We start from the raw sequence: 56,227 nt of genomic DNA, 5'->3' as shown, positions 1-56,227 counted from the left end.
TCGGTGTGCCCGCTCGTGGTAATCGGCAGCAGGTCGGGCTCACGCTCACGGCACGCATCGATAGCGATCGGGCAGCGCGCCGCGAACGGGCACGCATCCGGCAGGTCGATCAGCAGCGGAGGGTTGCCCTTGATCGGGATCAGCGGCACCTTCTCGGTCTTGTCGACGCGGGGGATGGCTCCGAGCAGGCCGATCGAGTACGGCATCCGGGTGCGGTAGAACAGTTCGCGCACCGGTGCGTGCTCGACGGGCTTTCCCGCGTACATCACAAGCACGTCGTCGGCGGTCTTCGCGACGACTCCCATGTCGTGGGTGATGATGATCATCGCGGCGCCGGTCTCCTCCTGCGCCTTCTCCATGAGCTCGAGGATCTGCGCCTGGATGGTGACGTCGAGCGCGGTGGTCGGCTCGTCGGCGATGATCAGCTTCGGATTGTTGGCCATCGCGATGGCGATCACGACGCGCTGGCGCATGCCGCCGGAGAACTCGTGCGGGAACGCCTTCATCCGGCGCTCCGCCTCGGGGATCCCCACGAGCTTCAGCAGCTCGACCGAGCGGTCCCAGGCATCCTTCTTCGACAGTCGACGGTGCACGGTGAGCGCCTCGATCAGCTGGTCGCCGATCGTGAAGACCGGAGTGAGCGACGTCAGCGGGTCCTGGAAGACCATGGCCATGCCGTTGCCGCGGATCACCGAGAGCTGCTTGTCGGACTTGCCGAGAAGCTCCTGGCCGTCGTAGACGATGGAGCCGCTGACCTTGGCATTGTCGTCGAGCAGGCCCATGATCGCGAGCGAGGTGACGGACTTGCCGGAGCCGGATTCGCCGACGATACCGAGCGTCTTGCCCGCTTCGAGATCGAAGGAGACGCCACGCACGGCGTCCACGCGACCAGCTTCGGACGGGAAGCTGACCTTGAGGTCTCGGACCGAAAGAACAGTACTCATGCGCGACCTCCAGCCGCCGAGGTCGGATCGAGGGCGTCGCGCAGACCGTCGGCGATGAGTGCCATCGAGACGGTGAGCAGCGTCAGCGCCGCCGCGGGGAAGTAGAACAGCCACGGCGCACTCACGAGCGTGCTCGAGCCGTAGCCGATGAGCGCACCGAGTGAGACGTCGGGCAGCTTCACACCGAACCCGAGGAACGACAGGGCGGTCTCGGTGAGCACCGCCGAGACGACGCCGAGGGTGAAGTTGATCACCAGCAGCGAGCCGATGTTCGGCAGCATGTGGCGGATCACGATCCGCATGCCCGACAGACCGGCGTAGCGGGCGGCGTGGACGTACTCGCGCTCGCGGATCGACAGCGACAGCGTCCAGATGACGCGCGCGGGGAAGAACCATCCGACGATGAAGATCATCACGAGCGAGATCACGAGCCAGTTTCCGCCGGCGTCGTTCGAGATCATCGCGAGGATGAGGAAGTTCGGCACGACCATCATGAAGTGGATGATGGCGAGCATGATGCGCTCGTAGCGTCCGCCGAAGTACGCGGCCGTCGCACCGACGATGGCCGAGACCACGGTCGTGCCGATCGCCACCAGCGCAGCGATCATCATCGAGCGCTGGAGGCCCACGGCGACCTGCGCGAAGTTGTCGTTGCCCGATCCGTTCGTCCCGAACCAGTGCTCGGCCGACGGCCCCGTGCGCAGCGCGAGGAAGTCGAGGTCGGTGTGCGAATAGGGCGAGATCAGCGGACCGACGATCGCGAAGACCACCAGCAGGGCGAGGATGACGACGCCGATCAGCGCGCCGCGGTTGCGCATGAAGCGACGCGTGTACAGCGTCAGCATCGAAGTGCGCTTGCGGTTCTTCGGCTTGTCTGCGATTTCGGGGGAGACCCCGATGCTTTCCAGAGCCATCAGCTCACCCGCACTCTCGGATCGAGGACGACGACGGCGATGTCGGCGAGGATCGCGCCGATCGCGGTCATCAGGGCGCCGAATGCCGCGACCGCGACGACGCCGTGGATGTCGTTGTTGTTGAGGGTCTGGATGAAGTAGCGCCCCATCCCGTTCCAGTTGAAGATCGTCTCGGTCAGCACCGCACCCGTGAAGACGGCCGGGATGGTGAACGCGACCTGCGTCGTGACGGGGATCAGCGACGTTCGCAGAGCGTGCTTGCGGATCGCCTGCTGCTTGGTCAGCCCCTTCGCCCGCGCGGTGCGCACGTAGTCGGCCTTGATGTTGTCGAGCAGCAGCGAGCGCTGGAGGAAGTGGATGCCGGCATACCCCGTGAGTACGAGGGCCAGCGTGGGGAGGGTCAGATGCTGCAGCACATCGACGAGCACGGGGAAGAAGCCCTCCACCCCCTGACTGGACGAACCCACCACGTAGAAGACGGTCGTGCCGACCGCGTTGTTGAAGTTGATCGCCAGGAGGACCAGAGCGAAGCCGGCGACGACGGTGGGGATGTTCATCGTGATGATGCTCGTGCCCTGACCGATGCGGTCAGCGAGCTTGTACTGCCGCGAGGCGGTGTACACGCCGAGGGCGATGCCGAGGATCGTCGTGATGATCGTCGCACCGAGGACGAGCTCGGCACTGATCCAGACGCGGTAGGCGACCTGCTCGTTGATCGACTCGCCCGTCGGGCTGAGGCCCCAGTTCCAGTGGAAGAGGATGTTCGAGAACCAGGTCCACCACCGCTCGATGAGAGGCACCGACTCGCTGAGGTTGCGAGGACCCAGCAGATTGTCGATCTGATCGGCTGAAAGCGGTGGACGCCGTCCGACGTAGTTGTTCTCAGGGTCGAGGTACAGCCACGCGAGGAAGTAGGTGATGTTCGTCGCGATGACGATCATCAGCACCCAACCCAGCAGGCGGCGCAACAGATACTTGATCAAGGTGATGATTCTTTCTCTTTTACAGACGCACGCGGGATCCGCCGACGCAACGCTGAGCCGGGAAGACAGTCAATCACCATCAGCCGATCTGCGCGACACGACGCCTCCACTTGGTCTGTGACGGAGTCTTGTCGCTCACGGGATCCGGTGTCACGGATGGCTCCCGGGCAACCTCGGCAGAATATCACCGGATCGGACGAAGCGGGCATTAGTCGCGCCTCACCGTAGAATCGTCAGGACATGTCACCACGCGCCCTCACTCCGCTTCAGCCTGCCGCGACGCCTTCGGCGCAGATCCGCAATTTCTGCATCATCGCGCACATCGATCACGGCAAGTCGACCCTCGCCGACCGCATGCTCCAGATCACCGGCGTGGTCTCGGACCGTGACATGCGCGCGCAGTACCTCGACCGCATGGACATCGAGCGCGAGCGCGGCATCACCATCAAGAGCCAGGCCGTGCGGATGCCGTGGGAGATCGAGGGCGAGACCTTCGCGCTCAACATGATCGACACCCCGGGGCACGTCGACTTCACGTACGAGGTGTCACGTTCTCTCGCCGCGTGCGAGGGAGCGATCCTGCTCGTCGACGCTGCCCAGGGCATCGAGGCCCAGACGCTCGCGAACCTCTATCTGGCGCTCGAGAACGATCTGCACATCATCCCGGTGCTGAACAAGATCGATCTGCCGGCGGCCGATCCTGACAAGTACGCCAAGGAGCTGGCATCGCTCATCGGCGGCAAGCCGGAGGACGTGCTGCGGGTTTCGGGCAAGACCGGTGTGGGGGTCGAGGAGCTGCTCGATCGCCTGGTCAAGGAGATCCCGGCGCCCGTCGGCGATGCCGACGCCCCGGCCCGAGCCATGATCTTCGACTCCGTCTACGACGCCTACCGAGGCGTGGTCACCTACGTCCGCATGATCGACGGAAGTCTGTCACCGCGCGAGCGCATCCAGATGATGTCCACGGGTGCTACCCACGAGGCGCTCGAGGTCGGCGTGTCGAGCCCGGAGCCGGTGCCCACCAAGGGTCTGGGCGTCGGCGAGGTCGGCTACCTCATCACCGGCGTGAAGGACGTGCGGCTCTCCAAGGTCGGAGACACCGTCACGACGGCGCGCAGGCCCGCGACCGAGGCCCTCGCCGGCTACACCGACCCGAAGCCCATGGTCTTCTCGGGCATCTACCCGATCGACGGCAGCGACTATGCGGAGCTGCGCGAAGCGCTCGACAAGCTGAAGCTCTCCGACGCCTCGCTCCAGTACGAGCCCGAGACGTCGGTCGCCCTCGGGTTCGGATTCCGATGCGGTTTCCTCGGCCTGCTGCACCTCGAGATCATCACCGAACGTCTCGAGCGCGAGTTCGGTCTCGACCTCATCACGACCGCGCCCAGCGTGATCTACGAGGTGCTCACCAGCGACACCGGCGAGACCGTGACGGTCACGAACCCGAGCGAGTACCCCGACGGGCGCATCGGCTCCGTGTCCGAGCCCATGGTCAAGACGGCCATCCTGCTGCCCAAGGACTACGTCGGCACCGTCATGGAGCTCTGCCAGTCCCGCCGCGGCTCGCTTCTGGGCATGGAGTATTTCTCGGAGGAGCGCGTGGAGCTGCGCTACATGATGCCGCTCGGCGAGATCGTCTTCGATTTCTTCGATCAGCTCAAGTCGAAGACTCAGGGTTATGCGTCGCTCGACTACGAGCCCGCCGGACAGCAGGAAGCGGACCTCGTGAAGGTCGACATCCTGTTGCAGGGCGACAAGGTCGATGCGTTCAGCTCGATCGTGCATCGCGACAAGGCCTACGCGTACGGCACGCTCATGACGGAGCGACTGCGCAAGCTGATCCCTCGCCAGAACTTCGAGGTGCCGATCCAGGCCGCCATCGGCGCCAGGATCATCGCCCGCGAGACGATCAGAGCCCTGCGCAAGGACGTGCTCGCCAAGTGCTACGGCGGTGACATCAGCCGTAAGCGCAAGCTCCTCGAGAAGCAGAAAGAGGGCAAGAAGCGCATGAAGATGGTCGGACGGGTCGAGGTCCCCCAGGAGGCGTTCATCGCTGCACTCTCGGGAGATGTCGAAGGCAAGGAAAAGAAGTAGGAGCTCTGCGGGTCGGGCGGTTCCGGCGCGTACAGGGTGATCCTCCAGGGAACGGGAAGTAGGCTCGAGAACATGCGGCGCGGGACTTTCCGAGACGACACGGTGGACTATGCGGCCGTGGGTGCGACCCACGCGCCCGACCTGATGCAGTACCCGCCGGAGCGCAGCATCCCTGCGGAGAATTCCTGGCGGATCGGCAGCGGTGTCGAGCGGTTCCAGTCTGCGGGCGAAGCACTCCTCACCTGGACGGCGCAGCGCGCCTCAGGTCTGAGCGTCGATGATGTCCGTCCGGCTCCCGGCCCCGCGTACGCCGGGGTGAGCTTCGATGCCGAGGGAAATCCGATCGCCCCGAGCAAGAACGACGTCGAGCAGCGTTTCGATGCCGAGGGAACCCCGTTCGCAGGGCCGGGGATGACTCTTCGTCTGCATGGGCGTGTGAGTGGGATGCGAGCGGATGCCGAGCTTCGCGTGATCTCGGTGACCGAGGAGAAGCGACGGATCGGCTTCGTGCTCGGCACCGTCGGCGGGTCGGTCGTGCGGGGCGAGGAGTCGTTCGACATCGACTGGCGCGAAGACAACGACGAGGTCTGGTTCACGGTGCGGGCGTTCGACGCCCCCAACTCCCTGCTCTACCGCGTCATCCCGCCTCTCGTGAAGCGTCGCCGACGCGAGCTCTTCGCGCGCTATCTGCGGGCGATCTCGCCGCTGTACGCGACCCCCGTCTGATGGCCGTACCTCTCTGATGGCGGGCCCGCTTCCTCTCGGTGATCCGGCACCGGCCGACGGCCGTCTTCCGTCCGATCTGCCGATCGATCGCGCCGTGCCTTTCTCGGCTTATCTGCACGTCCCGTTCTGCCGGGTACGCTGCGGCTACTGCGACTTCAACACCTACACGTCCGGCGAGCTCCGAGGCGCGAAGCAGGAGGACTACGCCTCGACGCTGATCACGGAGATCGACCTCGCGAGACGCGTCCTCGCGGACGCGGGCGCGCTGCGCCCCATGGACACGGTGTTCTTCGGCGGAGGCACGCCCACCCTGCTGCCGGCCGGCGACCTCGCCCGCATGCTCGACGCTGCGACAGATGCGTTCGGGCTGGTCGACGGGGCAGAGGTCACGGTGGAGGCGAACCCCGATACGGTGACGCCGGAAGTCGCTCGAACCCTCGCGGATGCCGGGGTCACGCGGCTGTCGATCGGCATGCAGTCGGCCGTTCCCCATGTGCTCGCGGCTCTCGACCGCACCCACCGGCCCGAGAACGTGACGACAGCCGTCGCGGCAGCGAAGGATGCGGGTCTCGCGGTCAGCGTCGACCTGATCTACGGAGCGCCGGGGGAGTCGCTGTCCGACTGGGAATCTTCGATCGAGGCGGCGCTGGCGCTCGACTCCGACCACATCTCGGCCTATGCGCTGATCATCGAGGACGGCACCAAGCTCGCCCGGCAGATCCGCCGGGGCGAGGTGCCGTCGCCGGACGACGATCTGCAGGCCGACATGTACGAGCTCGCCGATGCGCGTCTCGCGGCGGCGGGCTTCGACTGGTACGAGATCAGCAACTGGTCTCGCAGCGTGGACCAGCGCTCGCGACACAACCTCGCATACTGGCGGGGAAGCGACTGGTGGGGGTTCGGCCCCGGCGCGCACAGCCATGTCGCTGGTCTGCGGTGGTGGAACGTCAAGCACCCGGCCGCCTACGCTCAGCGTCTCGCGGCCTCGGAGTCGCCCGCGGCGGGCACCGAGCGCCCCGACGAGGAGTCCACGATGCTCGAGCGGGTCCTGCTCCTGAGCCGGATCCGCGAGGGGATCGCGGTCGCCGACCTCCAGGCAGACAAACGCACCAGGGTCGCCGGCCTGATCGCGGACGGACTCGTCGACCCGGCCGCCGCCGTGCGCGGACGCGTTCAGCTCACTCTGCGCGGTCGGCTGCTCGCCGACGCCGTGGTGCGCGCACTCACCGACTGAGCAGAGACGCGCGCTACGGAAGCAAGTCGAGCGCGTCGGTCCGTCGCTGCGGCACCGTGGCGCTGTCGGTGTCGAACAGGCGGGTGGTGCGCTCCGCACCGAAGACCGGCCAGCCGGGGTCTCCGGTCTTGATGAAGGAGACCCACGCGGAGTGCATCTCATCGGCGAGCCCCTGCGGCGCCTCAGCGCCTGCGAGGCGCTTCGCCTCGGGGTCGCCGAGGCGATCGAAGACGAACCCCAGCTCGAGCGCGTGCGCGGCACGCAGGTCGCGGACGGGACTCCGCCACGCGAACTCGTAGACGTAGGTCGGTGCCGTGCGCGCCCTCGCCAGCGTCGTCAGCGGCCCTCGCAGCATGATGTCGGTCGCGAGCTGGCCGAAGATCTCGCCCGTGGTCGCGCCGGGAAAGGCCGAGCGATAGGCGGCCACCGCTCGGCGGGGGATCCGCAGAGCGAGTCGTCCGAGCAGGAGCTTCATCTCGCTGATCCGGGCGAGGGCTGCGGGTGTGAACCAGAGCCGGTACTCGTCGGTGTTGCTCCCGATGAGGAGCGGCACGTCGGCGCCGGCGAGGACCTCGTGCGGAGAACGCGGCAGAGACCCGGCATCCACAGCGAACTGGAATCCTGGGGCTCCGCCGAGCGGAGATGACCCTGCGGCCTGCTGGCGCCGTGCCTCCAGCAGCTGCTCGGGGGAGACCGTAGCGAAACCCGCTCGGTCGGCGGCGACTCCGAGCCGCTTGGCGAGCTGCGCCGTGACGCGGCCGGCCTTCTTCGCCGTCTGCGCTTCGAGCGGCCCCGACTCGATGATGGCCCGCGCGATCCGCGCCCGAGACGAATCGTTCGCGAGGAGCCCCGCGACGATCGCACCGCCCGCGGACTCGCCCATGACCGTGATCTGCTCCGGCTCTCCGCCGAAGGAGGCGATCTCGCGGTGCACCCAGGCGAGTCCCGCTGCTGCATCCTGCAATCCGAGGTTCCGGGGAGCGTCCTCGAGCACGGAGAATCCCTCGGATCCCAGGCGGTAGTTGATCGACACGAAGACGATCCCGGCGCGTGCGAAGCCGGCGCCGTCATACAGCGGGATGGCTGCGGTGCCTCGTTCGAGCGCGCCACCGTGGATCCAGACGACGACCGGGGCGCGGTCGGCGTCCTGAGGCGTCCAGATGTTGGCGGAGAGGATGTCGTCGCCGGGAATCTCGACCGAGCCCAGCAGCTCGCCGATGGCACCGGGGTAAGGAAGCTGAGGGGCGGTCGGCCCGAACGCCGCGGCATCCCGGATGCCGTCCCAGGAAGGAGCCGGCTGGGGCTCGCGGAAGCGATTCGGTCCGAAGGGCGCCGCCGCGAACGGGATGCCGAGGAAACGCCGAACACCATCGACCACCTCGCCGCGCACGATTCCGGCGGAGACCGCGACCTGTGGGGCGACACTCATACCCGTCATCGTATGGCGATCAGCATGTCGTCGGCACGGGCGGGTAGAATTGGCACTCGTAGCCAGTGAGTGCCAAAGGGAGGGAGTTGCGATGGTCAGTGAAAGAGGCCTCCGGGTTCTCCGCGCGATCGTGCAGGACTACGTCGAGACCCACGAGCCCGTCGGCAGCAGGTCGATCGTCGACCGCTACTCCTTCGGCGTGTCGGCTGCGACGATCCGCAACGACATGGCACTCCTCGAAGACGAAGAGCTGATCGCCGCCCCGCATACGTCGTCCGGTCGCGTCCCCACCGACAAGGGGTATCGCGTCTTCGTCGACCACCTCGCGCAGCTGCGGCCGCTCTCGGTCGCCCAGCGCACGGCGATCGAGTCCTTCCTCACCGCTCCCTCTGATCTGGACGACCTGATGGTGCGCACCGTCCGGGTGCTCACGCAGCTCACGGGTCAGGTCGCCCTCGCGCAGTACCCGTCGTTCGCCCGCGCGCACCTGACGCATCTCGAGCTCGTGGCGCTCGCTCCCAATCGGCTGCTCATCGTGCTCGTCACCGACGCGGGCGGCGTCTCGCAGCGGATCGCCCCCTTGCCCGTCGATGTGGATGATGCCGACATGGCGCTGCTCCGTGCGCGCCTGTCTGCGCTGATCACCGGGCGGGCGGTGAGCGATGCGGCTGAGCGGCTGCAGACGCTGCTCACCGACGATGAGCATTCGCACGACATCGTGCTTCGTGCACTCGCGACCATCGTCATCGACGAGCTCGGCGCGTTCCGTCAGGAGCGCCTGGTGATGGCGGGTGCGGCGACCCTCGCGAAGCGCGAGCAGGACTTCCGCGGCAGCATCCATCCCATCCTCGAGGCGATCGAAGAACAGGTGACCCTGCTGCGCCTGATGAGCGAGATGGAGGCGGACTCTCATGGCCTCGCAGCCAGCATCGGCACCGAGAACGCGTCATTCGGACTCGGCGAGGCATCGATCGTCGCCAGCAACTACGCCGCCCCCAGCGGCACGGCGCGCGTCGGCGTGATGGGGCCGACGCGCATGGACTATCCGAGCAATCTCGCGGCGGCACGGGCGGTTGCCCGCTACCTGTCGCGGATGCTCGACGAAGACGAGGCGGCCCGCTGACGCGGCCGCCCAGATGACAGCACACGCAGAAGGGCCATTGTGGCAGACCACTACGAGGTACTCGGCGTCTCTCGCGACGCCTCCACCGATGAGATCAAGAAGGCGTACCGGCGCCTCGCCCGTCAACTCCACCCCGACGTGAACCCGGGTGAAGACGCCGCCGAGCGGTTCAAGCTCGTGACGCACGCCTATGACGTGCTGAGCGACGACGACTCCCGCCGCCGCTACGACATGGGCGGGGGAGACGGAGCGGCGAACGACTTCGGCGGGTTCGGCGGCTTCGGAGACATCTTCGAGACGTTCTTCGGCGCAGGCCAGGGCGGCGGGCGCGGAGCGCGTCCGCGGTCACGGCGTGAGCGCGGCCAGGACGCCCTGGTGCGCGTGACCCTCGATCTCGGCGACGTCGTCTTCGGCGCGCACCGCGACATCGAGGTCGACACGGCCGTGCTGTGCGAGACCTGCAACGGCTCGTGCTGCCAGGAGGGAACGTCGCCCGTCACCTGCGACATCTGCGGCGGTTCCGGTCATGTTCAGCGTCAGGTGCGGAGCCTGCTCGGCAACGTCGTGACGTCTCAGCCCTGCGGCACCTGCGAGGGCTACGGCACCACCATCCCGTACCCGTGCGGCACGTGCGGAGGACAGGGTCGGGTGCGCTCACGCCGCACCGTCTCCCTCGACATCCCTGCCGGCGTCGAGACCGGACTCCGTCTTCAGCTTCCCGGCTCCGGCGAGGTCGGCAAGGCCGGCGGCCCGAACGGCGACCTGTACGTCGAGGTCTCCGTCAACCCGCATCCCTCCTTCAGCCGTGACGGCGACGATCTGCTCGCGACGCTCGAGGTGTCGATGCCCGACGCCGTCCTCGGCACCGAGACGACCATCCAGGGGCTCGACGGCGAGGTCGACCTCGAGATCCGCTCGGGCGTGCAGTCGGGCGACGTGCTGACCATCAAGGGCCGCGGCATCACTCCGCTGCGAGGAAACCAGCGGGGCGACCTGCGTGTCGGCGTGCAGGTGGTCACCCCGACCAAGCTGGACTCTGCGCAGCGCGCGCTCATCGAGGACTTCGCGAAGAAGACGAAGGCGCCGGGTCCGCAGCTGGCGCAGTTCCAGCAGGGACTGTTCTCGAAGCTCCGCGACCGCTTCCGTTCGCACTGATCCGGACGGCGATCATGGCACTCCACTTCCTCGTCGAGAACTCCTCGGATGCCGCGGTCGGCGACCTCGTGTCGCTCACCGGGGCTGAGGCCAAGCACGCCGCGGTCGTCCGGCGGCTCCGCGTCGGCGAGGCGGTCACGGTCGGCGATGGTGCAGGGGTGTGGCTCACCGGCGTCGCCGAGGAGGTATCACCGTCTCGGGTCGAGGTGCGCGTGTCGGTCCGATCCGAAGAATCCGCGCCGCATCCGCGGATCGTCCTCGCGCAGGCTCTGGCGAAGGGCGACCGCGACGAGCTGGCGGTGCAGGCGGCGTGTGAACTCGGGGTCGACGAGATCGTCCCGTGGCAGGCCAGCCGCAGCGTGTCCCGTTGGGAGGGGCCGAAGGTCGTCAAGGGGCGCGAACGCTGGTCGACGATCGTCCGAGAGGCCGCCAAGCAGGCGCACCGCGCCTGGGTTCCCGAGGTTTCGCCTCCGGCGACGACGGCAGATCTCGCGGTGCGTGCAGCGTCTCAGCGCCTGCTGCTGCTGGATCCGGGCGCATCGACGCGATTGTCCGACCTCGAGCCGGACGGCCGCGACATCGTGCTGGTCGTCGGCCCGGAGGGCGGGATCTCCGATGAGGAGCTCACGAAGCTCTCCGACGCCGGTGCGGAACGGGTCCTCCTCGGGGAGACGGTGCTGCGCACCTCCACTGCGGGTCCTGCGGCGATCGCCGTGCTGTCGGTGGCGCTCGGCCGCTGGTGAACGAGGGGAAGGACCGCGCCGGGCTGCGGTCAGTAGACTGAGAGCATGTCCGAGCCCTCGATCTTCACGCGCATCCTCAACGGCGACATCCCGGGTGAGATCCTGCTGGACACCGGCCGGGTGTTCGCGATTCGCGACATCAACCCGCAGGCACCGCTGCACGCGCTCGTGGTTCCCAAGACCGAGGACTACCGAGACGTCACCGAGCTGGCTCAGGGCGACCCGGGGCTTCTCGCCGAGATGGTCGCCGCGGCCAAGCAGCTCGCCGCAGAGCATGCGAACGGCGAGTACCGCCTCATCTTCAACAACGGCGCGAGCGCCGCCCAATCCGTCTTCCACGTGCACGCCCATGTGCTCGCCGATATCGAGGAGAACAAGCTCGTTGGCTTCTGACGAAAACGACCCTGTCACCGCATCCGACACCGCTGTCGAGAAGATCTATGCCGACGGCGTCGCCATGGTGCAGCTGCTCGGACCGCAGGACCGCCTGCTGCGGATGCTCGAGAAGGAGCACCGCGACGTGCAGGTGCTCGTCCGTGGCAACGAGATCACGCTCACGGGCACGTCGGACGCCGTCGCGAAGGCGAAGAGTCTCGTCGACGAGCTGATGACCATGACCAAGGCCGGCCACGACCTCGCTCCTAGCGACGTCACGAGCTCGGCGCGCATGCTCCGCAACGACGGAGGACCCCGCCCGAGCGAGGTGCTCGGCGAGGCCATCCTGTCGACTCGCGGCAAGGTCATCCGGCCCAAGACCCTGGGCCAGAAGGAGTACGTGGACGCGATCGAGGAGAACACGATCGTGTTCGGCATCGGTCCGGCCGGAACGGGAAAGACCTATCTGGCGATGGCGAAAGCCGTCCAGGCGCTGCAGCGCAAGGAGGTCACCCGGATCATCCTGACGCGCCCCGCTGTCGAAGCAGGGGAACGTCTCGGCTTCCTCCCCGGCACTCTCACCGACAAGATCGACCCGTACCTGCGTCCGCTCTACGACGCGCTCAACGAGATGATGGACCCCGAGATCGTCCCTCGCCTGATGGCGACGGGGACCATCGAGGTCGCGCCGCTCGCGTACATGCGCGGCCGCACGCTGAACGACTCGTTCGTGGTTCTCGACGAGGCGCAGAACACGACGCCCGAGCAGATGAAGATGTTCCTCACCCGTCTCGGCTTCGGCTCGAAGATGGTCGTCACCGGTGACATCACTCAGGTCGACCTCCCGCAGGGATCCTCGGGGCTCCGCCTCGTGACCCGAGTGCTCGACGGCATCGACGACATCCACTTCGCACGACTCACGAGCGACGACGTCGTGCGGCATTCGCTCGTCGGACGCATCGTCGACGCGTACAGCGAGTACGACGAGCGCCGCACTGCGCAGCGGTTCGAGCGCGAGCAGGCCGCGGAGTTCGCCAATCGCGCCGACCGCCGAGGCGCACAACGACCAGGACCCCGGGACCGGATGCCGAAGCGAGGCCTCTCCTGATGAAACGAGCACAGTCATGATCGAGATCAACAACGAGTCGGCGATCGATGTCGACGAGACCGTGCTGCAGCGGCTGACCGACTTCAACCTGGCGCAGATGCACGTGAGCCCGGATGCCGAGGTCGCGATCGTCCTCGTCGACGAGGGCGCCATGGAGGCCCTTCACGTGCAGTGGATGGACGAGCCGGGTCCGACCGACGTTCTCAGCTTTCCGATGGATGAGCTGCGCCCCGGCACCGAGGATCGCCCCACGGCACCAGGGCTGCTCGGAGACATCGTGCTGTGCCCTCAGGTCGCCGAGGCCCAGGCGCAGGCAGCCGGCCACACTCTGATGGATGAGCTGATCCTGCTCACCACGCACGGACTGCTGCACCTCCTCGGCTTCGATCACGCCGAGCCCGAAGAGGAGCGCGAGATGTTCGGACTGCAGAAGGAGCTCATCCAGGGCTTCGCCGCGGCTGAACGTCGACGATGACCGCCGCTCTCCTTCTCGCAGGCGCTGTTCTGCTCGTCGCGTTCGGCGGGCTCATGGCGGCGATCGACGCGGCCTTCGGGGTCACGTCGCGCTCGGACATCGAGGAGATGGGGGCCGAAGGGCGCAACGGCAGCCAGCTGGTGCGGATCGCGGCTGACCCGGACGCACACGTCAACGCCGTCGCGTTCATCCGCGTGCTCGCCGAGACGGCAGCTGCCGTGCTCGTCACGGTCGCGTTCAGCATCCTGTTCGACAACATCTGGTGGGCGATGCTCGCAGCGGCTCTGCTGATGACGGGCATCAGCTTCGTGCTGGTGGGGGCGAGCCCGCGTTCCTTCGGCCGGCATCACGCCGAAGGCATGCTCCGCGCGAATGCGCGGATCGTCCGCGGGCTTCGCATCATCCTCGGACCGCTCGCCCAGGGACTGGTGCTGCTCGGCAACCGGGTCACCCCCGGACGCGGCCGCAGCTCGTTCACGTCCGAGGAGCAGCTGCTCAGCATGGTCGACGAGGCCGCCTCGAACGACCTGATCGAGGCCGACGATCGCGACCTCATCCACTCGGTGTTCGACTTCACCGACCAGTTCGTCCGCGCCGTGATGGTGCCCCGCACCGAGATGGTGACGGTCGATGCGACCGCAACGACGAGCGAGGCCATGACGCTGTTCCTGCAGCGTGGTGTGTCGCGCATGCCGGTCGTAGACGACGACGCCGACGACGTCGTCGGCGTGCTGTACCTGAAGGACCTGGTGCTGTTCGCCTTCCGCGATGAGAACGCCTGGCGCACGGCGTCCATCCGCCCCATCTCGCGTCCGGCGACCTTCGTGCCCGAGTCCATGCGTGCCGAGACGCTGCTTCAGCAGATGAAGCGCGACGCCGTGCACGTGTGCCTCGTGATCGATGAACACGGAGGCATATCGGGCCTCGTGACCCTGGAGGACCTCATCGAGGAACTCGTCGGCGAGATCTCCGACGAGTACGATCAGGTATCAGCTGAAGTCGTCGAACTGGGCGACGGACGCTACCGCGTGAGCTCCCGACTCTCGCTGGAGGACGTCGGCGATCTGTTCGGTCTCGAACTCGAGGACGAGGACGTGGACTCCATCGGCGGTCTGCTGGGCAAGGCACTGGGCCAGGTTCCGCAACCGGGATCGACGGCGACGGTGGAGGGGCTGACCCTCACCGGCGGCGCGTCTCGAGGGCGCGGCCGTGGAATCGCGACCGTGTTCGTCGAACGCGCGGCAGACGACGCGGATAACGCCGCAGATGAGAGAGACGGAAACGATGACTGAGCAGACGCGAAGCGGGTTCGTGACCTTCGTGGGGCGCCCGAACGTCGGAAAGTCGACTCTCACGAATGCGCTGGTCGGCGAGAAGATCGCGATCACGAGTGAGAAGCCGCAGACGACCCGCCGTGCGATCCGCGGGATCGTGAACCGCCCCGCGGGGCAGCTCGTCATCGTCGACACCCCCGGCATCCACAAGCCCCGCACGCTTCTGGGCGAGCGCCTGAACGACCTCGTCGAGCAGGTGCTCGGCGACGTCGATGTGATCGGCTTCTGCGTGCCGGCGACCGAGAAGGTCGGACCGGGCGATCGCCGCATCGCTGCCTCGCTCGACGGATACCGTCGCGCCAAGAAGATCGCCATCGTCACCAAGACCGATGCCGCGAGCCGCGACGAGATCACCGAGCGTCTCCTGGAGGTCGATGCACTGCGCGAGGACTGGGATGCGGTGATCCCGATCTCGGCGCTCACGAACGACCAGCTCGAGGTCCTCGCGGATGAAGTCCTCTCCCTCATGCCGGTGGGCCCCGCCCTCTACGGCGAGGGAATCACGACCGATGAGTCGGAAGAGGATCGCATCGCAGAGATGATCCGCGAGGCGGCGCTCGACGGGGTCCGAGACGAGCTTCCCCACTCGATCGCGGTCGTGATCGACGACATCGCCCCCCGCGAAGGAACCGACCTGACCGATGTGCATGCGTCGATCGTGGTGGAGCGCGACAGCCAGAAGGCGATCATCATCGGTCACAAGGGCAAGCGTCTGGCTGACGTCGGACGCCGTGCCCGTGCCGGCATCGAAGAGCTCCTCGGCACGAGGGTCTTCCTGGGCCTGCACGTCAAGGTCGCGAAGGAATGGCAGCGCGACCCGAAGCAGCTCGGCCGCCTCGGCTTCTGACATGCGACTCCGAGACGCGACGCGGATCGGGTGCTCCGGCGGACGAGAGAGATGAGCGCCCGCGGTGAGAACCGTGAGACCCAGAGGGACGAAGCCTTCACCCGGCTCTTCGACGCCAACTGGGCGGCGGTCAGGCATCATGTCGAAGGAGTGGTCGAGGACCCCGCTGAGGTGACGGAGATCGTCTCCGAGATCTTCCTCCTGGCATGGTCCCGGCTCGTTCCGACGAAGCCGATGGATCGGATCTGGTTGATCCGCGCGGCCGATCGGGTGCTCGGAGGGCGATCGGGTCGGTCGACGCTGCGGCGCACGGCCATCGACGCCGTGCACGGTGGTGTGTCCGGAGAGAAGGACCCGCCTGCCCTGGCCACTCGCGCGAGGGTGCTCGCAGCTCTGGGTGTCCTCACCGGGCGTGAGCGGCGTATCATCATGCTGACGTACTGGGATGGGCTCGCAGTGGGGGAGATCGCCGAGTTGCTGCGCAGCCCGCGTGTCCGGGTACGGAAGACGCTCTCGCGTGCGCAGGCGAAGTTGTGTGCGGAGCTCGGACTGGAGGGGCGGAGGGATCATGACGGATGACCATGCTCTGCTCGAACGCGTCCTGACGGAGGCCGATCCCGCCCGGACGCCGCGCGATGCGAAGCCGGACCCCGCGGCGGAGCGGACAAGGGATCGGATCATCCGCACCGCTTCGAAGCCTCGGCCTCAGCGGAGGCGTGCTCTCGGATGGGCTTCCGGCATCGCGATGGCGGCCGCGGCCGTGGTCGTGGCCGTCGCCGTCCTGGTTCCCCAGGGGGCGGCGGTCGCAGGCTCGCCCGCACCCCTGGACTTCGCTGCGGGGGAGGGCACGGCAGAGACGCTCGACACGGCGCAGGCGACACTCATCGCGACGCCTGGACCTGCCGATCCGGAGCGCGTCGTGAGGTCGGCGACGTGGGGGCTGGACATCAACGGCAGCACCGGGGCGACGAAGGTGGTCCCGCAGCTCAACACCCTTCGCTGGGAATCCGACCTCTCGGGGCGGATGGTCTCGGTGAGGGGTGTGCCGTATGACCCGACCGACGCGTCTGCGAACGTCGGCGCGGAGATCAGCAGCTCGGGCGAGGTCGTCGTAGACCTGCCCATCGAGCCCGGTCAGTTCTCGACCCCCGTTCCCGACGTCTTCGGCGATTCCCGCGAGGACGTGTCCGCGGCCCTCATGGCGTTCGGTATGCCGTCGGATCCGACCGGGTCCGAAGTCGTCGCCGCCGCGACATCGGTGCTCGAGCAATGGACCCTCACGAACGCTCAGGAGTCGCAGGTGCTCGATATCCTCGCGGATGCGGACGGAGTGGAGGCGCTCGGCACGACTGCCGACCGCCTGGGACGGCAGGCCGCAGGACTGCGCGTGATCACGGCGGACGGGGCTGCGAGCGACCTCGTGCTCCTGTCTCTCGACACCGGGAGGATCATCGGCGTCGAGCGGACCAACCTCATCGCGAACGATCTGATGGCCGGTGGTGCGATCATCTCGTACACGATGTGGGACGTCGATGAGGATCTCGTGAGATGAGACGTCGGGGGGTGCTCGCCGCAGTCGTCGGCGGATTGCTCAGCATACTGATGCTCGGCGCACCGGCATTGGCGGACGCCGCAGCCGACACGGGCGAGAGCATCGACCCGCTGATCCTCGCCGTGATGGCGGAGGTTCCCGGCGGGGTGATCGTCGATGCGCAGCATGCCGTGTGGCCCAGGCTGGGGATGGATCTCGTCGTGCTGGAACAGCGCAGCGCTGTCTCGGCGGCTTCGGTGGGCAGCTGCGCCACAGGCACCGTGTGCGTCTATACCGGATCGTCGTTGAGCGGCGCGAAGTTGAGCTGGAGCATCTGCGGGATACTCTCGATCCCGTCGTCGTTCTCGGCGAAGTCGATCGCGGATGCGCGGTCGGCGGGCTATGCCCAGGCACGCAACAACTCCACGGTGCTCGCCACCGCACCCGCAGGAGGGTGGGCCAACATCGCCGGAACGGCGACCAATGTCCGGTGCGTCTTCTGAGGGTAGGGTCGCGACATGACAATCGCCGAGCATTGGATCGCGTCGTCGTGGGGCGCCCCTGACACATGGGAGTTCGTCGAGCACGAGGTCTCACCCCCGGGCCGCGGGGAGGTCACGATCCGGGTGCACGCGGCCGGCGTGAATCCGGCGGACGCCAAGCATGTCGCGTCCGCCCGCTCCGGGGCGCAGCTCCCGGTTCCGATCGGCTACGAGGTCTCCGGACGCATAAGCGCGCTCGGGCCGGACACCCGTATCGGATCCGGTGACGCGGCCGTGGGCGACGAGGTCGTCGCTTTCCGGGTGCGCGGGGGCTATGCGACCGAGCTGACCGTCCCCGCCGAGAAGGTCTTCGCGAAGCCGACCACGCTCACTCACCCGGAGGCGGCGAACCTGCTGCTGGCCGGAACCACGGCGGCCGAGATGCTCTGGGTCACGGGCTCTGCCCCGGGCGAGACGATTCTGCTCCACGGCGCATCAGGTGCGGTCGGGGTGAGCGTGCTTCAGCAGGCGGCACTCCGCGGCATCCGCGTGATCGGCACCGCGAGTGCGAAGCGATTCGACGTCGTCGAGCGCTTCGGCGGCATCCCCGTCACCTACGGCCCGGGGCTGGCTGACCGCGTGAGAGCGGCAGCGGCCGGCGGCGCGGTGGTCGCGGCGCTCGACGCCGTCGGTACCGATGAAGCCATCGACGTGTCCCTCGAACTGGTCGACGAACGCCGTCGAATCGTGACGATCGCCGCGCCCCAGAGGGCCGGCGCCGACGGCATCCAGGTGATCGCAGGATCCATGCCTGAGAGCGCCCGGTTCCGCGACGACATCCGTGCCGAGCTGGTCGCGCTCGCGCAGAACGGCGACCTCGTCGTCCCCATGGCGCGCACCTTCCCGCTCGACGAGGCGCCTGCTGCACTGCGGCTGCTCTCCGGCGGTCACCCCGGCGGCAAGCTCGCGCTGATCCCGTCGTCCTAGTCGATCTGGCGCAGAGCCGACGTCACGAGGACGACTCCGTCGCCGTATGCCTCATCGACGGCATCCTGCAGCGTGCCGTCGTCCCAGACGACGCTGACCCAGACATAGCCGCGCTCGGTCCAGAGGGTCAGGGCATCGCGTCCCAGTGACGTCGACAGGTCATCCTGTACTCGCATCAGGTCGGCCTCGGAGCTCGTGCCGTCGACACCGTTCGCCGGGTCTTCCGGGCGGACGGGATCGTAGAGCGCGAGCATGATGGGCGGGTCGGTGACGGTGTACCGCTCGCCGTCGAAGGTGCCGTAGACGGCGTAGGTGCCCCACGTCGTGTCTCCGCTGGTCTCGCTGCCGTCGACACCCTCCCACGTCCAGCCATCGAGCGGGATCCCCGTGCACTGAGGCGGGTAGGACTCGGCGACGACTCCGAGACACAGCTGCGCCTCGCCGGCGACGTCGAGAACAGTGCCCGTGCCGATGACGCGGCCCTCCGGCGGTGCCGCGTTCGCGGCATCCCACGTGGGCGATCCCGAGCTCGTGGGCACGGGGGAGGAGCCGATGCCGGCGGTGCACGCGGCGAGGCCGAGTGCCCCCACGAGTGCGACGAAGGCGAGAAGCATGCGACTGCGCGATGTGCTCATGTCTGACAGTGTCTCGTGTCGGTGGATCGTCTCAGCAGCGAGTCGGACGACTTCCGGATCCCTGCTACCATGGCCGCATGCCTTTCGGCGGTCTGCTTCTTCTTAGCTGCCGCGACGAGTCCTAAAGCTAGGGCCTTCCTCGTCGCGGCGCTTGTGTTGGCCCGTTCACATTTCTGACGAAGAGAAGAAGCCCCATCATGCAGAACACTCAGCGCCCGTCCGCGATGCCGATCCACAAGTACCGGCCGTACCACGAGCAGATCACGGTCAACCTGCCCGACCGCACCTGGCCTGACGCCCGGATCACCGAAGCTCCTCGCTGGTGCGCGGTCGATCTCCGCGACGGAAACCAGGCGCTCATCGACCCGATGTCGCCCGAGCGCAAGCGCGTCATGTTCGAACTGCTCGTCAGCATGGGCTACAAGGAGATCGAGGTCGGGTTCCCCTCGGCCAGCCAGACTGATTTCGACTTCGTCCGTCAGCTCATCGAAGAGAACCTGATCCCCGACGACGTGACGATCCAGGTGCTGACGCAGGCTCGCGAGCACCTGATCGCGCGCACCTACGAGTCGATCGCCGGCGCGAAGCAGGCCATCGTGCACCTCTACAACTCGACCAGCGTGCTGCAGCGTGAGGTCGTGTTCCGCACCGACAAGCAGGGCATCATCGATATCGCGCTCGAGGGTGCACGTCTGTGCCGTCAGTACGAGAAGACGATCCCTGACACCAAGGTCTACTACGAGTACTCGCCCGAGAGCTACACCGGCACCGAGCTCGAGTTCGCGGTCGATGTCTGCAACCAGGTGATCGAGGTCTTCGAGCCGACTCCCGACCGCAAGGTGATCATCAACCTCCCCGCCACTGTCGAGATGGCCTCGCCGAATGTCTACGCAGACTCGATCGAGTGGATGAGCCGCAACCTCGCACACCGCGAGAACGTCATCCTCTCGCTGCACCCCCACAACGACCGCGGAACCGCGATCGCCGCCGCTGAGCTCGGATACATGGCCGGCGCCGACCGCATCGAGGGCTGCCTGTTCGGCAACGGCGAGCGCACCGGCAACGTCGACATCGTGGCGCTGGGCATCAACCTGTTCACGCAGGGCATCGACCCGCAGATCGACTTCAGCGACATCGACCAGGTCAAGCGCACGGTCGAGTACTGCAACCAGCTGCCGGTGCCTGAGCGCAGCCCGTGGGCCGGCGACCTGGTCTTCACGGCGTTCAGCGGATCGCACCAGGATGCGATCAAGAAGGGCTTCGAGGCGATGGCCGCCCGGGCCGAGGCCGAGGGCGTCACGGTCGACGACATCGAGTGGGCCGTGCCGTACCTGCCCGTCGACCCGAAGGATCTCGGCCGTTCGTACGAGGCCGTGATCCGCGTCAACTCGCAGTCCGGCAAGGGCGGCGTCGCCTACCTGCTCAAGGCCGACCACGCGATCGACCTGCCCCGCAAGCTGCAGATCGAGTTCTCGGGTGTCGTCCAGACCAAGACCGATGCCGAGGGCGGCGAGGTCACGAGCGAGCAGATCTGGTCGATCTTCAACGACGAGTACCTGCCGGCGGCCGATGAGGCAGCCAAGTGGGGTCGCTTCGAGCTGCTGGCCACGCAGACCCGCAGCGACATGTCAGGAGATGTGGTGCTCGACGTCGTGCTCCGGGACGACGACCAGCAGGTGGCCGTCGCCGGCAACGGCAACGGTCCGGTCGCCGCGTTCGTCGAGGTGCTCCGCGGACAGGGCTTCGACATCACGGTCTACGACTACGTCGAGCACGCTCTCAGCGCCGGTGGCGATGCGCAGGCCGCTGCCTACGTCGAACTGCAGGTCGGCGACCAGCGCCTGTGGGGTGTCGGCATCGACGGTGACATCTCGACGGCGTCGCTCAAGGCGATCGTCTCCGGCGTGAACCGCTCGATCCGCACGCGTCAGCAGGAGCTCGCAGCCGTCTGATCCTCGGCTCGAGTAGGCACCTGCTGCCGGTATGCGTGCGTGATACCGGCAGCAGGTGCCATCTCTGTGTGAGGGGATCACCTCGACCTGACACCGGCGGTCGGAATACGCGTTCGATTCCGACCGGAGGCGCCCACTCGACGGCGGCGCAGCAGACGGGCGTCAGTCCGCGCTCGGCTTGACGACCTGGATGACTCCGGTCTCAGCGGCGACCTTGCGACGGTAGAGCCGCCTCTGCTCGGGCAGGGACACGTCGAAGCTCACGGCGAGCACGCGGATGACAGCGGTGACGATGATGCCCAGCACGGCGGCGAGGGTGATCGACATCCCCAGGCTGTTCGCGGTCGCGATGAAGACGCATCCGGCACCGGCGGCGACGGCGTAGAGCGAGCCGACGTGCATGATCGACGTCGGGAGTCCCATGAGCATGTCTCGCAGCACACCGCCTCCGACGGCCGCGCAGACGCCGATGAAGACGGCGGGCACGGGAGGGATGCCGAACGCGATCGCCTTGCTCGTGCCGAACGCACCGAACATGCCGATCACGACGGCGTCGAGCACCACGATCACGGTGTTCAGTCGATTGAAGAGTCCCGCGAGCAGCATCCCCAACAGCGACGCGCCCGTGGCCGTCAGCAGATACCAGTTGCTCTGCAGCGTCGCGGGGGTCTGGCCGAGAAGGATGTCGCGGATGAGGCCGCCACCCATGCCGATCATGATCCCGATGATCGCGACTCCGAGCCAGTCGAGGCGTCGCTGGCCCTGGAATCCCGAGGCGAACATCGCGCCCTGGACTCCGCCGAGGCCTACGCCGAGCAGGTCCGCCCAGAGCGGAATGATGAAGAGCGGTTCGGTCACGCCTCTATTCTCCTGCACGGAGGATAATCGAACGGTGCCCACCTACCGAGACGAAGCGGTGATCCTGCGCACCCACAAGCTGGGTGAGGCCGATCGCATCGTCACCATGCTCTCTCGGCGACACGGCAAGATCCGCGCAGTCGCGAAGGGAGTGCGACGCACGTCGTCGAAGTTCGGGTCGCGTCTCGAGCCTTTCATGGTCGCCGATGTGCAGCTCTACCAGGGGCGCACTCTCGACATCGTCCAGCAGGCCGAGTCGCTCGGCTCGTACGGATCCGACATCGCGGCCCACTACGACCGATTCACCTCTGCGAACGCGATGGTCGAGACTGCCGACCGGCTCAGCGACTCTGAGGCGACGCCCGATCAGTACCTCCTGCTGGTCGGTGGCCTGCGTGCGCTGTCTCGGGGCGAGCATTCGCCCCGCAGCATCCTCGACTCCTATCTGCTTCGCGTCATGGCGCTGTCGGGGTGGGCTCCGTCGCTCGGCGACTGCGCGCGATGCGCCACCCCGGGGCCTCACGCGCATTTCGTCGGGCAGCTCGGCGGGGCCGTCTGCCCGAACTGCGCGCCGGCGGGCAGCCCGAAGGTCGCGGAGAAGACCCTGTCGCTGCTGCGGTCGCTCATGGCCGGTGAATGGGAAGCGATCGACGCTGCTCCGCACGCCGACAACGCCGCAGCATCCGGCCTCGTCGCCGCCTACGCCCAATGGCATCTGGAGCGCGGCATCCGCTCACTCGAGCACCTGGTGGCCGACATCCCCCGAGAAGGAGCACGGTGAGTCCCAAGCCCTACACGCACAAGGATGCCGTCGCGTATCGCCCGCTCGACTGGACGGGCGTCTATCCGCCGAGCTTCCGATCGGTTCCTGAGCACGTCGCGATCGTCATGGACGGCAACGGTCGCTGGGCCAACCGTCGGGGACTCAGCCGCGTCGAAGGGCACAAGGCAGGGGAGGAGGTGCTTCTCGACGTCGTCGCCGGCGCGATCCAGGCCGGCGTGAAGCACCTCTCCGTCTACGCGTTCTCCACCGAGAACTGGGCGCGCTCTCCTGACGAGGTGCGCTTCCTCATGGGATACAACCGAGATGTCCTGCATCGCAGACGCGATCAGCTCAACGAGTGGGGCGTGAGAGTCCGATGGGCCGGGCGCAAGCCACGGTTGTGGGGCAGCGTCATCAAGGAGCTGCAGTACGCCGAGCAGCTGACCAAGAACAACGACGTCCTCACACTCACCATGTGCGTGAACTACGGCGGCCGCATCGAGCTCGTCGACGCGATGCGCTCGATCGCCGCCGACGTCGCGGCCGGTCGGGTGAAGCCGAACGCGATCTCCGAGAAGATGATCCGTCGCAACCTCTACGTGCCTGACATGCCGGACGTCGACCTGTTCCTGCGCAGCTCGGGGGAGCAGCGCACCTCGAACTTCCTGCTGTGGCAGGCGGCGTATGCCGAGATGGTGTTCCTCGACACTCTCTGGCCAGACTTCTCGCGCGAAGAGCTGTGGCGCGCGATCGGGGTCTATCTGTCGCGTGACCGTCGCTTCGGTGGAGCGATCGACGCGCCTGACGCCTCTGCCTGAGCGCGCAGCCATCTCTCCGTCTCGCGGGGATGCCGCAGCCGCACGATCGTGAGGTGCGGGAATCGTTCCTGCTTCTCAGGCATCTGAGTCGTCCAGAACATCCGCGTCTTCGACTGCCAGGAGAGGATGTTGCGCTCCGCATCCCGCGTGGCCAACAGCTGCCAGATGGGTTTCTCGACGTTCCCGTTGTACATCTCCGTTCGCAGGATGCTGCGGCTGAGAGTGCGTCGGACAAGCCGGCCGCGGACGACCGGCCAGGGATAGTCGAGCCAGACAGCGAGCTGCGCGCGAGGCGTCATGATCTCGTCGGTGCCCTTGCTCGTGTACTGCCACTCGGTGACCCAGCGGTCCGTGGCGGCGAACTCGCGGACGTCGTCGAGGAAGGAGGGACGCGGGGTCCAGTTCTCGCCGTGGAACAGTCCGTCGATCTCGATGTGTCGAAGCTGCCACAGCTCGGCAACGCGCCGCGCGAGCGTCGTCTTGCCCGACCCGGTGACGCCCGCGATCAGAACGCGCGCAGGCCGGAACGGCAGCGGATCGACGGCGGAGAGCATCTGAGAATCCTAACGACGGAATAGCCCATAGGTGCATACGGTTGGATGTCAGTGTGAGTGAAGCCATCTCGATTGACATCTGGTCCGACATCGCCTGCCCTTGGTGCTACATCGGCAAGCGCAACCTCGAGAAGGGACTCGAAGCCGTCGCCGGCGACGAAGACGCCCCGCAGGTGAACATCACCTTCCACTCGTTCGAGCTCTCGCCCGACACTCCTGTCGACTTCGACGGCGATGAGATCGACTTCCTCGCCGGTCACAAGGGGATGCCGCGCGAGCAGGTCGAGCAGATGCTCTCGCACGTCACCGGCGTCGCCGAGAACGCCGGTCTCGCGTACCGCTTCGACCTGCTGCAGCACACCAACACGGTCAAGGCCCACGAGCTGCTGCACTTCGCCAAGGCGCAGGGACTGCAGCATGAGATGGAAGAGCGGCTCATGTCCGCGTACTTCACCGAGGGCAAGCACGTCGGCCGCATCGACGACCTGGTCGAGCTCGCCGTCGAGGTGGGTCTCCACCCCGATGACACCCGCGAGGCCCTCGTCTCCGCCCGTCACCTTGCGGATGTCCGACAGGACCAGGCGCAGGCTCAGGCCTACGGCATCCAGGGTGTGCCGTTCTTCGTGATCGACGGGCAGTACGGCATCAGCGGCGCGCAGCCGCCTGCCGCATTCGAGAACGTACTGCGCGACCTCTGGGCCAAGCGCGGCGACGCCGAGGCCGAGCCCGAGGCCGAAGCCGTCTAGCGGGTCAGCGCGGCTTCGATCGCGCCGACGATCTCGGGGTCGTTCGGCTTCTGCTTCGGGCGGAACCGGACGACCTCGCCGTCGGGCAGAACGAGGAACTTCTCGAAGTTCCACTCGACGCGGCCGGCCTTGCCTCCGGCATCCGGAGTCTCCTTCAACGTCTTGTAGAGGTCGGTGGCGTTCTTGCCGTTGACCTTCACCTTGTCGTTGATGGGGAACGTCACCCCGTAGGTGGTGGAGCAGAACTCGAGGATCTGGTCGACCGAACCGGGCTCCTGACCGAAGAACTGATTGCACGGGAACCCGACGACGCTGAACCCGCGGTCGCCGTACAGACGCTGCAGTTCTTCGAGCTGCTCGTACTGCGGAGTGAGGCCGCACTTCGAGGCGACATTCACGACGAGCACCACGTCGGCGCCGAGATCGTCGATCGTCTTCTCGTTGCCGTCGGCGTCGATGAAGGGGATGGAACGCACTGCGGGATCGGTCATATTCACAGCTTAGATCGGTGCGCCGATACCGGCTCCGGGTCTGGGAGAATGGAGGGGATATGACTGTCGCCACCGCATCCGCTCGCACCCTCAACATCGGCCCGATCGCTCTCGACGTGCCGGTCGTGCTCGCACCCATGGCGGGCATCACCAACACCGCGTTCCGTCGCCTCTGCCGCGAGTACGGTGCGGGGCTCTATGTGAGCGAGATGATCACGTCGCGGGCGCTCGTCGAGCGCAACGAGACGACGATGCGGCTGATCCGCCATCACGAGTCCGAGACCCCGCGGTCTATCCAGCTCTACGGCGTCGATCCGCACACCATCTCCGAGGCCGTCCGGATCATCGTCGCCGAAGATCACGCCGACCACATCGACCTGAACTTCGGATGCCCGGTGCCCAAGGTCACGCGCAAGGGCGGGGGAGCAGCCCTGCCGTGGAAGAGCTCCCTGTTCTCGCAGATCGTGACGCAGGCGGTCAAGGCAGCGGGCGACGTGCCGCTGACCATCAAGATGCGCAAGGGCATCGACCCCGACCACCTCACCTTCCTCGATGCGGGTCGTGCCGCCGAAGACGCGGGTGTCTCGGCGATCGCGCTGCACGCACGCACGGCGAGCGAGTTCTACTCCGGCTTCGCCGACTGGAACGCGATCGGCGAGCTCAAGCAGGCCGTCACGAGCGTTCCGGTGCTCGGCAACGGCGACATCTGGTCGGCCGACGACGCCGTGCGCATGATGCAGCAGACCGATTGCGACGGGGTCGTCGTCGGTCGCGGATGCCTCGGCCGTCCGTGGCTCTTCGGCGAACTCGCCGCGGCCTTCGGTGCGGAGTCGCACCCCGTCGATGCGACCCTCGGCTTCGTGGCCGATGCGTTCCGTCGTCATGCAGAGCTCCTCGTCGAGTTCTTCGAGGACGAGGATCGAGGGTGCCGCGACGTCCGCAAGCACGTCGCCTGGTACTTCAAGGGCTACCCGGTGGGCGGTGACATCCGCACCGGGCTCGCGACGGCATCCAGCCTGGCTGAGATCGACGAGCTGCTCGGTCAGCTCGACCACACGGCGCCGTATCCCGGTGCGGATGCCGAGGGCCAGCGCGGTCGGTCCGGACGCCCGAAGCGACCGGCGCTGCCGGACAAGTGGCTGGAGTCGCGCGAGCTCGCGGCATCGGCATCCGAGATGATGCGAGGGGCGGAGATCGAGAACAGTGGCGGCTGATCCTCAGGCACACCCGGCGCGCGGTCGCTCGGACGGATACGACCCGCGCGATGCCGAGCGATTCTTCGCCGAGACCCATCGATCCGAACGCGACGACTTCGCCCGCGATCGCGCGCGCGTGCTGCACTCCGCGGCGCTTCGACGCCTGGCGGCCAAGACACAGGTGCTCAGCCCCGCGAGCACAGCGGATTTCGCCCGCAACCGTCTGACGCACTCGCTCGAGGTCGCTCAGGTCGGACGCGAACTCGCGACCGCGCTGGGAGTCTCGGCCGATGTCGTCGACACCGCCTGTCTCAGCCACGACCTCGGACACCCTCCGTTCGGTCACAACGGCGAGCGTGCGCTCAACGAATGGGCGGAGCCGATCGGCGGTTTCGAAGGCAACGCGCAGTCCCTGCGCATTCTGACCCGGCTCGAGGCCAAGGCGATCGACGACAACGGGCAGTCGGTCGGCCTCAACCTCACCAGGGCGAGCCTCGACGCGACCTGCAAGTACCCGTGGACCGTCGACAGTCCGGTTCCTGACCCGGGCGGGCGCCTCAAGTTCGGTGTGTATCCCGAGGACGAAGCCGTGTTCCGCTGGATGCGCGACGGCGTTCCCGGGCGTCGACGCTGCATCGAGGCCGAGATCATGGATCTGTCGGACGACATCGGCTACTCCGTGCACGACTTCGAGGATGCGATCCTCAATGGCTACGTCGACGTCTCCCAGCTCGCCGATCCGCAGGCGCACGATGCGCTGATCGATCGCATCCAGCAGTGGGTGGGCTACGACTTCACGCGCGACGAGCTCGCCGACGCGCTCTACCGGCTGGCATCGCAGCCCATGTGGCTGCAGTCCTTCGACCGGTCGCGGCGAGATCTCGCTCGACTCAAGAACCTCACGAGCGACTTCATCGGTCGCTTCGCGAGGGCAGCCGTCTCGGCCACGCGCGAGGCGTATGCCGGCCCTGCACTCGTGCGCTACAACGCGCACGTCGTCGTGCCGCGCGTCATCGAGGCCGAGATCGCCGTTCTCAAGGGCATCATGGGGCAGGCGATCGTCACGATCGAGGCCCGCAAGGGCGTCTACAAGGAACAGCGCCGTGTGCTCAAGAGACTCGCCGACGCGCTGTGGTCCACAGACACGCTCTGGTCGGCAGGCGCGGATGTGCTCGAGCCCGCCTTCTCCGCCGACTTCGTCGCCGCGACGACGGATGCCGAACGCGCACGCGTGATCGTCGATCAGATCGCGAGTCTGACGGATCAGAGCGCCATTGACTGGCACAACAGGCTGGTCGGCGAGATCGACCCCGCAGAGGTCGGCATCTGGACGCCACGACACGCGCGACCGGGTGCGCGGGAGCACACGCCGCGGCAGGCGGTCGTCGAAGGGGCCGGCTGATGCCCCGCATCCGCCAGGCCGACGTCGACGAGGTCAAGGCGCGCATCAACATCGCTGACATCGTCGGGGAGCGCGTCGCGCTCAAGTCCGCAGGCGTCGGCTCGCTCAAGGGCCTGTGCCCTTTCCACGACGAGAAGAGTCCGAGCTTCCACGTGCGGCCGCAGGTCGGCTACTACCACTGCTTCGGATGCGGAGAGTCCGGCGACGTCTACTCGTTCCTCCGCGAGATGGACCACGTCAGCTTCACCGAGGCCGTCGAGCGTCTCGCAGGCCGCATCGGATACTCACTGCACTACGAAGACGGCGGGTCGGCTCCGGAGACGAGTGGGCGCAGCCGTCTGTACGCCGCCAACACCGCTGCTGCGGAGTACTTCCGGGCGCAGCTGCTCACCGCCGACGCCGAGGCAGGACGACGTTTTCTCGGCGAGCGAGGATTCGACGCGGGTGCCGCCGCGCATTTCGGTGTCGGCTTCGCACCGCGCGGGTGGGACAAGATGCTGAAGGCTCTCACCGCGCAGGGGTTCACCCGCGACGAGCTGAGTGCCGCCGGTCTGGTGTCGACGGGGCAGCGCGGCGTCTACGACCGTTTCCGCGGTCGCCTCGTCTGGCCGATCCGCGACGTGTCCGGTCAGACCATCGGGTTCGGCGCGCGCAAGCTGTTCGACGACGATCAGGGCCCGAAGTACCTGAACACCCCCGAGACCCCGATCTACAAGAAGGCGCAGGTGCTGTACGGGCTCGACCTCGCCAAGCGCGACATCTCGCGGGGTGACCCTCGTCGGGTGGTGGTGGTCGAGGGATACACCGACGTCATGGCCTGCCACCTCGCGGGCCTCACGACCGCGATCGCGACCTGCGGCACCGCGTTCGGAACCGATCACATCAAGGTGCTGCGTCGCGTCATGGGCGACGACAACGCCTCGGGAGAGGTCGTCTTCACGTTCGACGGCGATGAGGCAGGCCAGAAGGCGGCTCTTCGGGCCTTCACCGAGGACGACCGCTTCAACGCCCAGACGTTCGTCGCGGTGGCGCCCGACGGGCTCGACCCGTGCGACCTCAGGCTGCAGCGCGGCGATGCCGCCGTGCGCTCGCTGATGGAGACGAAGCAGCCGATGTTCGAGTTCGCGATCGACAGGAAGCTCAGCGGCTTCGACCTCTCGACGGTCGAAGGTCGTGTCGGCGCTCTTCGCGCGGCAGCGCCGATCGTCGCCGAGATCCGCGATCGGCTGCTGCGACCCGGTTATGAGCGCGTGCTGGCTCGGCGCCTGGGTATGGACCCCACCGAGGTGCGCAACGAGGTCGAGCGTGCCGCCCGAGGGGGATCGCAGTCGTCGAGACACGAGCCGACCAGGCGCGAGAGTGCGAGTGACTCCGCATCCGGTGTTCCAGGGGTGACTCCGGTCACCCTCGCGAGCCTGCCGCGCACTGCCGATGCCGCCGTGGAGCGCGACGCTCTGATGGGCGCGCTTCAGTACGGACATCAGATCGATCAGGCGCTGCTCACGCGGGCCCTCAGTGCGCCGTTCCGCACACCGGGGCTGGACGCCGTGCGCGAGGCCGTCGCATCCGCGCCTGATCGGACTCGAGCCGGATGGGTGACGGACACCGTGAACTCGGTGCGGGAGCCCTACCGATCGCTCGCGGGCGAACTGCTGATGACCCCCTTCCCGGCGCGCAACGAAGAGGGCGCCGTCGCTTCGACGACCGACCTGGCCAAGCGACTCATCATGCGCATTCTGGAACATGAGAAGCAGGAGCTCCTCGGAGCGGTGCAGCGGGTTCCCGCGGATTCCGACGGCGGGCGTGCTCTGCGCATGCGCCTTCGCGACATCGACGTCGAGCGTCAGCGGTTCGCCGAGTCGTAACGGCGGCAGTCAGGCGCGGCAGGGCAGGATGGAGGAATGTTCTCTCGGCCCGAATCGACCAATGCGATCGACAGCTCAGATCTGGTGATCGACCGCATCGGGCACAGCGGCCCGACCCGCGCCATCGACGGGGTCAGCTTCTCGCTCGCGCCGGGCGAGCTCATCTGCGTCGCGGGTCCGACCGGTTCGGGCAAGTCCACCCTGGTCGCCGCCCTGGCGGGTTCGACCGACCCGTCCGTGCGCGTCGTGGGCGGCAGTGCGCAGGTCTGTGGAGTCGACATCCGCCGCCCGGGGCGCAAGCATCGCCTGCTCACCTATCGCACGGGCTTCGTGCCGCAGGGGGCCGGTGCCGACCTCCCTCCGCAGCTCACGGTCAACGAAGTCATCGCCGAGCCGATCCTGATCCGTGAGAAGCGGGTGAACACCAAAGCCCTGTCCATCCGAGTCGCGACGCTTCTCGACGAGCTGCACCTGCCTCTCGGAACAGCCTCGAAGTTCCCGTATGAGCTCAGCGCCGGAATGCGCCAGCGCGTCGCGATCGCCCGGTCGTTCGTTCTCGAGCCCCGGGTGCTCATCGCCGACGAGATCCTCGCCAACCTCGACCTCGAGGTGCGACCAGTGGTCTTCGACGCGATCACCCGCCGGCGCAAAGAGCAGGGGATGGGTGCGCTGCTGGTCACGAACGACGCCGATTTCATCCGCGAGCTCAACGCCGAGACCCTGATGCTGCGCGGTGGTCATGTGGTTGCCCGCGGCGTCGGCAAGGACCTGCTGTGGGCTCCCAATGCCGAGGCGGATTCCGGGCACTGACGGGGTCGCCGGCGACACGCCCGACCTGCGGCCGGTGTCACGAGCAGGGTCCGGAGTTTGCTAGGATTGACGAGTTGCCCGCGCAGCGGAGCACATTCCTCGGTAGCTCAATTGGCAGAGCAGCCGGCTGTTAACCGGCAGGTTCTTGGTTCGAGTCCAAGCCGGGGAGCCAATGAAAAGCCCCTCTTCGGAGGGGCTTTTCCCTTTGCGTGGCATGTCCTCGGTCGCGTCCATCGAGCGGGGCGAAATGCCGCCTCCATGAACGCGAACGAGGCCCCGTCGAGTTGACGGGGCCTCGTTGTGCGAATCCGAGTCAGATCAACGTGCAGCGCCCTTGAGCGAGCCGGTGGTCTGGCCAGCGGGGTCGGAGATGACACACTGGACGACGCGGTCGTTCAGCTCGTCCCAGGTCTGCTGGGTCGGCGTGATCGGGTAGACCTCGAGCACGGAGTCGTTGAACGCGATGCCGACGAAGCTCGTGTAGGCGTCGCCGATGCACTCCTGCGAAGCGGCGTCGATGTTCTCCTCCGAGAACTCGCCGTCGTCCATCGTGATCTCGTAGTAGACCTCTTCGTCGTGCGGCTGGTCGCACGGCACGACGTCGGCGTCCTCGATCAGGCCGGTGTCGCTGGCCATCTTGCAGTCGCCGAGCTTCAGCGAGAAGATGTCGATGTTCGCGCTCTCGGTGACCTGGCCGGATTCCTCGTCGCGGTCTGCGTCGCCGGAGCCTCCGCCCAGAATTCCGTTGAGCGCGCTACAGCCGGTCAGTGCGACCGACAGCGCTACGGCAGAACCTGCCAGCGCCAGTGCGCGTCGCGTGCGCATCTTCATCATTTCGTCCCCTCCAGAGCCTTCGTGAGCGGGCATATCGATATCCCGCCTCAAGCACGCTATCCGGCTCCGAGTCTGTGATGCAACTCCGAGAACGCTTTGACTGGGCTGAGAGGTTAGGTCAGCCTTCCAGATCGTCGATGCCGGGGACCCAGCTGGCGCCGGGCTTGCCCCATCCGCGCTTCTTGGCGATCTTCTGCACGGTCTTCCAGTCGCCGTCCGAGAGGCGGTCGATGTAGAGGATGCCGTCCAGGTGGTCGAACTCGTGCTGCATGATGCGCGCACGCCAGCCATCGACGGAGATCTCGACAGGCGAGCCGTCGAGATCGGTTCCTATGACGCGCACCCGTTCGGAGCGACGCAGCGGGAATCGCTCGCCGGGGAACGAGAGACACCCTTCCGATTCGAGGTCGTCGTCAGGCTCGCCGGGCTCCAGCGGCACCATCCAGAGTTCGGGGTTGATGATGACTCCGCGCCACGGCTGGTCGTCGTCGTCGACGTATGCGTAGGTGTAGATGCGCAGGGGCACGCCGACCTGGGGCGCGGCCAGACCGACGCCGGGAGCGGTGTCCATCGTCTCGAACATGTCGGCGACGAGCGTTCGGATGTCGTCGGTGATGTCCTCGACGACGGATGCGGGGGAGTGCAGGACGGGATCGCCCATGATGCGAATAGGAAGAACAGCCACGCCATAACCCTACTCGGCGCGCATCGCCGGGTAGGGTCGTAGCGTGAGCATCTCCGTATGGATGATTGGGGCGGAAGACGTCACCGAGCAGCTGGTCGGTGTCTTCCAGAACCCGAAACTGCTCCTCGGCATCCCCCTCGCACTCGCGGGTGCAGTCTTCATGTCGCTCGGCGCGCAGTACCAGCACCGCGGCGTCGAGAAAGTGGAGCGGCTCAGCGGATCCGACGGAGCCAGCGGTCTGAGCATGAGCCAGATGAAGGGCCTGTTCACGCGCCCTTCCTGGATCGCCGGAACTCTCATGCTCGGTCTCGCGATCGTCTGTCAGCTCGCCGCTCTCTCCCAAGCCCCGCTGATGGTCGTGCAGCCGCTCGGAGCGATCGCTCTCGTGATCACCACGCTGCTCAACGCGCGAATCTCGGGTCATTCGCCGACCAGGAAGTCGATCATCGCGATCGTCTGCTGTGTGGGAGGCATCTTCCTCTTCGTCTTCTTCGCGGCGATCTACGCCACGGAGAAGGGCATAACCGACACCGAGCTCTTCACGATCCTGGCGATCCTGCTCGTCGTCATCATCGTGCTCGGGGCATGCTGGCTGGTGCTTCGTCATCGCATGCGCGCTCTGTTCTACGTGATCGGCGCAGGAATTCTCTATGGTTTCGTCGCGACTCTCGCCAAGGCCGTGATCAGCCGCATCGGCGCCGGCGACTTCGACTGGATCACTCTGGTGTGCGTCATCGCGCTGATCGCTGCCGGCGCAGTCGGGGCCTACTTCGTGCAGACGGCTTACAGCTCGGGTCCCCCGGACCTCGTCATCGCCGGTCTCACGGTCGTCGATCCGATGGTCGCCGTGCTCATCGGCATGGTCGTGCTCGGCGAGGCCGCCGCCTCGCCACCGTGGGTGCTCGTGATCTTCGGCGTCGCCGGTGCGATCGCGATCTGGGGAGTCGTCAATCTCGCGCGCTATCACCCTCAGGTGCTGAGCGACAGCCAAGACCTTGGGATCCCACGCGGCAGCGACGACCCGAGGAAGAACCCCGAGTCCTGAACTCCCGGGCTCAGTAGGCGGGATCGATCAGGTCGGGTGAGACCTCTGAGGCCGCGGCCTCGTCGACGAAGAACACCGTGCGCTTGCGACCCTTGGCGCCGGCTGCTGGGACGTTCGTGTAGCTCGCACCGGCGAGGGCAAGGCCGAGCGCCGACGCCTTGTCTGCGCCCGTGAGAACGAGCCAGACGCGCTTCGAGGCGTTCAGCACCGGTCGCGTCAGTGTGACTCGCTCAGGCGGCGGCTTGGGGGAGTCACGCACCGGCAGAGCGGCGGCATCGGTCACCGTGACCTCTGCGCGATCGGGGAAGAGCGACGCGATGTGGCCGTCAGGCCCCACGCCGAGGAAGCAGACGGCGAACGATGGCCACGGGTGGTCGTCGGTGCCGTAGCGTGCGAGCTCCGCAGCATAGGCGGCGGCAGCCTCGTCGAGGGTCAGACCCTCGCCCGCGGCTGCGACCTCGTGCACGTTCTCCGCAGGAACCGGGATGTGGTCGAGGAGAGCCTCCCGCGACTGCACGGCGTTGCGGTCGGCGTCGTCGCGAGCGACGAAGCGCTCATCGCCCCACCAGAAGTGCACCAGCGACCAGTCGATCTGAGCCGACCGAGCGTCGTCGCGCGTCGCGCGCAGGACCGCGCCGCCCATCGAACCGCCCGTGAGGGCGATATGAGCGATGCGGCCGTTGCGCGTGCGGGCACGAAGGCGCGTCAGGAATCGGTCGGCCACGCTCGCGGCGAGTGCCGCCGGCGTCGGTTCGACCACGACCCGCTTCTCAGCGGATGCTGTCTGCGTCGACATCATTCTCCTGTCTCGGGCGGACCCAGCTTCTCCCAGCCCTCGGTGATCACTCGACCGTACAGGACGTCAGGGTCGAGGCGACGCAGCTCCTCGGCGAGGCACTCGCGCAGCGTGCGGCGAGGGAGGTGCAGATCGTGGTCGGGCTGATCAGGCTGCGTCAGCACCGCCACGCCGGGCGTCGGGCGCTCGAGCAGGATGTCTCCGGACGAGCGGTGCAGCCGCACCGACTTGATGCCCTCCTGCCAGTGCTCCGGGTCTTCGTACGACCACTTGACCGGCACGTCGAGGGCCATCTGCAGCCATGCTGCCAGCAGCGCGGTCGACGGCGAGGCGGATCCGCCACGCACCTCGACTGCGGTCACCTCTTGGAACGGTGGCTGATCGAGCACGGCTGCGAGCTGCTCGCGCCAGTGCGTCAGACGCGTCCAGGCGAGGTCGGTGTCTCCCGGAGCATGCGTCTCGCCGAGCTGCGCGAGGCGTTCGCGCACGTCGGGTGCCGTCGCGGCATCCGTGATGCGTCGCTGCGCGATCTTGCCGAGCGGCGACCCGGCGGGCGACGTCGGCGCCTCTTCAGGCCACCAGGCGACGACAGGGGCGTCGGGCAGGAGCAGTCCCGTGACGAGGCTCTCTTCGTTGCTCGCAGCGTCGCCGTAGGCGTGGAGGACGACCACCTCGGATGCTCCGGCGTCGCCGCCGACGCGGATCTGCGCATCGAGTCGCGATTCTCCGTCGCCCGTGGTGAGCACGATGACGCGCATGGGGTGCTCGCGCGAGGCGTCGTTGGCCGCGTCGATCGCGGCTTCAGCCACGCCGTTGCGGGCCGAGATGATCAGCGTGAGCACACGGCCGAGCGCGACGGCGCCGCCTTCTTCGCGCACCTTGACGAGCTGCTTGGCGACCTGGCTGACGGTCGTGTCGGGAAGGTCGATGATCATGGGCGTCTCCAGACTCGTCCGTCACGGGCAAGGAGGTCGTCGGCGGATGCCGGACCCCATGAACCGGGTGCGTACTGGTCGACCGGGCCGCCCTCGGCTGCCCAGTACTCCTCCACGGGGTCGAGGATCTTCCAGGAGAGCTCGACCTCCTCGTGGCGCGGGAACAGCGGCGGATCGCCCAGGAGGACGTCGAGGATCAGCCGTTCGTATGCCTCGGGGCTCGCCTCGGTGAACGCGTGGCCGTAGCCGAAGTCCATCGTGACGTCGCGGACGTTGGTTCCGTTGCCCGGCACCTTCGAGCCGAAGCGGATCGTGACGCCCTCATCGGGCTGCACGCGGATCACGAGCGCGTTCTGGCCGAGCTCCGACGTGTTCGAGCGGCCGAACAGATGCTCCGGAGCCTTCTTGAACACGACGGCGACCTCGGTGACACGTCGACCGAGACGCTTGCCCGTCCGGAGGTAGAACGGGACACCGGACCAGCGACGGGTGTCGATCTCGAGCTTGATCGCGGCATATGTCTCGGTGGCGGATTCCGGGTTCATCCCGTCCTCGTCGAGGAAGCCCGTGACCTGCTCGCCACCCTGCCAGCCGCCCGCGTACTGACCGCGGGCCGTGGCGAGTGCGAGGTCCTCGGGAACGTGCACCGCCGCGAGCACCTTCTCCTTCTCGGCACGCAGGTGCTCGGCGGACAGACTGATCGGCTCTTCCATCGCGGTGAGCGCCAGCAGCTGCAGCAGGTGGTTCTGGATGACGTCGCGCGCCGCGCCGACTCCGTCGTAGTAGCCCGCACGGCCGCCGACACCGATGTCCTCGGCCATCGTGATCTGCACGTGGTCAACGTAGTTGCGGTTCCAGATCGGCTCGTAGAGCTCGTTCGCGAAGCGCAGCGCCAGGATGTTCTGGACCGTCTCCTTGCCGAGGTAGTGGTCGATGCGGAAGATCGAGTCGGCCGAGAACGCCACTTCGAGGGCGGCGTTGAGCTCGCGCGCCGACTCGAGGTCGTGGCCGAACGGCTTCTCGATCACCACACGGCGCCAGCGCTCGTCGTCATCGTCGTTCGCCCCGACGAGGCCCGAGTCCTTGAGCTGCTTCGCGACGAGAGGGAAGTCCTTCGGCGGGATCGACAGGTAGAACGCGTGGTTGCCCATCGTGCCGCGTTCGACGTCGAGCTGGTCGACGGTCTCGCGGAGCTTGCGGAACGACTCGGGGTTGTCGAACTCGCCCGAGACGAACCGGATGCCCTGGAGCAGCTGCGCCCACGTCTCCTCGCGGAACGGCGTGCGCGCGTGCTGCTTCACGGCGTCGTAGACGACCTGGGCGAAGTCCTGGTCCTCCCAGTCGCGTCGGGCGAAGCCGACGAGAGCGAACCCGGGTGGCAGGAGTCCGCGGTTGGCGAGGTCGTAGACGGCGGGCATGAGCTTCTTGCGTGACAGATCTCCGGTCACACCGAAGATCACGAGAGCGCTGGGCCCTGCGATCCGGTTGAGACGGCGATCATCGGGGTCACGCAGCGGGTTGTGCCCGCGCGAGATGGGAACAGACATCAGTGGGGGATTCTCCTGGCTGTTACTTCTGTGCGGCTTCGAAGAGGGTGAGGACGTCGGCCGACGAATCGGTGATCGTCAGGGAGACGACCGGGCGGCCGTGCTCGGCCAGGACGCCGGCATCGCCGGCCGCCTGTGCCTCGATGAGCTGGCCGAACGTGAACGGTCGCTCGGGGATCTCGAGATCGACGTCGGTGCGCTCCAGGATCTGCAGGAACACACCCTGCGCCGGTCCGCCCTTGTGATACTGGCCGGTGGAGTGCAGGAACCGGGGTCCCCAACCGAAGGTCGTCGGCCGACCGGAGTCCGCGGCGACGAGCTCGCGGAGCCCCTGCAGCTGCGGGACGTCGAGCCGGTTGACGTATGCCTGGATCGACACGTATCCGTCTTCCGGCAGTGCCGCCCACAGCGCGTCGAGCACGCCCTCGACGGTTCCGGACGCCGCGAGAGCGGGGTCGGATACGCGAACCTCGACGCCGTTCTCGACGAATGCGGGAGCGGTCGGCGCGGGACGGGCGTCGAGCAGGCCGCGAGCCGCCACCTTGGCGGACTCGACGTCGGGCTGGTCGAAGGGGTTGATGCCGAGCAGGTAGCCCGCGATCGCCGTCGCGTACTCCCACACGACGAGCTGAGCGCCCAGCGATCCACTGACCAGGATCTCGCCCTCGTGCCGTTCGCGGAGGTGGAACTCGTTCGCGTCGTCGACCAGACGCACGATCTGCAGGTCCGACGGCTTCGCGTCGAGCTCGGGCGACACAGGCAGGAGGACGACGGGCAGGATGCCGGTGCTGTCCTTGCCGGTGGATTCGGCGATGAGCTGCTCGATCCAGTCGGGCAGGCCGTTGATGTGCGTGCCGTCGGTGATCAGACCCAGCTTGTCGCGGCGGGGCGACGTGGCGGAGATCGCGGCAGCGAGCCGGAGAGCCGGGTTGTCGGCGGAGTCGATCGCGACCTCGAGGAGCGAGGCGTCGGCCTCGTTCAGGAGCTCGTCGATGTCGGCTCCGGCGAGCCCGGACGGGACGAGACCGAAGGCGGTGAGCGCCGAGTAGCGTCCTCCGACGTTCGGGTCGGCGTTGAAGACGCGGTACCCCGCCTCGCGAGCCGAGACATCGAGCGGCGAGCCCGGGTCGGTGACCACGATGATGCGCTCGAGCGGATCGATGCCCACGTCGCGGAACGCGGCTTCGAACGTGCGACGCTGCGAGTCGGTCTCGACGGTCGAGCCCGACTTCGACGACACCACGAGTGCGGTGTTCTGCAGGCCCTCGTCGAGCGCGGCGAGCACCTGGCCGGGGGCGGTCGAGTCGAGGATCGTCAGCGGGACACCGGCGGTCTGGGCGATCACCTCGGGGGCGAGCGACGATCCGCCCATGCCCGCGAGCACGACGCGCGTCACACCTTTCGCCTGCAGGTCGGCGCGCAGGGCGGCGATCTCGGCGACCAGGGGCCGCGAGACGGACACCGCCTCGACCCACCCCAGGCGGATCGACGCCTCCGATTCGGCTGCCGGGCCCCACAGGGCCGCGTCGCCGCCGGTCACACGCGAGGCGACGAGGTCGTGGACGAGAGCGGGGACCGTCTCGTCGATCGCGACCCGAGCCGCGCCGGAGGCGTGGATCGCAAAGGTCATCGCTGCGCCTCGAGGCCCTCGGCCACCTGCGTCAGCAGGTCGTGCCACGAGTCGATGAACTTGGCGACGCCCTCGTCCTCGAGCACCTGGGTCACGTCGGTGAAGTCGATTCCCAGAGCCTCGAGGCCGGCGAACACCGCTCGCGCGTCCTCGTAGCCACCGGTGATGGTGTCACCGGTGACGACGCCGTGGTCGAAGGTCGCTTCGAGCGTCTTCTCGGGCATCGTGTTGACGACGTCCTTCGCGACGAGCTCGGTGACATACAGAGTGTCGGGCAGCGCCGGATCCTTGACACCGGTCGAGGCCCAGAGCGGACGCTGAGTGTTCGCGCCGAGCTTGATGAGGTCCTGCGCGCGCTTCTCGGCGAACTTCTGCTCGTAGAGCTCGTAGGCGAGACGCGCGTTCGCGAGTCCGGCCTTGCTCTTGAGCGCCTCGGCCTCGTCGGTGCCGATCGCCGAGAGGCGCTTGTCGGTCTCGGTGTCGACGCGCGAGACGAAGAACGAGGCGACGGAGTGGATGCTCGACAGATCGAAGTCGGCGCTGTGCGCGCGCTCGAGTCCGGTCAGGTAGGCGTCGATGACCTCGGCGTAGCGCTCGAGGCTGAAGATCAGGGTGACGTTGACGCTGATGCCCGCCGCGATCGCCTCGGTGATGGCCGGCAGGCCCGCCTTCGTAGCGGGGATCTTCACGAGCAGGTTCGGGCGGTCGACCTTGGCCCAGAGCTTCTTGGCCTGCTCGACGGTGCCCTCGGTGTCATGTGCGAGGTCGGGGGAGACCTCGATCGAGACGCGGCCGTCGACGTGACCCGACTTCTCCCACACGGGGCGGAAGATGTCGAGCGCGGCGGCGACGTCCTGCGTCGTCGCGGCGAAGACGGCTTCTTCGGCCGTCGCGCCGGACGCAGCGAGCTCGGTGACCTGTGCGTCGTACGAGGTGTTGTTCTTGTCGGTGATCGCGTTGGCGAAGATCGTCGGGTTGGTCGTGACGCCGACGACGTTGCGGGTCTCGATCAGCTCGGCGAGGTTGCCGGAGGAGATGCGGGTGCGTGACAGGTCGTCGAGCCAGATGCTGACACCGGCTGCTGCGAGGTCTGCGGTGGGGGTGCTCATGCGTTCTCCTTGATGGTCTCGCGTGCGGCCGCGATGACGGCCTCGGTGGTGATGCCGAACTTCTGGAACAGGGTCTTGTAGTCGGCGGATGCGCCGAAGTGGTCGATGCCGACCGAGCGGCCCCGGTCGCCCACGATGCCGCGCCAGCTGAGCACGGAACCCGCCTCGACCGAGACACGCGCCGTGACGGCCTTCGGCAGGACCGACTCGCGGTATGCCTCGTCCTGCTCCTCGAACCATTCCAGGGACGGAGCGGAGACGACGCGCACGTTGACGCCCTCCTCGGCGAGTGCCGCGCGGGCGTCGACGGCGAGCTGCACCTCGGAGCCCGTCGCGATGATGATCACGTCGGGGGTGCCGTTCGGAGCCTCGGCGAGCACATAGGCGCCCTTCGCGACGCCGTCGGTCGATGCGAAGACATCTCCCTCCGCTGTGCCCTGTCCGCGCTCGAACACCGGGATGTTCTGTCGGGTCAGGGCGATGCCGGCCGGGCCCTCATGCCGACGGAGGATCTCGAGCCATGCGGCTGAGGTCTCGTTGGCGTCGGCAGGGCGCACCAGGGTGAAGTTCGGGATGGCGCGCAGCGTCGCGATCTGCTCGATCGGCTGGTGCGTGGGCCCGTCTTCGCCGAGTGCGACGGAGTCGTGCGTCCAGACGAAGATGCTGGGGACGTTCATGAGGGCGGCCAGACGCACCGGCGGGCGCATGTAGTCGCTGAAGATCAGGAACGTGCCACCGAAGGCGCGAGTCGGGCCATGCAGCACGATGCCGTTGACGATCGCTCCCATGGCGTGCTCGCGGATGCCGAAGTGCAGCACACGGCCGTAGGGGTCGCCCGACCACTCGTGCGTCGACCACTCGGCCGGGATGAAGGACTTGGAGTCCTTGATCGTGGTGAGGTTCGATTCGGCGAGGTCGGCCGAGCCGCCCCAGAGCTCGGGAAGCTCGGCGGCGAGGGCGTTGATGACCTGACCTGACGCCGCGCGGGTCGAGACGTCCTTGCCGCTCTCGAACACGGGGAGCGCCGAGGCGATGTCGGCCGGCAGTTCCTTGGCCTCGAGGCGGTCGAGGAGGGCCTTGCGCTCCGGGTTCGCGGCGGCCCACGCATCGAACGACTGCTGCCATGCGGCGCGGCTCTCGGCGGCACGCTCTGCCAGGCCGCGTGTGCGGGCGAGGACGTCGTCGGCGATCGCGAAGTGCTCGTCGGCGTCGAATCCGAGGACCTTCTTGGTCGCGGCGAGCTCGTCGCCACCCAGTGCCGATCCGTGGATCTTGCCGGAGTTCTGCTTGCCCGGCGACGGCCAGCCGATGATCGTCTTCAGGATGATGAGCGACGGCTTGGAGGTCTCGCCCTTGGCGGCCTCGATGGCGGCATGGAGCTCGGCGACGTCTTCGACGTACTCGCCCGACTTCTTCCAATCGACGGTCTGTACCTGCCAGCCGTAGGCCTCGTAGCGCTTCGCGACGTCTTCAGTGAAGGCGACGTTCGTGTCGTCCTCGATCGAGATCTGGTTGGAGTCGTAGATCGCGATGAGGTTGCCGAGCTCCTGGTGGCCGGCGAGCGAGGACGCTTCGCTGGTGACGCCCTCCTGGAGGTCGCCGTCGCCGGCGATCACGTAGACGAAGTGGTCGAACGGGCTGGTGCCCGCGGCCGCCTCGGGGTCGAAGAGACCGCGCTCGTAACGAGCGGCGTAGGCGAAGCCCACCGCGGAGGCGAGTCCCTGGCCGAGCGGGCCGGTGGTGATCTCGACGCCCTTGGTGTGGCCGTACTCGGGGTGCCCGGGGGTGAGCGAGCCCCAGGTGCGCAGCGCCTTGAGGTCGTCGAGCTCGAGGCCGAAGCCGCCCAGGTAGAGCTGCACGTACTGGGTGAGGGAGGAGTGTCCGACCGAGAGGATGAAGCGGTCGCGGCCGAGCCAGTCGGTGTCGGTCGGGTCGTGACGCAGCACCCGCTGGTAGAGGAGATACGCGGCCGGAGCCAGGCTCATCGCGGTGCCGGGGTGGCCGTTGCCGACCTTCTCCACCGCATCCGCAGCCAGAAGACGCGCGGTGTCCACCGCGCGTCGGTCGATCTCATCCCACTGCAATTCCGACACTGTGAAGCCCTTCTGCAACTGTTCGAGAGCGCCCGGATTGCACGATCGCAGTCCGCAACGCTACGGAAGGGTGTGTGATGTGCGCTGGGCGCGCGAGTCATTTCAGCATAGCGCCGAGGTATGACCCATTACCCCCCTTTACAACGCTCCGCCCTTCCAGTAATTCCATGGATCTGTCGTGGCTCTGCAGCACGGTGGGACTGGGGATCATCGTTCCTGGAACGCGATTCCGTGACGGCCGCGTGAGGCGGACGCAGAGCGCGAACCGGGGCTGACGCCCGGACGGCGGGCGAGCCCATCGCCCCGCGTGCTCTAGACTGGGGAACGCTGTCGTGACGCGTGTGGAGGAGGCGATCGAGATCTCGACGATGTCTGATCAGACCGTTGTGAAGAAGTCCATCGGTCGCACCGTGAAGGCGTACGTCGCCCTCACCAAGCCGCGCGTCCTCGAACTGCTGCTGGTGTCGACCGTCCCGGTGATGTTCCTCGCCCAGGGTGGACTGCCCGACATGTGGCTGGTCCTCGCCACCGTCATCGGCGGATCGTTGAGCGCGGGCTCCGCCGCGGCGTTCAACATGTACCTCGATCGCGACATCGACGCCCACATGCACCGCACCGAGAATCGTCCTCTCGTGACGGGAGAGATCACGCCTCGCGGCGCGCTCATCTTCTCGTGGACCCTGGCCGTGGTCTCGACCGTGTGGCTGTGGTACACCACGAACTGGCTGGCGGCCACGCTGTCGGCATCCGCGATCTTCTTCTACGTCGTGATCTACACGATGATCCTCAAGCGCCGCACCGAACAGAACATCATCTGGGGCGGTATCGCCGGATGCTTCCCGGTTCTCATCGGCTGGGCGGCTGTCACCGGTTCGCTCGACTGGCCGGCGCTCATCCTCTTCGCGCTCATCTTCCTCTGGACCCCGCCGCACTACTGGCCGCTCTCCATGAAGTACAAGGACGACTACGAAGACGTCGACGTGCCCATGCTCGGTGTGACCCGCAACGCCTCGCAGGTCGGTCTCCAGGTCATCCTGTACGCCTGGGCGACCATCGCCTGCTCGCTGCTGCTGATCCCGATCGCGAACATGGGCCTCGTCTACACCGTCTCCGCCCTCGTGTTCGGAGGGTGGTTCATCTATGAATCACACCGTCTGTACAACCAGGCGGTGCGGGGGAACGAGGCGCGGCCGATGCGCGTCTTCCACGCCTCGATCACCTACTTGACGCTGATCTTCGTCGCCGTCGCCGTCGACCCGCTGCTGCCGTTCTGAGCCTCGTCGTCCTCGGCGATCTGCTCGGCATCCGCGTGGGCCGGGCTGTTCTCGACCATCGTGGTCTCGTCGTCGGCGGCGTCTGATTCGGTGTCGCCGTCGAGCGGCTCGACGACGACGGGAGCGGGGGAGGGCAGAAGCGCCTGCACGGCGCTCAGCGCCACCGCGACGAGGATTCCGATGACGCCCGCGCCCAGGAGTGCGGCGCCGACGACGACGAGCGACTGCCCGACGTAGACCTCGATGCCGGTGGCCGTGCCGTCGAGCAGAGTGCTCGTCATGGTGCCGATCTGACCGGCGATGAGCCATCCGCCCACGCCAGCCGAGGCGAGCGAGAGCACGAGGAGGAGCCAGAAGCCGATGCTGCGTGTCAGTGACTTTTTCATGTCGGCCACGATGCACGACCAACTGATGAGCCTCTGATGCCTCAGCTGTGCATCCACTGTGCCGAGGGCTCGGAGCGCGCCGACCTCACGGCCGGGTTAGGCACTCCCTGGGCGCGACGGGCTTCTTCAGATGCAGCACCACGACCGTGTACGTCGCCGCCGAGAGCGACGCGAGCACCATGTGGATGCCGACGAGCAGGGGAGGGAGGCCCTCACGCGCCTGCCAGATGCCGACACCGACCTGCACGAGGATCGCGAGCACGAGCACGAGCAACCACTTGCGGGGTTCGAGCCGCAGCACCCATGCGGAGATGGTGAGCGTGGCGACGAGCGCGGCGAGGATGTATCCGGGCCAGGCGTGGACGTGCGCCAGCACGGTGGCGTCGAACCCGTGACGGAGCACGTCGGCATCACCAGAATGCGGGCCCGAACCGGTGGTGAGCACACCGAAGACGATCGTGACGGCGAGAGCCAGGCCCGTGACGTGGCTCAGGATCGCGAACCACTTCGGGACCGCGCGCTCCCTCGGACCCGGCTGCCCGTACAGGCGCACCAGGAACGCCGCGGTGACGCACACCAGCAGCAGGGAGGAGACGTAGTGGAACCCGACGATGAAGGGGTTCAGGCCGGTGAGCACGGTGATGCCGCCGACGAGCGCCTGTGCGACGACTCCGAGCAGGACGATCCAGGCGAGGACGACGAGATCACGACGGTCGGTCGTCAGACGGAAGGATCGCACCATCGCCGCGATCACGGCGATCAGCAGAGCGCCCATGGCGAACGGAGTCGCGGGAAGCGAGAACAGCGACACGATCACGAAGGTGATGACGGCCGCGAGAATGCCGGCGCCCGCGAAACGCAGGGCGGAGAAGACCAGCAGTCGGCCGCCGACACGTGCGAGCACGAGCAGCAGGACGGCGAGGGCGATGATGCCGACGACGCCCGTCATGACGCGGTTGCCGAACTCGATGATGCCGTGGATGCCCTGATCGGCATAGATCGGCACGAGCGACTCGGGGGTGCAGAGCGGCCATTCCGAGCACCCGAGGCCGGAGCCCGTGAGGCGCACTGCGCCGCCGGTGCCGATGATGATCGTCTGAGCCAGGAAGGACAGCCAGGCGAACACGCGGAGAGCTCGTCCCCAGAGGATCGCATGAGCCGAGGCCGGTGCGTTCACGGGAGAGGAGATCGAGGGCTGGGGCATAAGTCTTCTCCGAACCGCCCGGACACGGCGGGCGGCCCTGTCTTCAGGCGGAACCTGTAGAATCGGATTGTTGTGATGAGCGCTTACCGCGCTGAAGCATCACTAACAGTTTAGGCGCGATGGATGCGCCGGTGATGAGGGCCCACCAACGGCACCCGCTCCCGCAGACTCGACGGGGATCAGGTGTGTCGGGGCGGATGACACCGTTTGGGACCTGTGAGGAGAGTGTGTGATGTCGGATGTGCTGATCGACCGCCCGGAGCTTGACGGCCTGGGGGTGTACGAATTCGGATGGCATGACGAAGATGCCGCCGGAGCCATCGCCAAGCGTGGAATCTCCGAAGAGGTGGTTCGCGGGATCTCGGCGCTCAAGCACGAGCCCGAATGGATGCTGAAGACCCGTCTCAAGGGGTATCAGCTCTTCGGACGCAAGCCGATGCCGACGTGGGGTGCAGACCTCAGCGAGATCGACTTCGACAACATCAAGTACTTCGTGCGCTCCACGGAGAAGCAGGCACAGTCCTGGGAGGACCTCCCCGCGGAGATCCGCGAGACCTACGAGCGCCTCGGCATCCCCGAGGCCGAGCGCCAGCGCCTCGTCGCGGGCGTCGCCGCTCAGTACGAGTCCGAGGTCGTCTACCACCAGATCCGCGAGGACCTGGAGGAGCAGGGTGTCATCTTCATGGACACCGACACCGCTCTGCGCGAGCACCCCGAGTTCTTCGAGGAGTATTTCGGCTCGGTGATCCCGGCCGGGGACAACAAGTTCGCCGCCCTGAACACCGCCGTGTGGTCCGGAGGCTCGTTCGTCTACGTCCCCAAGGGCGTGCACGTCGAGATTCCGCTCCAGGCCTACTTCCGCATCAACACCGAGAACATGGGTCAGTTCGAGCGGACGCTGATCATCGCCGACGAAGACAGCTACGTCCACTACATCGAGGGCTGCACGGCTCCGATCTACAAGTCGGACTCGTTGCACTCGGCCGTGGTCGAGATCATCGTGAAGAAGAACGCCCGCGTTCGGTACACGACGATCCAGAACTGGTCGAACAACGTCTACAACCTCGTCACCAAGCGTGCGGTCGCGCACGAAGGCGCGACGATGGAATGGGTCGACGGCAACATCGGCTCCAAGGTGACGATGAAGTACCCGTCGATCTACCTGATGGGCGAGCACGCCAAGGGCGAGACGCTCTCTGTCGCGTTCGCAGGCCCGGGGCAGCACCAGGACGCCGGCGCGAAGATGATCCACATGGCGCCGTACACCCAGTCGTCGATCGTGTCGAAGTCGATCGCCCGTGGTGGCGGTCGTGCGGGATACCGCGGCGAGGTCCGAGTGGACGCCAACGCGCACCACTCCGCGAACACCGTGCGCTGCGACGCCCTGCTGGTCGACACCAAATCGCGCTCCGACACATATCCCGCGATCGACATCCGTGTGGACGACGTGCAGCTCGGCCACGAGGCGACAGTCTCGAAGGTCAGTGAGGAGCAGCTCTTCTACCTGCAGTCTCGCGGCATGCCCGAGGACGAGGCGATGGCGATGATCGTGCGCGGCTTCATCGAGCCGATCGCACGGGAACTGCCCATGGAGTACGCGATGGAACTGAACAAGCTCATCGAAATGGGCATGGAAGGATCGGTCGGCTAAATGGCGGCCTCGACGACAGCGCCCAGCGAGGCGCAGCACACGAACGCGCACATCGACCCCGCAGCACAGGTCTCCTCCGCCGGATTCGTCCCGGTGCAGACCCGCTCGGAGCGCCCCCACTCCTTCGACCCCGATGACTTCGGTGCTCCCACCGGTCGCGAGGTCAACTGGAAGCACACCCCGGTCGCCAAGCTCTCGCCTCTCTTCGAGGTCGCGGGCGCGGGCGACGGCGTGAGCTACTCCTTCAACTCGGGAGAGCAGTACGTGTCGGCGCCGCTGGCCGCCGGCGACGCACCGCGCGGGGAGGTCTTCCTTGCGGAGGACATCACCGCCGCGATCGCGTGGCAGGGCGCAACCGAAGCGCTCCACATCCGCATCCCGCGTGAAGAAGAGGTCGCTGAGCCGGTCTTCCTCGCGATCGACGGACTCGGTGCAGACCGACGGGCCGACGCCCACATCGTGATCGAGGCGCTCGAGCACAGCTCCGCAACCGTCGTGCTCCAGCACACGGGCGCGGCGCAGTACTCGCAGAACGTCGAGATCATCGTGCGTGACGGAGCGAAGCTCACCGTCATCAGCCTGCAGCAGTGGCAGGACGAGGCCGTGCACACGTCCGCTCACCAGGCTCGCGTCGACGCGGATGCCACGCTCAAGCACTTCGTCATCAGCTTCGGCGGCGGCGTCGTCCGTGTGAACCCGAGCGTCGAGCTCGCGGGTGCGGGCTCGGAGGGATACCTCTACGGCCTCTCGTATGCCGACGCAGGCCAGCACCTCGAGAGCCAGGTCTTCCTGCACCACAAGGGGCCGCACACCAAGGGCGACGTCCTCTACAAGGGTGCGCTCCAGGGCCAGGGCGCGCACAGCGTCTGGATCGGCGACGTGCTGATCGGCGCCGACGCGAACGGCACCGACTCGTACGAGGCGAACCGCAACCTGGTGCTCACCGAGGGCGCTCGCGCCGACTCGATCCCGAACCTGGAGATCGAGACCGGAGACATCCTCGGCGCGGGCCACGCCAGCGCCACCGGTCGTTTCGACGACGAGCAGCTGTTCTACCTGCAGGCCCGAGGGATCAGCGAAGAGGAAGCGCGCCGCCTCGTCGTGCTCGGCTTCCTCACCGACATCGTCCAGCGTCTGGGGATCCCCGCGCTGGAGGCCGAGCTTCTCGCCGCGATCGAGACGGAGCTCGCCGAGGTGAACGCATGACCGCAGAGCGCGTCTGCGGCGTCGCCGAGCTCGAGCAGGACATGCCGCTGCGTGTCGAGCCGAACGGCGTGCCGATCACCGTCATCAAGGACTCCGAAGGCGTCATCCACGCCATCGGAGACACCTGCACCCACGGTGACATCTCACTCTCCGAGGGCTTCGTCGAAGGAGAGACAGTGGAATGCTGGGCCCACGGCTCCGCGTTCTCGCTGCTCACCGGCAAGCCCCAGAATCTCCCTGCTTATGAGCCCGTTCCGGTCTACGTCGTCGAGATCGACGGCGACGACGTGCTCATCGACCCGACTGTGACGAAGGAAGTCTGAATGTCTGTTCTCGAAATCCGCGACCTCTACGTGACGGTCGAGACCGAGGCGGGAATCACCCCGATCCTCAACGGAATCACCCTCACGATGAACACGGGTGAGACGCACGCGATCATGGGCCCCAACGGCTCAGGCAAGTCGACGCTCGCCTACACGATCGCCGGTCACCCGAAGTACACGGTGGCGTCCGGCTCGATCACGTTCGACGGCCAGGACGTCCTCGCGATGAGCGTCGACGAGCGAGCTCGTGCGGGACTCTTCCTCGCGATGCAGTACCCGGTCGAGATCCCCGGCGTGACGGTGACGAACTTCCTCCGCACTGCCAAGACCGCGATCGACGGCGAGGCGCCGGCGATCCGCGGGTGGACGAAGGACGTCAAGACGGCCATGTCCAACCTCCGTATGGACCCGAAGTTCGCCCAGCGCAACGTCAACGAGGGCTTCTCCGGCGGCGAGAAGAAGCGTCACGAGATCCTTCAGCTCGAGGTGCTCAAGCCCAAGTTCGCCGTCCTCGACGAGACCGACTCCGGCCTCGACGTCGACGCGCTGAAGATCGTCTCCGAGGGCGTCAACCGCGCCAAGGAGGCCACGGGTCTCGGCGTGCTGCTGATCACGCACTACACCCGCATCCTCCGCTACATCCGCCCTGACTTCGTGCACGTGATCGTTGCGGGCAAGATCGTCGAAGAGGGCGGCCCGGAGCTCGCCGACCGGCTCGAGGACGAGGGATACGACCGTTTCCTCGACCCCGCAGCCCCGATCGAGGCGTAGGCTGATTGGCATGACAGCCACCCTCACCGACGAGAAGTACGACGAGGTCACCGAGGCTCTCAAAGACGTCATGGACCCGGAACTCGGGATCAACGTCGTCGACCTCGGCCTCATCTACGATCTTGCGTGGGATGACGAGAACGATGCTCTCGTCATCCACATGACGCTCACCAGCGCAGGCTGCCCGTTGACCGACGTGCTCGAGGACCAGACCGCTCAGGCTCTGGACAGCGTCGTCGATCGCTTCCGCATCAACTGGGTGTGGATGCCGCCGTGGGGCCCGGAGAAGATCACGGACGACGGGCGCGACATGATGCGCGCTCTCGGCTTCGCCATCTGAGGATGCTCGAGGTCAAGGCCCTGCCTCTGGCAGAGCTTCGCGAGCGCAGCAGCGAGAAGTGGCGGGAGTATCCCGCCGATGTCCTGCCGCTCTTCGTCGCGGAGACCGACTTCCCGTTGGCGCCGGCGATCTCCTCGGCTCTTCGACGCGCTGTCGACAACGGCGACACCGGATACATCGCATCGCGGACGCCTCTTCCCGAGACCTATGCCGCCTTCGCGATGCGTCGCTACGGCTGGCATGCGGATCCGTCGCGGATGCGCACGACCGCCGATGTGAGCATGGGGATCGTCGAGATCCTGCGCCGCGTCACGCAGCCGGGGGAGCGCGTGGTCGTCACCACACCGGTGTACCCACCGTTCTTCGACCTGGTCTCCGAGGCCGGGGCAGAGGTCGCGCGGGTGCCGCTGCTCGACGCCGGCACGGCGTGGGAACTCGATCTCGACGGCATCCGCGCGGCTTTCGACGACGGCGCCACGGCCATGCTGCTCTGCAATCCGCACAACCCGACCGGCACGGTGCACAGCCGCGACTCGCTGACCGCTCTCGCCGAGATCGCCGATGAGTTCGGTGCTGCGGTGATCTCGGATGAGATCCATGCACCGCTCGCGCAGCCGGGCACCGGGTTCACGCCCTTCCTCGACACGGGCGAAGCTGCGGAGCGCGTGGGCTACGCCGTCGTGAGTGCGAGCAAGGCCTTCAATCTCGCGGGTCTCAAGTGCGCGCTCATGGTGACTGCGTCCGATCGCACCAGCGCCATCGTGCGCGGGCTTCCTATCGAGGTCGAGTGGCGCACCGGGCAGTTCGGCCTCCTCGCGGCTGTGGCCGCATTCTCGGAGGAGAGCGACGAGTGGCTCGATGGGCTGCTCAGAACGCTCGACGAGAATCGCGTGCTGCTCGAGGATCTGCTGGCGTCGAAGATCTCTGCCGCGCGCTATCGGATCCCCGATGCCGGATACCTGGCCTGGATCGACCTCTCGGGACTGGAATGGGGAGACAACCCCGCGCGACGGATCCTGAAGGAGGCCGGAGTCGCCCTGCACTTCGGCCCCGCCTTCGGCGAGCCGGGCAGGGGTTTCGTCCGACTGAACTTCGGCACGAGCCCGGAGATCATCACCGAGGCCATCGAGCGCATCGCGACGCTCGTGGGCCGATGACGACCGAGCAGCGGCCGACCGCCTCGATCTGGGACCGAGAACGACTCTCGGTCACTGCCGGTGCGGTCGCGCTGATCTTCCTCGCCGCAATCGAGGCGCTGGCTGTCACGACCGTCATGCCGATCGTCAGTGAGGCGCTCGACGGACGCGATCTGTACGCCGTAGCCTTCGCCGGCACGCTCGCGACAAGTGTGATCGGGATGGTCGCCGCGGGTGCCTGGTCGGATGCTCGAGGGCCCCGTGGTGCCCTGTACGCCGCGGTGTCGCTGTTCATCGCCGGTCTGCTGCTGTCGGGCTTCGCCGTGACGATGGACCAGTTCCTCATCGGGCGCCTGGTGCAGGGGCTCGGCGCGGGAGGACAGACCGTGGCGCTGTACGTCGTGGTCGCTCGGCTGTATCCACCGCAACTTCACGGCAGAGTGTTCGCGGCGTTCGCCGCCGCATGGGTGGTGCCGTCGATGATCGGTCCCTTCCTCGCCGGGGCGGTCGCCGAGTACCTCGATTGGCGCTGGGCCTTCCTCGGCGTCGCCGTGCTGACGGGCGTCGCCTTCGTGATCGTCGTGGCGCGGCTGCGAGGCGTCGACCTCGGACGCGGCGAGCCGCAGAATCGCCGGGCGCTCGTCATCCGCCTTGTTCTCGCGGTGGTCGTCGCTGTCTTCGCCGTGCTGATCGGCTTCACGGCGGAGATGACCGTGCGCCTCGCATGGCCGGTGGCGATCGGATCCGTCATCGTGATCGGTGTCGCGCTGCTGCCGCTCGTTCCCCGGCGCACCCTCCGTGCCGGGCGCGGTCTGCCGAGCGTCGTCCTCATGCGCGGCATCGCCGCAGGCGCGTTCTTCGCGGCCGAGGCATACGTCCCCTATCTGTTGATGGAGCGCTTCGACTTCACGGCGACCTGGGCGGGGATCGCGCTCATGCTCGCCGCCTTCGCATGGGCCGGAGCTTCGCAGCTGCAGGGGGCCTTCGGAGAACGACTGGGCAACACCCGCATCACCGTGATCAGCCTGTCGCTCCTCCTCGTGGCGCTCGTGCTCGTGCTCGCTGCGGCGCAGTGGGGAGTGTCGCCGGTATTCGTCGTCGTGGGGTGGGGCTTCGCCGGCGGCGGCATGGGGCTGCTGTATCCGCGCCTCACTGTGCTCGCCCTCGCCTATTCGAACGAGGGCAATCAGGGCTTCAACTCGTCGGCGCTGTCGATCTCCGACGCCGCGGGCTCAGCTGTGGCGATCGCGCTGGCCGGATTGCTCGTCGCTACGCTGGGCGGCGAGGCCGCATCGTTCGGGGTGGTGTTCGCGTTCTGCCTCGGTCTGGTGCTGCTGGCGTCGGTGCCGGGGCTCAGACTGGGCCATGCCGCGGAGTCGTCCGAGGGCTGACCACTGCACCGAGCGAGTCCCCTGCGAGCGCGGTGACGCCCAGGTCGAAGACCCGATCGAGGCCGGCGGTGACATCGTCCGTGCCGTCGGTGAGAGCGGCCCCGTGGCTGTCGGCGTGCATGCGCTGCTGAACGAGTGTCGCGTGCCCGAGCACGAAGTGCAGCATCGCCGCTGCCCGATCGGCGGCTTCTGCGTGCCCGTGGCGCGCGAGCGCGGCCTCGAGCGCGGTCTGGGCATACGACGAGCCGAGCCGCAGGGCATAGGTGCTGAGCACGAGCTCCGCACCGTCGCGGTAGGTGAACAGGGCGTCGCGGATGCCGCGCGCGGTGGTCAGCACGTCGGCATCGTCGCGGGGGATCCCCGCGGTGATCCGGTCGGCGAGCTCTGCCAGCAGTTCCTGCTTGCTCGAGAAGTGCCAGTAGAGAGCGCTCGGCTGAACATCGAGCCTGCCTGCGATCCGGCGCATCGACAGGTCGGCGAGGCCGACCTCGTCGAGGAGGGCCAGCGCCACGCGTGCGACGCCATCGCGGTCGTGACGGGCGGAGTTGTGCTCTGGGCTCATGTGATCACTATAGTGAACACCGTTCAGGTGAACAGTGTTCAGGAAGGTGTCGGATCATGACCCAGCAACGCGATGACCTCGGTCGCGAACTAGCAAGAGTGGCGATCTTCGCCGCGCTCATCATCGTTCTCGGCATGGTGACGGTGCCGATTCCCGGCGGTGTGCCGATCACCGCGCAGACATTGGGGGTCATGCTCGCCGGTGCGGTGCTCGGACCCCGACTGGCTCCGCTCTCGATTCTTCTGGTGCTCGCTCTCGCGGCGATCGGACTGCCCGTCCTCGCCGGTGGGCGCGGCGGCCTCGGTGTCTTCGTCGGCCCGACCGCCGGATATCTGCTCGGGTGGGTGGCAGGCGTCATCGTGATCGGTCTCATCGTGGGCCGCGGTCGGCTCAGCTGGTGGCGAATCGCCCTCGGCGTCGTCGTCGGAGGCATCCTGGTGGTGTATCTCTGTGGGATCCCCGTGACAGCGCTCGTTCTCGGGCTCGAACTCGGCCCGACCGCGCTCGCGAGTCTGGTGTTCCTCCCCGGCGATCTGCTCAAAGCGGCCGCGGCGACGGCGCTCGTTCTCGCGCTGCGACGCGCGTACCCCCGGGCGTTCGCCGCGCGTTCGATCGCAGCGCCCGCATCCGTCCGTGCGATCTGAGACTGCGGTCGGATCGATCTCGCTCGACGGTGTCGCCGTCGAGAGGGAAGGGCGGGCGATCCTGCGCGACGTGAGTGTCGAGCTCACGGCGCAGAGGATCGCGGTGATCGGCGCGAACGGGTCGGGGAAGTCCACCTTCGCGCGTCTGCTGAACGGCCTCGTGCTGCCGGATGCAGGGCGAGCCACGGTTCACGATCTCGATTCGCGGCGGGACACGAAGGCTCTTCGACGTAGGGTCGGTTTCGTCTTCACCGACCCTCAGTCGCAGATCCTGATGCCGACGCCCGCTGAGGATCTCGCGCTCTCGCTGCGCGGTTCGCCCCGCACGGAGATCGCCAGCCGGGTGGCCGGGGCACTCGCCGAGCACGGGCTGACCGACAGGGCGGACGTGCCCGCGTCCGACCTGTCCGGCGGTCAGAAGCAGCTGCTGGCTCTCGCGTCGGTTCTGATCGCCGAGCCGCGCCTGATCGTGGCCGATGAGCCGACCACGCTGCTGGATCTGCGCAACTCCCGAAGGGTCTCCGACCTGCTGCTGGCACTGCCGTCGCAGGTCGTCATCGTCACCCACGACCTCGACCTCGCGGCGAGATGCGACCATGCGGTGCTCTTCGACGCGGGTTCGCTCATCGCAGCGGGCACCCCGGACGAGGTAATCGCCGAGTACCGCGGGCGGTGCGGATGATCCAGTCGTACCGGCCAGGGGCCAGCATCTTCCACCGGATGTCGGCGGGGCCCAAACTCGCGCTCTTCGCGGCGCTCGCGCTCGTGTCGTCCGCGTACCCGCATGACGGATGGAGCGTCACCGTCTCGCTCGTCGTCGTGTGCACGCTCTATCTCGTCGCCGGGCTTCCGGTGAGGGTCCTGATCGTCGAGATGTGGCGGCTGCGCTGGCTCGTGCTGGTGCTCGGGACGGCGCTGTGGATCTTCGTGTCGCCGCTGACCGCGTGGATCAGCACGAGCAGAGTCGCGTCGCTGCTCCTGCTGGCTGCGCTTCTCACGATCACCACCCGGATGGGTGATCTGCTCGCCGTTCTGCATCGGATGCTGCGGCCGCTGCATCGGCTGGGTGTCGATGCCGATGCGGTCGCGATGACGATCTCGCTGACGCTCACGATGATTCCGGTGGTCGCCGGATTCGCCCATGCTGTGCGGGAGGCGCAGCGGGCTCGCGGCGTTCGTCCGGGCCTTCGAACCACCGTGCCGCTGATGGTCAGGACGCTACGCCACGCGGACGAGGTCGGCGACGCTCTCGCCGCCCGCGGTCTGGTGTGATCGGCGTGCGAGGCGTTGGGAGAGCAGCATTCCGCCGGCGGCGAGTGCGGACGTCAGAACCGTCGTTCCTGCTACGAGAAGCAGCACGACCGAGGCGACGCCGAGTGCGGCTGCGATCGCGATCCGGCGAGTCGAGTCAGCGGCTGGTGGTGACGGCTGCGTCTCGACGCGCGTGAACGCCACCGCGATCGCCGCGGTGAGAGTCAGCGCGGCAGCGAGCCAGAGCGGGCGAGACACCCACCACGCGAGGGTGCTCGGCTCCGGCAGCGCGATGCCGCTGCTGAGCGAGGCCATGGCGCAGATCCCGGCCATGGCGAGCAGCGTCGGCATGTGCCACAGGTAGATCGTCATGGTGCGTCTGTTGACGAACGCGGCGAGTGCGGCCGGGGCTGGGCGGCGGCTGAACGCATCGATGCGATCGCGGAGAAGCGAGACGGCGCTCAGGTGCACGACTCCGACGAGAAGCAGGGCACCTGTGGGCGGGTTGATGTTGGCGATGAGGTCAGGGGAGTAGACGCCGGTGGTGAAGGCACCGACGAGTGTGATCGACGCGGAAGCTCCCGCGATCGCGCGTGCTCGTCGGCTCAGTCCGTCGATCGTGCCATCGGCGAGGAAGAAGCCGATCTGCTGCAGCGCGAGCCAGACGAATGCGAGATTCAGGAAGCCCACCCACTCGAATCCGGTGATCGCCCGGAGCGCGTCGACGGCGAGCGCAGCCGCGACCAGCGAGGCCACCGTGATCAGCGGCTTCCGGGCGTGAGCCTTCGCGAGTGCAGGAAGAAGCGCCTGGCACCCCAGGAAGACGGCGAGGAACCACAGCGGCTGGCTGTATCGGAAGCCGGCGACGGCGATGATGTCGGCCGGGACGCCGGCGATGCTCAGCGCCGCGAGCGCCGCGCCCACGATCCCGATCGCGAACAGGGCCGGCCGCAGCAGCCGGTGCACCCGGGCGGCGATGAAGGAGGCCGCAGCGCCGCCGCGCGCCTGCATGCGCCGGAAGGAGATGTAGCCGGCGAACCCGCCGATGATGAAGAAGAGCGGCATCACCTGGAGCACCCAGCTGACGGGCACGATCCACCACGATCCATCGCTGGCGTTCGCGAACACCGGGCTGCCATCGACGACGGTGACTCCGACCATAATGGCGTGGAGGAGCACGACTCCCGCGACGCAGACCGCACGCAGGAAGTCGATCGCGGTGTCGCGACCTGCCGGCAGCGGGTCTCGAAGTGCGGTGAGGGATGGTGCCTCGACGATGGCCATGAAGTCCTCCTCGGATGGGGTGTCCGAGGAGCGTATGAACGCGGTGCCGTGCGGGGGATCACCCCCAGGGCTGGTTCGCACCCCTACCGGGGTGTGATCCTGGCGAGGCTCAGGATGCGGGTTCGACCAGGCCGGCGTCGTACGCGAGGATCACGGCGTGCACACGGTCGCGGAGTCGGAGCTTCGCCAGCACCTTGCCGACGTGGGTCTTCACGGTCTGCTCGGCGATGAACAGATCGGCGGCGATCTCGCTGTTCGATCTGCCACGCCCGATGAGCACGAGCACCTCTCGCTCTCGGTCGGTGAGCTCGGCCAGCGAGGTCGCGGCTCGCGGTGTCCGCGGCCGCCGCCCTGCGAACTGCTCGATCATGCGCCTCGTCACGCTGGGGGCGAGCAACGCGTCGCCGCCGGCGACCACGCGCACGGCGTGGACGAGTTCTTCCGGAAGAGCGTCTTTCAGCAGGAACCCGCTCGCCCCGGCCTCGAGCGCGTCATACACGTAGTCGTCGATGTCGAAGGTCGTGAGCATGAGGATCCGCGGCACATGGGCTGCGGGGTAGCCGGGACCGAGGATGCGACGGGTCGCCTCGATGCCGTCGACCTCCGGCATCCGCACGTCCATCAGGATGACGTCCGGATCGAGCCGCGCGGCGAGAGCGACGGCCTCGGCGCCGTCGGCCGCCTGCCCGGCGACACGGATGCCGTCGTGAGCGTCGAGGAGCGCGGCGAATCCGGCGCGCACCATGGCCTGGTCATCGGCGATGAGGACGCTGATCGTCACGGGGTCTCCTCGGGGTGCTCTGGGGTGTTGTCCCGCGGGGGTGCGTCTCTGAGCGGCAGCGAGGCGACGACTTCCCAGCCGCCGCCCGTCGTGGGGCCCGCGTCGAACGAGCCGCCCAACAGCTCGACGCGCTCGCGCATGCCACGCAGCCCGTATCCGCCGCCGGGAGACGCGGGTGAGCCCGAGGCACGGCCGTTGCGGACGCGGATTCCGACCGCGTCGGGGTCGGCCTGCACGCGCACCGTGACGGCGGCACCCGATGCATGTCGCACCGCGTTGCTCAATGCCTCCTGAGCGATCCGGAAGGCCGCGATCTGAACGGCCTGCGGCGCATCCGTCACGGAACCCGTGATCTCCAGGCCGACGGTCACTCCGGCTCGACGGATGGTGTCGACGAGGGCCGGGATGTCGTCGATGCCCTGCTGCGGTGCGAGCTCGGCCGTCTGGTCTTCGGTGCGGAGAACCCCGAGCATCCGTCGCATCTCGGTCAGCGAGGTGCGCGCCGTGGCCGCGATGCTGTCGAACTCCACGGACGCGGCATCTCCGATCTCGGGCAACCGGTAGCGTGCGGTCGACGCCTGCACCTGGATCACGGACATGCTGTGCGCGATCACGTCATGCAGCTCGCGAGCGATGCGGGTGCGCTCCTCGACGAGAGCTCGTCGTGATTCCTCGAGGGCGGAGTGCTCGCGCTCGCGGGTGAGCTCGGCAGACACCCGAACGCGTCCGGCGACGAGCACCGCCACCAGGAACATCGCCGCGGCCACCGAGGTCG

57 protein-coding genes and 1 tRNA gene (2 of these 58 running past the window's edge) are annotated in these 56,227 nt (G+C 67.4%); 36 read left to right on the top strand and 22 right to left on the bottom strand.

The features are described 5' to 3' along the window. The 3 genes in view from RU09_RS03870 to RU09_RS03860 are tightly spaced (each overlapping or abutting the next) and all read right to left on the bottom strand, a layout consistent with a single transcriptional unit that may run on beyond the window. A protein-coding gene (locus RU09_RS03870; RefSeq protein WP_042537662.1) for an ABC transporter ATP-binding protein crosses the window boundary here: on the bottom strand, positions 1-944 show its 5' end (the start). It extends 988 nt beyond the left edge of the window; 944 of the gene's 1,932 nt are visible here — the first part of the coding sequence; its start codon is at positions 942-944; its stop codon lies off the left edge, out of view. Beyond that, positions 941-1,858, bottom strand: a complete 918-nt coding sequence (locus tag RU09_RS03865) for an ABC transporter permease (protein ID WP_042537660.1) — start codon at positions 1,856-1,858, stop codon at positions 941-943. The genes RU09_RS03870 and RU09_RS03865 overlap by 4 nt, the downstream gene beginning before the upstream one ends. Continuing rightward, positions 1,858-2,841, bottom strand: coding sequence for an ABC transporter permease (locus tag RU09_RS03860; protein WP_042537659.1), 984 nt, complete (start codon positions 2,839-2,841; stop codon positions 1,858-1,860). The genes RU09_RS03865 and RU09_RS03860 overlap by 1 nt, the downstream gene beginning before the upstream one ends. Positions 2,842-3,081: 240 nt before the next feature. On the opposite strand from RU09_RS03860, the gene lepA reads away from it, so the two are divergent. The 3 genes from lepA (at position 3,082) to hemW (ending at position 6,895) form a co-directional block, all read left to right on the top strand. Next, on the top strand, positions 3,082-4,935 hold the full coding sequence (gene lepA, locus RU09_RS03855) for a translation elongation factor 4 (RefSeq protein WP_042537658.1): 1,854 nt from the start codon (positions 3,082-3,084) through the stop codon (positions 4,933-4,935). 72 nt (positions 4,936-5,007) lie between these two features. After that, complete coding sequence (locus RU09_RS03850) at positions 5,008-5,661, top strand: DUF1990 family protein (protein WP_042537657.1); 654 nt, start codon at positions 5,008-5,010, stop codon at positions 5,659-5,661. A gap of 16 nt (positions 5,662-5,677) precedes the next feature. Further along, a complete protein-coding gene (hemW, locus tag RU09_RS03845; RefSeq protein ID WP_042537655.1) occupies positions 5,678-6,895 on the top strand; it encodes a radical SAM family heme chaperone HemW in 1,218 nt (405 codons plus the stop codon). 13 nt (positions 6,896-6,908) lie between these two features. Here the strand turns inward: hemW and RU09_RS03840 are convergent, their stop codons facing one another. Beyond that, a complete protein-coding gene (locus RU09_RS03840; protein WP_052492848.1) occupies positions 6,909-8,324 on the bottom strand; it encodes a carboxylesterase/lipase family protein in 1,416 nt (471 codons plus the stop codon). A gap of 91 nt (positions 8,325-8,415) precedes the next feature. Between RU09_RS03840 and hrcA the strand changes: the two genes are divergently transcribed. From hrcA to RU09_RS03780, 12 genes are all read left to right on the top strand, one after another. Then, the gene (gene hrcA / locus RU09_RS03835) at positions 8,416-9,447 is read left to right on the top strand and encodes a heat-inducible transcriptional repressor HrcA (protein WP_042537651.1); all 1,032 of its coding nucleotides are present in this window, start codon (positions 8,416-8,418) and stop codon (positions 9,445-9,447) included. Positions 9,448-9,486: 39 nt separating this feature from the next. Then, positions 9,487-10,602: a molecular chaperone DnaJ gene (gene dnaJ, locus RU09_RS03830; protein WP_042537649.1), complete on the top strand. Its 1,116-nt coding sequence runs from the start codon at positions 9,487-9,489 to the stop codon at positions 10,600-10,602. A 14-nt stretch (positions 10,603-10,616) separates the two neighbouring features. Then, positions 10,617-11,345, top strand: coding sequence for a 16S rRNA (uracil(1498)-N(3))-methyltransferase (locus RU09_RS03825; RefSeq protein ID WP_042537647.1), 729 nt, complete (start codon positions 10,617-10,619; stop codon positions 11,343-11,345). Between the two features lie 45 nt (positions 11,346-11,390). Continuing rightward, the gene (locus RU09_RS03820) at positions 11,391-11,738 is read left to right on the top strand and encodes an HIT domain-containing protein (protein ID WP_042537645.1); all 348 of its coding nucleotides are present in this window, start codon (positions 11,391-11,393) and stop codon (positions 11,736-11,738) included. 64 nt (positions 11,739-11,802) lie between these two features. Next, a complete protein-coding gene (locus tag RU09_RS03815; protein ID WP_228385705.1) occupies positions 11,803-12,828 on the top strand; it encodes a PhoH family protein in 1,026 nt (341 codons plus the stop codon). A 16-nt stretch (positions 12,829-12,844) separates the two neighbouring features. After that, on the top strand, positions 12,845-13,303 hold the full coding sequence (gene ybeY / locus RU09_RS03810; protein ID WP_042537641.1) for an rRNA maturation RNase YbeY: 459 nt from the start codon (positions 12,845-12,847) through the stop codon (positions 13,301-13,303). Then, positions 13,300-14,595 carry a hemolysin family protein gene (locus tag RU09_RS03805; protein ID WP_042537638.1) on the top strand — a complete coding sequence of 432 codons (1,296 nt, stop codon included), beginning with the start codon at positions 13,300-13,302 and terminating at the stop codon, positions 14,593-14,595. The genes ybeY and RU09_RS03805 overlap by 4 nt, the downstream gene beginning before the upstream one ends. Further along, positions 14,588-15,484, top strand: a complete 897-nt coding sequence (era, locus tag RU09_RS03800) for a GTPase Era (RefSeq protein WP_042537636.1) — start codon at positions 14,588-14,590, stop codon at positions 15,482-15,484. Before RU09_RS03805 ends, era begins: the two co-directional genes overlap by 8 nt. Positions 15,485-15,535: 51 nt before the next feature. Beyond that, positions 15,536-16,063, top strand: a complete 528-nt coding sequence (locus RU09_RS03795) for an RNA polymerase sigma factor (protein WP_042537635.1) — start codon at positions 15,536-15,538, stop codon at positions 16,061-16,063. Further along, positions 16,053-17,036, top strand: coding sequence for a hypothetical protein (locus RU09_RS18435; protein ID WP_042537632.1), 984 nt, complete (start codon positions 16,053-16,055; stop codon positions 17,034-17,036). Before RU09_RS03795 ends, RU09_RS18435 begins: the two co-directional genes overlap by 11 nt. After that, positions 17,033-17,518, top strand: a complete 486-nt coding sequence (locus tag RU09_RS03785; RefSeq protein ID WP_042537630.1) for a hypothetical protein — start codon at positions 17,033-17,035, stop codon at positions 17,516-17,518. The genes RU09_RS18435 and RU09_RS03785 overlap by 4 nt, the downstream gene beginning before the upstream one ends. 15 nt (positions 17,519-17,533) lie before the next feature. Continuing rightward, on the top strand, positions 17,534-18,484 hold the full coding sequence (locus RU09_RS03780) for a quinone oxidoreductase family protein (RefSeq protein WP_042537628.1): 951 nt from the start codon (positions 17,534-17,536) through the stop codon (positions 18,482-18,484). Here the strand turns inward: RU09_RS03780 and RU09_RS03775 are convergent. Further along, complete coding sequence (locus tag RU09_RS03775; RefSeq protein WP_042537626.1) at positions 18,481-19,119, bottom strand: hypothetical protein; 639 nt, start codon at positions 19,117-19,119, stop codon at positions 18,481-18,483. The two genes, RU09_RS03780 and RU09_RS03775, sit on opposite strands and share 4 nt — an antisense overlap. A gap of 197 nt (positions 19,120-19,316) precedes the next feature. Here RU09_RS03775 and leuA point away from each other — a divergent pair, with 197 nt between their 5' ends. Beyond that, positions 19,317-21,071, top strand: a complete 1,755-nt coding sequence (gene leuA, locus RU09_RS03770) for a 2-isopropylmalate synthase (RefSeq protein WP_042537624.1) — start codon at positions 19,317-19,319, stop codon at positions 21,069-21,071. A gap of 162 nt (positions 21,072-21,233) precedes the next feature. Here leuA and RU09_RS03765 read toward each other — a convergent pair whose 3' ends face one another. Further along, positions 21,234-21,929, bottom strand: a complete 696-nt coding sequence (locus tag RU09_RS03765; protein WP_042537622.1) for a trimeric intracellular cation channel family protein — start codon at positions 21,927-21,929, stop codon at positions 21,234-21,236. 34 nt (positions 21,930-21,963) lie between these two features. On the opposite strand from RU09_RS03765, the gene recO reads away from it, so the two are divergent. Continuing rightward, positions 21,964-22,710, top strand: a complete 747-nt coding sequence (recO, locus tag RU09_RS03760) for a DNA repair protein RecO (protein ID WP_042537620.1) — start codon at positions 21,964-21,966, stop codon at positions 22,708-22,710. After that, positions 22,707-23,510, top strand: coding sequence for an isoprenyl transferase (locus RU09_RS03755; RefSeq protein ID WP_042537618.1), 804 nt, complete (start codon positions 22,707-22,709; stop codon positions 23,508-23,510). The genes recO and RU09_RS03755 overlap by 4 nt, the downstream gene beginning before the upstream one ends. On the opposite strand, the gene RU09_RS18855 is transcribed toward RU09_RS03755, so the two are convergent. Next, the gene (locus RU09_RS18855) at positions 23,450-24,064 is read right to left on the bottom strand and encodes an ATPase AAA (protein WP_042537616.1); all 615 of its coding nucleotides are present in this window, start codon (positions 24,062-24,064) and stop codon (positions 23,450-23,452) included. The genes RU09_RS03755 and RU09_RS18855 overlap by 61 nt on opposite strands. Positions 24,065-24,117: 53 nt before the next feature. On the opposite strand from RU09_RS18855, the gene RU09_RS03745 reads away from it, so the two are divergent. Beyond that, positions 24,118-24,810 carry a DsbA family oxidoreductase gene (locus RU09_RS03745; RefSeq protein ID WP_042537614.1) on the top strand — a complete coding sequence of 231 codons (693 nt, stop codon included), beginning with the start codon at positions 24,118-24,120 and terminating at the stop codon, positions 24,808-24,810. Here RU09_RS03745 and RU09_RS03740 read toward each other — a convergent pair. Continuing rightward, positions 24,807-25,301, bottom strand: a complete 495-nt coding sequence (locus RU09_RS03740; RefSeq protein WP_042537613.1) for a glutathione peroxidase — start codon at positions 25,299-25,301, stop codon at positions 24,807-24,809. The genes RU09_RS03745 and RU09_RS03740 overlap by 4 nt on opposite strands. A gap of 59 nt (positions 25,302-25,360) precedes the next feature. On the opposite strand from RU09_RS03740, the gene dusB reads away from it, so the two are divergent. The 5 genes from dusB to RU09_RS03715 all read left to right on the top strand — a co-directional run bounded on the left by dusB (position 25,361) and on the right by RU09_RS03715 (position 30,746). Continuing rightward, a complete protein-coding gene (dusB, locus tag RU09_RS03735) occupies positions 25,361-26,515 on the top strand; it encodes a tRNA dihydrouridine synthase DusB (protein ID WP_042537612.1) in 1,155 nt (384 codons plus the stop codon). Continuing rightward, entirely contained in the window at positions 26,505-27,899 is a 1,395-nt protein-coding gene (locus RU09_RS03730; protein WP_042537611.1) for a deoxyguanosinetriphosphate triphosphohydrolase, read from the top strand. Before dusB ends, RU09_RS03730 begins: the two co-directional genes overlap by 11 nt. Then, on the top strand, positions 27,899-29,764 hold the full coding sequence (dnaG, locus tag RU09_RS03725; RefSeq protein ID WP_042537609.1) for a DNA primase: 1,866 nt from the start codon (positions 27,899-27,901) through the stop codon (positions 29,762-29,764). The genes RU09_RS03730 and dnaG overlap by 1 nt, the downstream gene beginning before the upstream one ends. Positions 29,765-29,800: 36 nt before the next feature. Next, the gene (locus tag RU09_RS03720) at positions 29,801-30,574 is read left to right on the top strand and encodes an ATP-binding cassette domain-containing protein (RefSeq protein WP_042537607.1); all 774 of its coding nucleotides are present in this window, start codon (positions 29,801-29,803) and stop codon (positions 30,572-30,574) included. Positions 30,575-30,670: 96 nt separating this feature from the next. Continuing rightward, positions 30,671-30,746: transfer RNA gene (locus tag RU09_RS03715), tRNA-Asn, on the top strand. Between the two features lie 146 nt (positions 30,747-30,892). Here the strand turns inward: RU09_RS03715 and RU09_RS03710 are convergent. Beyond that, positions 30,893-31,408, bottom strand: a complete 516-nt coding sequence (locus tag RU09_RS03710; RefSeq protein ID WP_042537605.1) for a septum formation family protein — start codon at positions 31,406-31,408, stop codon at positions 30,893-30,895. Between the two features lie 118 nt (positions 31,409-31,526). Beyond that, complete coding sequence (gene def, locus RU09_RS03705) at positions 31,527-32,093, bottom strand: peptide deformylase (RefSeq protein WP_079112949.1); 567 nt, start codon at positions 32,091-32,093, stop codon at positions 31,527-31,529. Between the two features lie 61 nt (positions 32,094-32,154). Here def and RU09_RS03700 point away from each other — a divergent pair, with 61 nt between their 5' ends. Next, positions 32,155-33,138, top strand: a complete 984-nt coding sequence (locus RU09_RS03700; RefSeq protein WP_042537600.1) for a DMT family transporter — start codon at positions 32,155-32,157, stop codon at positions 33,136-33,138. Positions 33,139-33,148: 10 nt separating this feature from the next. Here RU09_RS03700 and pgl read toward each other — a convergent pair whose 3' ends face one another. From pgl to tkt, 6 genes are read right to left on the bottom strand one after another with little or no spacing between them, the layout of a single operon-like run. Further along, a complete protein-coding gene (gene pgl / locus RU09_RS03695; protein ID WP_197065948.1) occupies positions 33,149-33,934 on the bottom strand; it encodes a 6-phosphogluconolactonase in 786 nt (261 codons plus the stop codon). Continuing rightward, entirely contained in the window at positions 33,934-34,869 is a 936-nt protein-coding gene (locus tag RU09_RS03690; protein WP_042537596.1) for a glucose-6-phosphate dehydrogenase assembly protein OpcA, read from the bottom strand. Before RU09_RS03690 ends, pgl begins: the two co-directional genes overlap by 1 nt. Continuing rightward, on the bottom strand, positions 34,866-36,416 hold the full coding sequence (gene zwf / locus RU09_RS03685) for a glucose-6-phosphate dehydrogenase (protein WP_042537594.1): 1,551 nt from the start codon (positions 36,414-36,416) through the stop codon (positions 34,866-34,868). The genes RU09_RS03690 and zwf overlap by 4 nt, the downstream gene beginning before the upstream one ends. A gap of 22 nt (positions 36,417-36,438) precedes the next feature. Further along, complete coding sequence (locus RU09_RS03680; protein ID WP_042537592.1) at positions 36,439-38,046, bottom strand: glucose-6-phosphate isomerase; 1,608 nt, start codon at positions 38,044-38,046, stop codon at positions 36,439-36,441. Next, the gene (gene tal, locus RU09_RS03675) at positions 38,043-39,155 is read right to left on the bottom strand and encodes a transaldolase (RefSeq protein WP_042537591.1); all 1,113 of its coding nucleotides are present in this window, start codon (positions 39,153-39,155) and stop codon (positions 38,043-38,045) included. The genes RU09_RS03680 and tal overlap by 4 nt, the downstream gene beginning before the upstream one ends. Continuing rightward, positions 39,152-41,248 carry a transketolase gene (gene tkt, locus RU09_RS03670; protein WP_042537773.1) on the bottom strand — a complete coding sequence of 699 codons (2,097 nt, stop codon included), beginning with the start codon at positions 41,246-41,248 and terminating at the stop codon, positions 39,152-39,154. The genes tal and tkt overlap by 4 nt, the downstream gene beginning before the upstream one ends. 359 nt (positions 41,249-41,607) lie before the next feature. Here tkt and RU09_RS03665 point away from each other — a divergent pair, with 359 nt between their 5' ends. Beyond that, positions 41,608-42,522, top strand: coding sequence for a heme o synthase (locus RU09_RS03665; RefSeq protein ID WP_376708833.1), 915 nt, complete (start codon positions 41,608-41,610; stop codon positions 42,520-42,522). Here RU09_RS03665 and RU09_RS03660 read toward each other — a convergent pair. Beyond that, complete coding sequence (locus RU09_RS03660; protein WP_042537768.1) at positions 42,468-42,908, bottom strand: hypothetical protein; 441 nt, start codon at positions 42,906-42,908, stop codon at positions 42,468-42,470. The genes RU09_RS03665 and RU09_RS03660 overlap by 55 nt on opposite strands. An 85-nt stretch (positions 42,909-42,993) precedes the next feature. Then, the gene (locus RU09_RS03655; protein WP_052492846.1) at positions 42,994-44,112 is read right to left on the bottom strand and encodes a COX15/CtaA family protein; all 1,119 of its coding nucleotides are present in this window, start codon (positions 44,110-44,112) and stop codon (positions 42,994-42,996) included. Between the two features lie 232 nt (positions 44,113-44,344). Between RU09_RS03655 and sufB the strand changes: the two genes are divergently transcribed. From sufB to RU09_RS03620, 7 genes are read left to right on the top strand one after another with little or no spacing between them, the layout of a single operon-like run. Continuing rightward, the gene (gene sufB / locus RU09_RS03650; protein ID WP_042537589.1) at positions 44,345-45,763 is read left to right on the top strand and encodes a Fe-S cluster assembly protein SufB; all 1,419 of its coding nucleotides are present in this window, start codon (positions 44,345-44,347) and stop codon (positions 45,761-45,763) included. Continuing rightward, the gene (gene sufD, locus RU09_RS03645; protein ID WP_042537587.1) at positions 45,764-46,969 is read left to right on the top strand and encodes a Fe-S cluster assembly protein SufD; all 1,206 of its coding nucleotides are present in this window, start codon (positions 45,764-45,766) and stop codon (positions 46,967-46,969) included. It begins immediately after the preceding gene. Next, a complete protein-coding gene (locus RU09_RS03640; RefSeq protein ID WP_042537584.1) occupies positions 46,966-47,292 on the top strand; it encodes a non-heme iron oxygenase ferredoxin subunit in 327 nt (108 codons plus the stop codon). The genes sufD and RU09_RS03640 overlap by 4 nt, the downstream gene beginning before the upstream one ends. Next, entirely contained in the window at positions 47,293-48,063 is a 771-nt protein-coding gene (gene sufC / locus RU09_RS03635) for a Fe-S cluster assembly ATPase SufC (RefSeq protein ID WP_042537582.1), read from the top strand. 10 nt (positions 48,064-48,073) lie between these two features. Continuing rightward, positions 48,074-48,403 carry a metal-sulfur cluster assembly factor gene (locus RU09_RS03630; protein WP_042537580.1) on the top strand — a complete coding sequence of 110 codons (330 nt, stop codon included), beginning with the start codon at positions 48,074-48,076 and terminating at the stop codon, positions 48,401-48,403. A gap of 2 nt (positions 48,404-48,405) precedes the next feature. Beyond that, on the top strand, positions 48,406-49,560 hold the full coding sequence (locus RU09_RS03625; protein WP_042537578.1) for a MalY/PatB family protein: 1,155 nt from the start codon (positions 48,406-48,408) through the stop codon (positions 49,558-49,560). Continuing rightward, entirely contained in the window at positions 49,557-50,930 is a 1,374-nt protein-coding gene (locus tag RU09_RS03620) for an MFS transporter (protein ID WP_042537576.1), read from the top strand. Before RU09_RS03625 ends, RU09_RS03620 begins: the two co-directional genes overlap by 4 nt. Here RU09_RS03620 and RU09_RS03615 read toward each other — a convergent pair. Further along, positions 50,893-51,492 (bottom strand): TetR family transcriptional regulator, encoded by a 600-nt coding sequence (locus RU09_RS03615; RefSeq protein ID WP_042537574.1) that lies wholly within the window; start codon positions 51,490-51,492, stop codon positions 50,893-50,895. The two genes, RU09_RS03620 and RU09_RS03615, sit on opposite strands and share 38 nt — an antisense overlap. A gap of 56 nt (positions 51,493-51,548) precedes the next feature. On the opposite strand from RU09_RS03615, the gene RU09_RS03610 reads away from it, so the two are divergent. The 3 genes from RU09_RS03610 to RU09_RS03600 are packed head-to-tail and all read left to right on the top strand — an operon-like array spanning position 51,549 to position 53,408. Next, the gene (locus RU09_RS03610) at positions 51,549-52,136 is read left to right on the top strand and encodes a biotin transporter BioY (RefSeq protein ID WP_042537572.1); all 588 of its coding nucleotides are present in this window, start codon (positions 51,549-51,551) and stop codon (positions 52,134-52,136) included. Next, positions 52,126-52,818 (top strand): energy-coupling factor ABC transporter ATP-binding protein, encoded by a 693-nt coding sequence (locus RU09_RS03605; RefSeq protein ID WP_231567458.1) that lies wholly within the window; start codon positions 52,126-52,128, stop codon positions 52,816-52,818. The genes RU09_RS03610 and RU09_RS03605 overlap by 11 nt, the downstream gene beginning before the upstream one ends. Further along, a complete protein-coding gene (locus RU09_RS03600; RefSeq protein WP_042537570.1) occupies positions 52,815-53,408 on the top strand; it encodes an energy-coupling factor transporter transmembrane component T family protein in 594 nt (197 codons plus the stop codon). Before RU09_RS03605 ends, RU09_RS03600 begins: the two co-directional genes overlap by 4 nt. Here RU09_RS03600 and RU09_RS03595 read toward each other — a convergent pair. The 3 genes from RU09_RS03595 to RU09_RS03585 all read right to left on the bottom strand — a co-directional run. Beyond that, on the bottom strand, positions 53,355-54,671 hold the full coding sequence (locus tag RU09_RS03595; protein WP_052492845.1) for an acyltransferase family protein: 1,317 nt from the start codon (positions 54,669-54,671) through the stop codon (positions 53,355-53,357). The genes RU09_RS03600 and RU09_RS03595 overlap by 54 nt on opposite strands. A 109-nt stretch (positions 54,672-54,780) precedes the next feature. Beyond that, on the bottom strand, positions 54,781-55,452 hold the full coding sequence (locus RU09_RS03590; protein ID WP_042537568.1) for a response regulator: 672 nt from the start codon (positions 55,450-55,452) through the stop codon (positions 54,781-54,783). Further along, positions 55,449-56,227: the 3' portion of a sensor histidine kinase gene (locus RU09_RS03585; RefSeq protein WP_042537566.1), read on the bottom strand. Its footprint extends 478 nt past the window's final position; the window shows 779 of its 1,257 coding nt (coding positions 479-1,257); its start codon lies beyond the right edge, outside the window; its stop codon occupies positions 55,449-55,451. Before RU09_RS03585 ends, RU09_RS03590 begins: the two co-directional genes overlap by 4 nt.

Origin of the sequence: Microbacterium sp. MEJ108Y, assembly GCF_000834175.1 — a bacterium.
Classification (GTDB): Bacteria; Actinomycetota; Actinomycetes; order Actinomycetales; family Microbacteriaceae; genus Microbacterium; species Microbacterium forte.
This window is presented reverse-complemented; position numbering and strand designations above follow the sequence as displayed.

Bases quoted from the DNA above. Each gene is read 5' to 3' on its own strand.
- RU09_RS03865 (WP_042537660.1), bottom strand. From the start codon at position 1,858: ATGGCTCTGGAAAGCATCGGGGTCTCCCCCGAAATCGCAGACAAGCCG.
- lepA (WP_042537658.1), top strand. From the start codon at position 3,082: ATGTCACCACGCGCCCTCACTCCGCTTCAGCCTGCCGCGACGCCTTCG.
- RU09_RS03850 (WP_042537657.1), top strand. From the start codon at position 5,008: ATGCGGCGCGGGACTTTCCGAGACGACACGGTGGACTATGCGGCCGTG.
- hemW (WP_042537655.1), top strand. From the start codon at position 5,678: ATGGCGGGCCCGCTTCCTCTCGGTGATCCGGCACCGGCCGACGGCCGT.
- RU09_RS03840 (WP_052492848.1), bottom strand. From the start codon at position 8,324: ATGAGTGTCGCCCCACAGGTCGCGGTCTCCGCCGGAATCGTGCGCGGC.
- hrcA (WP_042537651.1), top strand. From the start codon at position 8,416: ATGGTCAGTGAAAGAGGCCTCCGGGTTCTCCGCGCGATCGTGCAGGAC.
- RU09_RS03825 (WP_042537647.1), top strand. From the start codon at position 10,617: ATGGCACTCCACTTCCTCGTCGAGAACTCCTCGGATGCCGCGGTCGGC.
- RU09_RS03820 (WP_042537645.1), top strand. From the start codon at position 11,391: ATGTCCGAGCCCTCGATCTTCACGCGCATCCTCAACGGCGACATCCCG.
- RU09_RS03815 (WP_228385705.1), top strand. From the start codon at position 11,803: ATGGTGCAGCTGCTCGGACCGCAGGACCGCCTGCTGCGGATGCTCGAG.
- ybeY (WP_042537641.1), top strand. From the start codon at position 12,845: ATGATCGAGATCAACAACGAGTCGGCGATCGATGTCGACGAGACCGTG.
- RU09_RS03805 (WP_042537638.1), top strand. From the start codon at position 13,300: ATGACCGCCGCTCTCCTTCTCGCAGGCGCTGTTCTGCTCGTCGCGTTC.
- era (WP_042537636.1), top strand. From the start codon at position 14,588: ATGACTGAGCAGACGCGAAGCGGGTTCGTGACCTTCGTGGGGCGCCCG.
- RU09_RS03795 (WP_042537635.1), top strand. From the start codon at position 15,536: ATGAGCGCCCGCGGTGAGAACCGTGAGACCCAGAGGGACGAAGCCTTC.
- RU09_RS18435 (WP_042537632.1), top strand. From the start codon at position 16,053: ATGACGGATGACCATGCTCTGCTCGAACGCGTCCTGACGGAGGCCGAT.
- RU09_RS03785 (WP_042537630.1), top strand. From the start codon at position 17,033: ATGAGACGTCGGGGGGTGCTCGCCGCAGTCGTCGGCGGATTGCTCAGC.
- RU09_RS03780 (WP_042537628.1), top strand. From the start codon at position 17,534: ATGACAATCGCCGAGCATTGGATCGCGTCGTCGTGGGGCGCCCCTGAC.
- RU09_RS03775 (WP_042537626.1), bottom strand. From the start codon at position 19,119: ATGAGCACATCGCGCAGTCGCATGCTTCTCGCCTTCGTCGCACTCGTG.
- leuA (WP_042537624.1), top strand. From the start codon at position 19,317: ATGCAGAACACTCAGCGCCCGTCCGCGATGCCGATCCACAAGTACCGG.
- RU09_RS18855 (WP_042537616.1), bottom strand. From the start codon at position 24,064: ATGCTCTCCGCCGTCGATCCGCTGCCGTTCCGGCCTGCGCGCGTTCTG.
- RU09_RS03740 (WP_042537613.1), bottom strand. From the start codon at position 25,301: ATGACCGATCCCGCAGTGCGTTCCATCCCCTTCATCGACGCCGACGGC.
- dusB (WP_042537612.1), top strand. From the start codon at position 25,361: ATGACTGTCGCCACCGCATCCGCTCGCACCCTCAACATCGGCCCGATC.
- dnaG (WP_042537609.1), top strand. From the start codon at position 27,899: ATGCCCCGCATCCGCCAGGCCGACGTCGACGAGGTCAAGGCGCGCATC.
- RU09_RS03720 (WP_042537607.1), top strand. From the start codon at position 29,801: ATGTTCTCTCGGCCCGAATCGACCAATGCGATCGACAGCTCAGATCTG.
- RU09_RS03710 (WP_042537605.1), bottom strand. From the start codon at position 31,408: ATGATGAAGATGCGCACGCGACGCGCACTGGCGCTGGCAGGTTCTGCC.
- RU09_RS03700 (WP_042537600.1), top strand. From the start codon at position 32,155: ATGATTGGGGCGGAAGACGTCACCGAGCAGCTGGTCGGTGTCTTCCAG.
- pgl (WP_197065948.1), bottom strand. From the start codon at position 33,934: ATGTCGACGCAGACAGCATCCGCTGAGAAGCGGGTCGTGGTCGAACCG.
- RU09_RS03690 (WP_042537596.1), bottom strand. From the start codon at position 34,869: ATGATCATCGACCTTCCCGACACGACCGTCAGCCAGGTCGCCAAGCAG.
- zwf (WP_042537594.1), bottom strand. From the start codon at position 36,416: ATGTCTGTTCCCATCTCGCGCGGGCACAACCCGCTGCGTGACCCCGAT.
- RU09_RS03680 (WP_042537592.1), bottom strand. From the start codon at position 38,046: ATGACCTTTGCGATCCACGCCTCCGGCGCGGCTCGGGTCGCGATCGAC.
- tal (WP_042537591.1), bottom strand. From the start codon at position 39,155: ATGAGCACCCCCACCGCAGACCTCGCAGCAGCCGGTGTCAGCATCTGG.
- RU09_RS03660 (WP_042537768.1), bottom strand. From the start codon at position 42,908: ATGAAAAAGTCACTGACACGCAGCATCGGCTTCTGGCTCCTCCTCGTG.
- RU09_RS03655 (WP_052492846.1), bottom strand. From the start codon at position 44,112: ATGCCCCAGCCCTCGATCTCCTCTCCCGTGAACGCACCGGCCTCGGCT.
- sufB (WP_042537589.1), top strand. From the start codon at position 44,345: ATGTCGGATGTGCTGATCGACCGCCCGGAGCTTGACGGCCTGGGGGTG.
- sufD (WP_042537587.1), top strand. From the start codon at position 45,764: ATGGCGGCCTCGACGACAGCGCCCAGCGAGGCGCAGCACACGAACGCG.
- RU09_RS03640 (WP_042537584.1), top strand. From the start codon at position 46,966: ATGACCGCAGAGCGCGTCTGCGGCGTCGCCGAGCTCGAGCAGGACATG.
- sufC (WP_042537582.1), top strand. From the start codon at position 47,293: ATGTCTGTTCTCGAAATCCGCGACCTCTACGTGACGGTCGAGACCGAG.
- RU09_RS03630 (WP_042537580.1), top strand. From the start codon at position 48,074: ATGACAGCCACCCTCACCGACGAGAAGTACGACGAGGTCACCGAGGCT.
- RU09_RS03625 (WP_042537578.1), top strand. From the start codon at position 48,406: ATGCTCGAGGTCAAGGCCCTGCCTCTGGCAGAGCTTCGCGAGCGCAGC.
- RU09_RS03620 (WP_042537576.1), top strand. From the start codon at position 49,557: ATGACGACCGAGCAGCGGCCGACCGCCTCGATCTGGGACCGAGAACGA.
- RU09_RS03615 (WP_042537574.1), bottom strand. From the start codon at position 51,492: ATGAGCCCAGAGCACAACTCCGCCCGTCACGACCGCGATGGCGTCGCA.
- RU09_RS03610 (WP_042537572.1), top strand. From the start codon at position 51,549: ATGACCCAGCAACGCGATGACCTCGGTCGCGAACTAGCAAGAGTGGCG.
- RU09_RS03600 (WP_042537570.1), top strand. From the start codon at position 52,815: ATGATCCAGTCGTACCGGCCAGGGGCCAGCATCTTCCACCGGATGTCG.
- RU09_RS03595 (WP_052492845.1), bottom strand. From the start codon at position 54,671: ATGGCCATCGTCGAGGCACCATCCCTCACCGCACTTCGAGACCCGCTG.